51 protein-coding genes (1 of these 51 only partly in view) are annotated in these 56,268 nt (G+C 71.9%); 32 read left to right on the top strand and 19 right to left on the bottom strand.

The features are described 5' to 3' along the window. The 5 genes from dnaK to IFT36_RS03475 form a co-directional block, all read left to right on the top strand. Positions 1 to 746, top strand: the end of a protein-coding gene (gene dnaK, locus IFT36_RS03495; RefSeq protein WP_056049689.1) for a molecular chaperone DnaK. 1,135 nt of this gene lie to the left of the window's left edge; the window shows 746 of its 1,881 coding nt (coding positions 1,136–1,881); its start codon lies off the left edge, out of view; its stop codon occupies positions 744 to 746. Positions 747 to 757: 11 nt separating this feature from the next. Continuing rightward, on the top strand, positions 758 to 1,417 hold the full coding sequence (locus IFT36_RS03490) for a nucleotide exchange factor GrpE (RefSeq protein WP_233568413.1): 660 nt from the start codon (positions 758 to 760) through the stop codon (positions 1,415 to 1,417). A gap of 158 nt (positions 1,418 to 1,575) precedes the next feature. Then, complete coding sequence (locus IFT36_RS03485; protein WP_056049686.1) at positions 1,576 to 2,574, top strand: DnaJ C-terminal domain-containing protein; 999 nt, start codon at positions 1,576 to 1,578, stop codon at positions 2,572 to 2,574. A gap of 92 nt (positions 2,575 to 2,666) precedes the next feature. Beyond that, complete coding sequence (locus IFT36_RS03480; RefSeq protein WP_056049862.1) at positions 2,667 to 3,074, top strand: heat shock protein transcriptional repressor HspR; 408 nt, start codon at positions 2,667 to 2,669, stop codon at positions 3,072 to 3,074. 91 nt (positions 3,075 to 3,165) lie between these two features. Then, positions 3,166 to 4,278, top strand: coding sequence for a class I SAM-dependent methyltransferase (locus IFT36_RS03475; protein WP_159825569.1), 1,113 nt, complete (start codon positions 3,166 to 3,168; stop codon positions 4,276 to 4,278). Between the two features lie 28 nt (positions 4,279 to 4,306). Here IFT36_RS03475 and IFT36_RS17070 read toward each other — a convergent pair whose 3' ends face one another. The 5 genes from IFT36_RS17070 to IFT36_RS03450 form a co-directional block, all read right to left on the bottom strand. Then, positions 4,307 to 4,855 (bottom strand): pilus assembly protein CpaE, encoded by a 549-nt coding sequence (locus tag IFT36_RS17070; protein ID WP_200412423.1) that lies wholly within the window; start codon positions 4,853 to 4,855, stop codon positions 4,307 to 4,309. Between the two features lie 168 nt (positions 4,856 to 5,023). Then, positions 5,024 to 5,500, bottom strand: coding sequence for a DUF3060 domain-containing protein (locus tag IFT36_RS03465; protein ID WP_192124888.1), 477 nt, complete (start codon positions 5,498 to 5,500; stop codon positions 5,024 to 5,026). 97 nt (positions 5,501 to 5,597) lie between these two features. Next, positions 5,598 to 6,059 carry a DUF3060 domain-containing protein gene (locus IFT36_RS03460; protein ID WP_192124886.1) on the bottom strand — a complete coding sequence of 154 codons (462 nt, stop codon included), beginning with the start codon at positions 6,057 to 6,059 and terminating at the stop codon, positions 5,598 to 5,600. Continuing rightward, a complete protein-coding gene (locus IFT36_RS03455; protein ID WP_192124884.1) occupies positions 6,059 to 6,484 on the bottom strand; it encodes a hypothetical protein in 426 nt (141 codons plus the stop codon). The genes IFT36_RS03460 and IFT36_RS03455 overlap by 1 nt, the downstream gene beginning before the upstream one ends. Positions 6,485 to 6,636: 152 nt before the next feature. Beyond that, a complete protein-coding gene (locus IFT36_RS03450; RefSeq protein WP_192124882.1) occupies positions 6,637 to 9,336 on the bottom strand; it encodes an Ig-like domain-containing protein in 2,700 nt (899 codons plus the stop codon). Positions 9,337 to 9,512: 176 nt separating this feature from the next. On the opposite strand from IFT36_RS03450, the gene IFT36_RS03445 reads away from it, so the two are divergent. Then, the gene (locus tag IFT36_RS03445) at positions 9,513 to 11,705 is read left to right on the top strand and encodes an ATP-dependent Clp protease ATP-binding subunit (protein ID WP_200412422.1); all 2,193 of its coding nucleotides are present in this window, start codon (positions 9,513 to 9,515) and stop codon (positions 11,703 to 11,705) included. Positions 11,706 to 11,723: 18 nt separating this feature from the next. Then, complete coding sequence (locus IFT36_RS03440; RefSeq protein ID WP_056049650.1) at positions 11,724 to 12,347, top strand: phosphoribosylanthranilate isomerase; 624 nt, start codon at positions 11,724 to 11,726, stop codon at positions 12,345 to 12,347. Positions 12,348 to 12,419: 72 nt separating this feature from the next. Here the strand turns inward: IFT36_RS03440 and IFT36_RS03435 are convergent, their stop codons facing one another. Continuing rightward, positions 12,420 to 13,466 (bottom strand): threonine aldolase family protein, encoded by a 1,047-nt coding sequence (locus IFT36_RS03435; protein ID WP_307785014.1) that lies wholly within the window; start codon positions 13,464 to 13,466, stop codon positions 12,420 to 12,422. Positions 13,467 to 13,672: 206 nt separating this feature from the next. Here IFT36_RS03435 and IFT36_RS03430 point away from each other — a divergent pair, with 206 nt between their 5' ends. Together IFT36_RS03430 and IFT36_RS03425 are read left to right on the top strand one after the other, a co-directional pair. Then, positions 13,673 to 14,137, top strand: coding sequence for a hypothetical protein (locus IFT36_RS03430; protein WP_055978226.1), 465 nt, complete (start codon positions 13,673 to 13,675; stop codon positions 14,135 to 14,137). Positions 14,138 to 14,182: 45 nt separating this feature from the next. Next, on the top strand, positions 14,183 to 15,103 hold the full coding sequence (locus IFT36_RS03425) for an AEC family transporter (RefSeq protein WP_200412421.1): 921 nt from the start codon (positions 14,183 to 14,185) through the stop codon (positions 15,101 to 15,103). Between the two features lie 45 nt (positions 15,104 to 15,148). Here the strand turns inward: IFT36_RS03425 and IFT36_RS03420 are convergent, their stop codons facing one another. Next, positions 15,149 to 15,985, bottom strand: coding sequence for an exodeoxyribonuclease III (locus IFT36_RS03420; RefSeq protein ID WP_055978282.1), 837 nt, complete (start codon positions 15,983 to 15,985; stop codon positions 15,149 to 15,151). A 122-nt stretch (positions 15,986 to 16,107) separates the two neighbouring features. On the opposite strand from IFT36_RS03420, the gene pyrE reads away from it, so the two are divergent. Together pyrE and IFT36_RS16860 are read left to right on the top strand one after the other, a co-directional pair. Next, positions 16,108 to 16,659, top strand: coding sequence for an orotate phosphoribosyltransferase (pyrE, locus tag IFT36_RS03415; protein WP_200412420.1), 552 nt, complete (start codon positions 16,108 to 16,110; stop codon positions 16,657 to 16,659). After that, a complete protein-coding gene (locus IFT36_RS16860) occupies positions 16,656 to 18,995 on the top strand; it encodes a septum formation family protein (protein WP_200412419.1) in 2,340 nt (779 codons plus the stop codon). Before pyrE ends, IFT36_RS16860 begins: the two co-directional genes overlap by 4 nt. 46 nt (positions 18,996 to 19,041) lie before the next feature. On the opposite strand, the gene IFT36_RS03405 is transcribed toward IFT36_RS16860, so the two are convergent. Beyond that, positions 19,042 to 19,854, bottom strand: a complete 813-nt coding sequence (locus tag IFT36_RS03405) for an HAD-IIA family hydrolase (RefSeq protein WP_055978234.1) — start codon at positions 19,852 to 19,854, stop codon at positions 19,042 to 19,044. Between the two features lie 74 nt (positions 19,855 to 19,928). Between IFT36_RS03405 and IFT36_RS03400 the strand changes: the two genes are divergently transcribed. The 5 genes from IFT36_RS03400 to IFT36_RS03380 all read left to right on the top strand — a co-directional run bounded on the left by IFT36_RS03400 (position 19,929) and on the right by IFT36_RS03380 (position 25,619). Further along, positions 19,929 to 20,573 (top strand): TrmH family RNA methyltransferase, encoded by a 645-nt coding sequence (locus IFT36_RS03400; protein WP_200412418.1) that lies wholly within the window; start codon positions 19,929 to 19,931, stop codon positions 20,571 to 20,573. Positions 20,574 to 20,684: 111 nt separating this feature from the next. Next, complete coding sequence (locus IFT36_RS03395; protein WP_200412417.1) at positions 20,685 to 21,797, top strand: glycosyltransferase family 4 protein; 1,113 nt, start codon at positions 20,685 to 20,687, stop codon at positions 21,795 to 21,797. 71 nt (positions 21,798 to 21,868) lie between these two features. Further along, a complete protein-coding gene (locus IFT36_RS03390; protein WP_200412416.1) occupies positions 21,869 to 22,924 on the top strand; it encodes a glycosyltransferase in 1,056 nt (351 codons plus the stop codon). Beyond that, positions 22,921 to 24,204 (top strand): hypothetical protein, encoded by a 1,284-nt coding sequence (locus IFT36_RS03385; protein ID WP_200412415.1) that lies wholly within the window; start codon positions 22,921 to 22,923, stop codon positions 24,202 to 24,204. The genes IFT36_RS03390 and IFT36_RS03385 overlap by 4 nt, the downstream gene beginning before the upstream one ends. After that, the gene (locus IFT36_RS03380; RefSeq protein WP_200412414.1) at positions 24,201 to 25,619 is read left to right on the top strand and encodes a hypothetical protein; all 1,419 of its coding nucleotides are present in this window, start codon (positions 24,201 to 24,203) and stop codon (positions 25,617 to 25,619) included. The genes IFT36_RS03385 and IFT36_RS03380 overlap by 4 nt, the downstream gene beginning before the upstream one ends. 117 nt (positions 25,620 to 25,736) lie before the next feature. Here the strand turns inward: IFT36_RS03380 and IFT36_RS03375 are convergent, their stop codons facing one another. From IFT36_RS03375 to IFT36_RS03365, 3 genes are read right to left on the bottom strand one after another with little or no spacing between them, the layout of a single operon-like run. Further along, the gene (locus IFT36_RS03375) at positions 25,737 to 26,315 is read right to left on the bottom strand and encodes an arsenate reductase/protein-tyrosine-phosphatase family protein (protein WP_200412413.1); all 579 of its coding nucleotides are present in this window, start codon (positions 26,313 to 26,315) and stop codon (positions 25,737 to 25,739) included. Next, positions 26,312 to 27,721, bottom strand: a complete 1,410-nt coding sequence (locus tag IFT36_RS03370; protein WP_200412412.1) for a tyrosine-protein kinase domain-containing protein — start codon at positions 27,719 to 27,721, stop codon at positions 26,312 to 26,314. Before IFT36_RS03370 ends, IFT36_RS03375 begins: the two co-directional genes overlap by 4 nt. Positions 27,722 to 27,772: 51 nt before the next feature. Beyond that, positions 27,773 to 28,933: a glycosyltransferase gene (locus IFT36_RS03365; RefSeq protein WP_148053653.1), complete on the bottom strand. Its 1,161-nt coding sequence runs from the start codon at positions 28,931 to 28,933 to the stop codon at positions 27,773 to 27,775. Positions 28,934 to 29,076: 143 nt separating this feature from the next. Between IFT36_RS03365 and IFT36_RS03360 the strand changes: the two genes are divergently transcribed. Next, positions 29,077 to 29,493 carry a DUF3151 domain-containing protein gene (locus IFT36_RS03360; RefSeq protein WP_056049619.1) on the top strand — a complete coding sequence of 139 codons (417 nt, stop codon included), beginning with the start codon at positions 29,077 to 29,079 and terminating at the stop codon, positions 29,491 to 29,493. Positions 29,494 to 29,571: 78 nt separating this feature from the next. Here IFT36_RS03360 and IFT36_RS03355 read toward each other — a convergent pair whose 3' ends face one another. The 5 genes from IFT36_RS03355 to xylA form a co-directional block, all read right to left on the bottom strand. Then, a complete protein-coding gene (locus IFT36_RS03355; RefSeq protein WP_200412411.1) occupies positions 29,572 to 31,575 on the bottom strand; it encodes a YhgE/Pip family protein in 2,004 nt (667 codons plus the stop codon). Beyond that, positions 31,572 to 32,291: a hypothetical protein gene (locus IFT36_RS03350; protein ID WP_200412410.1), complete on the bottom strand. Its 720-nt coding sequence runs from the start codon at positions 32,289 to 32,291 to the stop codon at positions 31,572 to 31,574. Before IFT36_RS03350 ends, IFT36_RS03355 begins: the two co-directional genes overlap by 4 nt. Beyond that, a complete protein-coding gene (locus tag IFT36_RS03345) occupies positions 32,288 to 32,980 on the bottom strand; it encodes a TetR/AcrR family transcriptional regulator (RefSeq protein WP_056049609.1) in 693 nt (230 codons plus the stop codon). The genes IFT36_RS03350 and IFT36_RS03345 overlap by 4 nt, the downstream gene beginning before the upstream one ends. A 59-nt stretch (positions 32,981 to 33,039) precedes the next feature. After that, a complete protein-coding gene (locus IFT36_RS03340) occupies positions 33,040 to 34,185 on the bottom strand; it encodes a glycosyltransferase (protein ID WP_123570878.1) in 1,146 nt (381 codons plus the stop codon). Between the two features lie 141 nt (positions 34,186 to 34,326). Beyond that, positions 34,327 to 35,520 carry a xylose isomerase gene (xylA, locus tag IFT36_RS03335; protein WP_200412409.1) on the bottom strand — a complete coding sequence of 398 codons (1,194 nt, stop codon included), beginning with the start codon at positions 35,518 to 35,520 and terminating at the stop codon, positions 34,327 to 34,329. Positions 35,521 to 35,749: 229 nt separating this feature from the next. On the opposite strand from xylA, the gene IFT36_RS03330 reads away from it, so the two are divergent. The 6 genes from IFT36_RS03330 to IFT36_RS03305 all read left to right on the top strand — a co-directional run bounded on the left by IFT36_RS03330 (position 35,750) and on the right by IFT36_RS03305 (position 43,737). Beyond that, complete coding sequence (locus tag IFT36_RS03330) at positions 35,750 to 36,766, top strand: LacI family DNA-binding transcriptional regulator (protein ID WP_200412408.1); 1,017 nt, start codon at positions 35,750 to 35,752, stop codon at positions 36,764 to 36,766. Between the two features lie 125 nt (positions 36,767 to 36,891). After that, entirely contained in the window at positions 36,892 to 38,187 is a 1,296-nt protein-coding gene (locus tag IFT36_RS03325) for an ABC transporter substrate-binding protein (protein WP_055978261.1), read from the top strand. A 2-nt stretch (positions 38,188 to 38,189) separates the two neighbouring features. Then, a complete protein-coding gene (locus tag IFT36_RS03320; RefSeq protein ID WP_082454854.1) occupies positions 38,190 to 39,188 on the top strand; it encodes a carbohydrate ABC transporter permease in 999 nt (332 codons plus the stop codon). Continuing rightward, complete coding sequence (locus tag IFT36_RS03315) at positions 39,188 to 40,102, top strand: carbohydrate ABC transporter permease (protein WP_173154677.1); 915 nt, start codon at positions 39,188 to 39,190, stop codon at positions 40,100 to 40,102. The genes IFT36_RS03320 and IFT36_RS03315 overlap by 1 nt, the downstream gene beginning before the upstream one ends. Before the next feature lie 25 nt (positions 40,103 to 40,127). Further along, positions 40,128 to 42,410 (top strand): alpha-xylosidase, encoded by a 2,283-nt coding sequence (gene yicI / locus IFT36_RS03310; RefSeq protein ID WP_200412407.1) that lies wholly within the window; start codon positions 40,128 to 40,130, stop codon positions 42,408 to 42,410. Between the two features lie 106 nt (positions 42,411 to 42,516). Then, positions 42,517 to 43,737, top strand: a complete 1,221-nt coding sequence (locus IFT36_RS03305) for an ROK family transcriptional regulator (RefSeq protein ID WP_200412406.1) — start codon at positions 42,517 to 42,519, stop codon at positions 43,735 to 43,737. Between the two features lie 155 nt (positions 43,738 to 43,892). Here the strand turns inward: IFT36_RS03305 and IFT36_RS03300 are convergent, their stop codons facing one another. Together IFT36_RS03300 and IFT36_RS03295 are read right to left on the bottom strand one after the other, a co-directional pair. Then, positions 43,893 to 44,615: a metal-dependent transcriptional regulator gene (locus IFT36_RS03300; protein ID WP_055978265.1), complete on the bottom strand. Its 723-nt coding sequence runs from the start codon at positions 44,613 to 44,615 to the stop codon at positions 43,893 to 43,895. 61 nt (positions 44,616 to 44,676) lie between these two features. Next, positions 44,677 to 46,155, bottom strand: coding sequence for a xylulokinase (locus IFT36_RS03295; protein WP_200412405.1), 1,479 nt, complete (start codon positions 46,153 to 46,155; stop codon positions 44,677 to 44,679). Positions 46,156 to 46,322: 167 nt separating this feature from the next. Here IFT36_RS03295 and IFT36_RS03290 point away from each other — a divergent pair, with 167 nt between their 5' ends. The 4 genes from IFT36_RS03290 to IFT36_RS03275 all read left to right on the top strand — a co-directional run bounded on the left by IFT36_RS03290 (position 46,323) and on the right by IFT36_RS03275 (position 49,646). Beyond that, positions 46,323 to 47,609, top strand: a complete 1,287-nt coding sequence (locus IFT36_RS03290; protein WP_055978268.1) for an adenylosuccinate synthase — start codon at positions 46,323 to 46,325, stop codon at positions 47,607 to 47,609. A 64-nt stretch (positions 47,610 to 47,673) separates the two neighbouring features. Beyond that, positions 47,674 to 48,099, top strand: a complete 426-nt coding sequence (locus IFT36_RS03285) for an organic hydroperoxide resistance protein (protein WP_055978271.1) — start codon at positions 47,674 to 47,676, stop codon at positions 48,097 to 48,099. Between the two features lie 129 nt (positions 48,100 to 48,228). Further along, entirely contained in the window at positions 48,229 to 48,588 is a 360-nt protein-coding gene (locus IFT36_RS03280; RefSeq protein ID WP_123570871.1) for a chorismate mutase, read from the top strand. Beyond that, a complete protein-coding gene (locus tag IFT36_RS03275; RefSeq protein WP_200412404.1) occupies positions 48,585 to 49,646 on the top strand; it encodes a lactonase family protein in 1,062 nt (353 codons plus the stop codon). Before IFT36_RS03280 ends, IFT36_RS03275 begins: the two co-directional genes overlap by 4 nt. 21 nt (positions 49,647 to 49,667) lie before the next feature. Here IFT36_RS03275 and IFT36_RS03270 read toward each other — a convergent pair whose 3' ends face one another. Beyond that, positions 49,668 to 50,234: a TetR/AcrR family transcriptional regulator gene (locus IFT36_RS03270; RefSeq protein ID WP_043593162.1), complete on the bottom strand. Its 567-nt coding sequence runs from the start codon at positions 50,232 to 50,234 to the stop codon at positions 49,668 to 49,670. A gap of 140 nt (positions 50,235 to 50,374) precedes the next feature. Between IFT36_RS03270 and IFT36_RS03265 the strand changes: the two genes are divergently transcribed. From IFT36_RS03265 to IFT36_RS03245, 5 genes are all read left to right on the top strand, one after another. After that, a complete protein-coding gene (locus tag IFT36_RS03265) occupies positions 50,375 to 51,919 on the top strand; it encodes an MFS transporter (protein WP_200412403.1) in 1,545 nt (514 codons plus the stop codon). 116 nt (positions 51,920 to 52,035) lie between these two features. Beyond that, positions 52,036 to 53,121, top strand: coding sequence for a 3-isopropylmalate dehydrogenase (locus tag IFT36_RS03260; RefSeq protein ID WP_200412402.1), 1,086 nt, complete (start codon positions 52,036 to 52,038; stop codon positions 53,119 to 53,121). A gap of 8 nt (positions 53,122 to 53,129) precedes the next feature. Then, on the top strand, positions 53,130 to 54,263 hold the full coding sequence (locus IFT36_RS03255; RefSeq protein ID WP_055978278.1) for a branched-chain amino acid aminotransferase: 1,134 nt from the start codon (positions 53,130 to 53,132) through the stop codon (positions 54,261 to 54,263). After that, entirely contained in the window at positions 54,260 to 55,030 is a 771-nt protein-coding gene (locus IFT36_RS03250; protein WP_055978279.1) for a fumarylacetoacetate hydrolase family protein, read from the top strand. The genes IFT36_RS03255 and IFT36_RS03250 overlap by 4 nt, the downstream gene beginning before the upstream one ends. Positions 55,031 to 55,039: 9 nt before the next feature. Further along, positions 55,040 to 56,056, top strand: a complete 1,017-nt coding sequence (locus tag IFT36_RS03245) for a YeiH family protein (RefSeq protein ID WP_200412401.1) — start codon at positions 55,040 to 55,042, stop codon at positions 56,054 to 56,056. Positions 56,057 to 56,268 lie beyond the last annotated feature (212 nt).

Raw genomic sequence — 56,268 nt, 5'->3', positions numbered from 1 at the left:
AGACCAAGGGTGGCGCGATGACCAAGCTCATCGAGCGCAACACGGCCATCCCGACCAAGCGCAGCGAGACCTTCACCACGGCCGACGACAACCAGCCGTCCGTCGCGATCCAGGTCTTCCAGGGCGAGCGCGAGTTCACCCGCGACAACAAGAACCTCGGCACCTTCGAGCTGACCGGCATCGCCCCGGCCCCCCGCGGCGTCCCGCAGATCGAGGTCACCTTCGACATCGACGCCAACGGCATCGTGCACGTGTCCGCGAAGGACAAGGGCACCGGCAAGGAGCAGTCGATGGTCATCTCGGGCGGCTCGTCGCTGTCGAAGGACGACATCGAGCGCATGGTGCGCGAGGCCGAGGAGAACGCCGCCGAAGACAAGGCGCGTCGCGAGGCCAACGAGACCCGCAACTCGGCCGAGCAGCTCGTCTACTCGATCGAGAAGCTGATCAAGGAGAACGACGAGAAGCTGCCCGCGGACGTCAAGTCCGAGGTCCAGGCCGACGTCGACTCGCTCAAGTCCGCCCTCGCCGGCGACGACGAGTCCGCGATCAAGCCCGCCTTCGACAAGCTCAACGAGAGCCAGCAGAAGCTCGGCCAGGCGATCTACTCGCAGAGCCAGGCCGACCAGGCCGGCGCTGCCGGTGCGGCCGGTGCCGAGGGTGCTCCCGCCGACGGCCAGGCCCAGGGCGACGACGAGGACATCGTCGACGCCGAGGTCGTGGACGACGACGACAACGACAAGAAGTAGAGGCGGTCGGCATGACTGACGACAACAAGACGCCCGACGACGAGCCGCGTCCCGCGACCCCGTCCGAAGACGGCGGCACGGCCGACGTGGTCGAGCCCGACGAGCTCGTCGACGCCGAGGCTCCCGACGTCGAGACCCCGGCCGACGCCGAGGCCCCGGCCGGGGCCAAGGCCGCCGCCGAGTCGATGGCCGAGGCACCCGAGGGCACCGAGACGCTGAGCGCCGACGACGAGGCGATCCTCGACGCGGCCAGTGCCGACCTGGTGGCCGACATGCGACAGGACATGCTGCGGGCCCAGGCCGAGCTGGTGAACTTCCGGAGGCGCGTCGAGCGTGACCGCGAGGCCAACCGCGAGGCCGTGGTGGCCGAGGTCGTCCGTTCGCTGCTGCCGGCGCTCGACGACCTGGCCCGTGCCGAACAGCACGGCGACCTGGCCGAGGGCCCGATGACCGTCATCGCGCAGAAGATCCGCGGGGGGCTCGACAAGTTCGGCCTGGCGCAGATCGGCGCGAAGGGTGACGTCTTCGATCCCAGCAAGCACGACGCCCTCGTCCAGCTGCCGAGTGCCGACGTCACGGTCAACACCGTGGCCGACGTGATCGAGCCGGGCTACACGATCGGCGACCGGGTCATCCGGGCCGCCAAGGTCGCGGTGCACACCCCCCAGTAGCACCCCGGTGACGGGCGGCCCCCGGGCTGCCCGTCACCACCCCCCTGCGACGCGAGTCGCGATCGGCGGTGGGCTCCTCGACGAGGTGCCCACCGCCTCCCCCGTTCTCTTCCGGTCGCTGCCAGGCAGCGACCTCCAGTCAAGGAAGGAGGTGCCGCATGGCGAGTCAGGACTGGTTCGACAAGGACTTCTACGCCGTCCTCGGTGTCTCCAAAGACGTCACGCCCGCCGAGCTCAAGAAGGTCTACCGCAAGCTCGCGCGCAAGTACCACCCCGACTCCAACCCCGGCGACGCGGCCAGCGAGGCGAAGTTCAAAGAGATCAGTGAGGCCCACTCGGTGCTCTCCGATCCCGAGCAGCGTCGCGAGTACGACCAGGTGCGCGCCATGGGCGGCGGTGCCCGCTTCGCGGCCGGCAGCGGCGGCCCCGGAGGCGCGGGCGGCGGCTTCGAGGACGTCTTCGGCGGCATGTTCAACCAGGGCGGACAGCGCACGCAGTTCCGCCAGGGCGGCGGTGGCGGCGGCTTCGACGACATCTTCGGCGGCATGTTCGGCGGTGGTGGCTTCGGCCAGACCAGCGGCGGCTACCGCGGCTTCGGCGGCCCGCAGAAGGGCCGCGACATGACGGCCACGACGACCCTCGACTTCCAGACCGCCATCGTCGGCGAGACCATCACGCTGCAGGCCTCGAACGGCAAGCCGATGAAGGTCCGCATCCCGGCCGGCGTGCACGACGGCCAGAAGATCAAGCTGCGCGGTCGCGGCGAGCAGAGCCCCGACGGCGGCGAGGCCGGCGACATGGTGCTGACCGTCGCCGTTCGCAAGCACCCCGTCTTCGAGCTCGACGGCAAGAACCTGCGTCTCGACGTACCGGTCACCTTCGCCGAGGCGACGCTCGGTGCGACCATCGAGGTGCCCACCCTGGGCGGCGACCCCGTGCGTCTGCGCGTCGCACCGGGCACGCCCTCGGGTCGCGTCCTGCGCGTCAAGGGGCGCGGCGTGCACGCCAAGGACGGCGTCGGCGACCTGCTCGCCACCGTCCAGGTCGCGGTGCCCGCGCACCTCAACGACAAGGCGCGCGAGGCCGTCGAGGCCCTGGCCGCCGCGCTGCCGGCCGAGAACCCGCGCGACGACCTGATCGCCCGCGCCCGGGCCTGACGAGACCGACCCGACCCGCGCCTCCTCGGCGGCAGGCCACGAGCGACGAGACAGGAGACGAGATGGACCGACCGGACCCCACCCAGTGGCCGATGGACGAGCACTCGCCCCTCTTCGCGATCGCGACCGCCGCCGAGCTCTCGGGCCTGCACGCGCAGACCCTGCGGCAGTACGACCGGCTCGGCCTGGTCGTCCCGCAGCGCACCGCGGGCAAGTCGAGGCGCTACTCGATGCGGGACGTCGTCCAGTTGCGAGAGATCGCCCGACTCGGCGGCGAGGGCATCTCGCTCGAGGGCATCAAGCGCATCCTCGAACTCGAGAACCAGGTCACCTCGTTGCAGTCCCGGGTGCGCGAGCTCGAACGGGCCCTGGCCGACGAGATGGTCAACCGGCCCGGCGCCCGGGTCTTCGCCGCGGGCGAGAGCGGCGTCGTGCCGCTGCGACACGGCACCCGCCCGTCACGGCAGACCTCGGTCGTCGTCTGGCGGCCGCTGCGCTGACGCGCGGCCCCGAGAGGTCGCGACCCGCAGCGCGCACCGGGAGGTGGGCGGCAGGTCGTGACAGGTCGGCCGCGCGGACTAGCGTTGGCGGGTGATCGACTTCGAGCAGCTGCGCCGGTGGCCCGACATCGAGGCCCCCGAACTCGTCGCGCACGACGCCAGCGACCGGCTGCTGCTCGACACCGCCGACGAGGCGCTCGCCGACCACCCCGAGGCCGTGACCGTCATCGGCGACCGCTACGGCGCGCTGAGCCTCGGGGTCGCGGCCCTGTCGCCCGGCACCCCCGTCCGCGTGCACCAGGACGCCCTCTCGGGCGAACGCGCGCTCGACGCCAACGCCGGCCGCCTCGGTCTCGCCACGACGTGGTCGCACCACGGTCTCGACGAGGCCCTCCTCGAGGGCGCGCGGACGGTGCTGCTGCAGCTGCCCCGAGGGCTCGACGCGCTCGACGAGATCGCGGGGTCGATCGCCCGGTACGCCCACCCCGACGTCCGCGTCCTCGCCGGGGGACGCGTCAAGCACATGACCCTCGCGATGAACGACGTCCTGGCGCGCCACTTCGGCGAGGTGACCGCCGGGCTGTCCCGCCAGAAGTCCCGGGTGCTGACCGCGACGACCCCGACCCCAGGAGGCGCGCTCGGCTGGCCGCGCACCTCGCGTCACGGCGACGTGGTCGTCGTCGCCCACGGTGCGGCGTTCGCGGGCACCTCGATCGACGTCGGCACCCGAGCGCTGCTCGCCGTCCTCGACCGCGCGGCTCCCGAGGCCCGGGACGTCGTCGACCTGGGGTGCGGCACCGGAGTGCTCGCCGCCTCCTTCGCCCTCGCCCGACCGGACGCCCGGGTGGTCGCCACCGACCAGTCGTGGGCGGCGGTCGAGTCGGCGCGGGCCACCATGACGGCGACCGGCGTGGCCGATCGGGTCGTCGTGTCGCGCGACGACGCCGGGTCGTCGTTGCCCGAGGCCTCCGCCGACGTCGTGCTGCTGAACCCGCCGTTCCACGTCGGGGCGACGGTGCACACGGCCATCGCCCACAAGCTGTTCGAGGCGGCCGCCCGTCTGCTGCGCCCGGGCGGCGAGCTCTGGTGCGTGTGGAACTCGCCCCTCGGCCACCGGCCGGTCCTCGAGCGCGTCGTGGGACCGACCACCCAGGTGGCCCGTGACCGGCGGTTCACGGTGACGCGGTCGGTCCGTCGGGGCTGACCCGGGGCGGGGCCCGGGTCGGGTCCTGTCAGCGGGCCTCGGCCTCGGTCTCCACCTCGACCTCGTCGAGGCGCAGCGACGCGTCGATGTAGGCGAGCAGGGCGTGCGCGTAGGCGTCCTCGGCGACGGAGGCGCGGTGCCGGAGGTCCGTGTCGCCTCCCGTCGGGCGGGTGGTCACCTCGTAGACGGTCCCGCCACCGTCTCGGTCACCGCTGATGTCGGGGTCGCCGCCTGGGTTCGTGGTGATGTCGCTGTCGCTGTCGCTGCCGGGGCGGGAGCCGGTGTCGACGTGTCGCGCCAGCCCGCGGAACACGGGGCCGAGGAGCTCGCGCAGCTGGTCCTCGCGGGGCAGCCACAGGCTGTCGTCCGCGGCCACCGAGTCCAGGGCCCACTCGGTGGTGCCGTTGAAGCCGAGTTCCGTGCCCGTGGGGTACTCGTGGACCTCGATGGTCATGTCGCTGAGCGTGAAGACGTCGCCGTCGAATCCCGGGGTCTCGATGACGAAGCGGTCTCCGGCGCGGGGCCGCCAGCGGAGTCCGGCATCGCGCAGGCGGCGGGCGAGGGCGTGGTCGAGCATCGGCCCATGATGCACCGTCGAAGTGGGAGGGAGCGTCGGGGTGCCGACCCGCACGGGTCCGCGCCCGTTTGCTCGGGCTCGGGCTCGGGCTCGGGCTCGGGCTCGACTCGGACTCGGGCTTGGGCTCGGATGCGCGCGTGCGGCGGAGGGCCTGTCCGGTCCGCCGCGTCAGCGAGTGGTGACGACGTTGCCCGTGCCGTCGGTGTTGAGCAGGGGTTGCAGGTCGTCGTCGAGCCGGATGGTGTTGTCGTCACCCATCGCGTCGACCTGGTCGACGCGGGGCACGTCGACGGTGTTGCGGTCGCCCATGACGACCACGACCCGGGTCGGACCGAGGGTCAGCTCGGCGTCGCTGCCGTTGACGATGACGGTGTCGCAGCCGTCGGGCAGGGTCTTCGTGCGGGGTTCGCCGTCGCCGAACTGCATCCAGGCGAAGCCGTCGACGCACGTGTCGTCGGCGGGATCGGTCGCCGTCGAGTCGCTGCCCGCGATGGAGGGGCCGCCCGCTGGCGGTGCGGTGGCGGTCGACGTGGTGGTCGCGGAGGGGCCCGGGTCGATCGTCGAGGAGGCGCTCGTGCAGCCGGCGAGGGCCGCGCCGAGGGCGATGGCCGTCGCGAGGCTGACCAGGGTCGCGGTCGTCGTCATGGGGTGCTCCGGGGTGGGGATGGAGGGTGGGCGGTGCGGTTCGGGGCGTCAGCGCATGAAAGGGCAGGTCCAGCCAGAGGCTGGACCTGCCTCCCGGTCACTCCGCGGCGGGTTCGGCCGCGGCGGTGACGGTGTTGTCGTGGCCCAGGTCGTCGACGGCCGGGGCCTCGCCGGCGTGGTGGACCGTGTTGCGGTCCCCGGCGAGCTGCACGGTGCCGACGTCCTGCACCGAGACGGTCACGTCGGAGCCTTCGACGACGAGCGTGCCGACCTCGTCGAGCACGACGGTGCCGGTCGAGCCGACGATCGAGACCAGGTCGCAGCTGCTCGTGTCGAGCGAGGGCGCGTCGTCGTCGATGGCGCCGAGGTCGACCAGCATGAAGCCGTCGTCACAGCTGCCGACGGGGGCGGCCTCCAAGCTTGCGGTGCTGGTCGTGGTCGTGGTCGGGCTCGGTGTCGCGTCGTTCTCGGCGGACGAGCACGCCGAGAACGAGAGGATCATCGTGGCCGCGACCAGGGCGGCGGCGGTCGGTCCGCGTCGGGGGAGGAGGGCGACCATCAGCGGGCGGTGACGGTGTTGTCGAAGGTGCCGTTCTCATTGACGGTCGGGGCGGCCCCGGTGTGGCTGACGGCGTTGCCGTCGCCGGCGAAGTCGACCGTGCCCACGGCACCGGCCGTGACGGTGACGCCCTGGCCCTCGACCACGAGGTGACTCACGTCGGCGAGGGTGACGGTGCCGTCGCTGCCCACCACGTTGACGCTGTCGCAGGGCTCGGTGAAGGTGACCTCGGGGGTGTCCTCGTCGAGGACGACGACGGCGTTGCCGTCGATGCAGGTCTCGGTGACGGCGGGTTCGGGGGTGACCTCGGCGAGGGGCGTCGTCTCGGCCTCCGCCTCGGTGCTGGTGGCGTTCGAGGTGCAGCCGGCGAGGGCGGCGACGAGCACGACGCCGAGGGCGGCTGTCCGCAGGGTGGAGGTGCGCATGGTGGTTCCCTTCGGGAGGTGGGGGGACGGTGCGGGGCGTCGGCTCGGGATGCGGCCGGCGGATGGTTTGGGGGGGCCGGGGAGACACCGTGTCGGTGCCTCCCCGGCGGGGTGGTGCGGTGTCGCTGTGGTGCGGGTGTCGCGGTGTGGTGCTAGTTGCCGCTGGGGTGCCAGGCGAAGCCGCTGATCGGGTCACCCGTCTGGCCGTCGAGGGCCTTCTGGGTGATGTTCAGCGTGTAGTTGTGGCTGGGGCCCCAGGCACGGCTGAAGGACCAGTTGCCCTGGGCGTCGGCCTGGACCTCGCGGTAGACCGTGGAGCTCGTGGCGGAGCTGACGGTGACGGTGGCGAACGGCGTGGCGGTACCGGTGAAGGTGGCGGCCACCCCGTTCTCGTAGGTGTCGCCGACCGCGGGGCTGGTCAGGACGAGGGGGGCGAACCGGGGCGCCTTGACGTTGACCGTGGTCTCGGTGGTCGACTTGTCGGGGTTCGTCTGGGTGACCTTGATGGCGTAGTCGTTCGCCGGGCCCCAGTTGCGCTCGGGCAGGGCCCAGTTGCCTTCGGAGTCGACCTCGGCCTGGCCCATGGGCACGTTCCAGTTGTTCGTGGCGTTGACGGCCCGGACGGTGGCGCCGGGGGTGCCGGTGCCCTCGAGGACGTTCATGCCGGGACGGTAGGTGTCACCGTCGGCGATGCTCGTGACGGCCACGGGGACGTTCGTCGCGCGGTAGTCGAGGTGGATCAGCTGACGCTGGACGTCGCCGCCCTTGGTGGCGACGAAGGTGATGTCGTAGCCGGCCGAGGTGGGCCCGAGGTAGCGGTTGAAGCTCCAGGCGCCCTCGAGGTTCGCGCTCGTGCTGCCCATGGCGGTGCCCCACTGGTTCGTGGCGGTGATGGCGGCCTGGGGGGCTGCGGTGCCGCGGAACGTGGTGGTGCCCTCGGTGTAGGTGCTGTTGTTCGTCGGGCTGGTGACCTGGAACGCGACGACGTTCTCGTAGTTCAGCTTCAGCGTCACGACCTGGGGGGTGCCCACCTGGGGCGTGGCGGTGAAGGTGATGAGGTAGCCGGCGGTGGTGGGGCCGAGGTTGCGGTTGAAGGCCCAGGTACCGTCGGCGGCGTTGGCGGCGCCCATCGGGGTGCCCCACTGGTTCTTCGCGGTCACGGTCGAGCCGATCGGTGCGGTACCGCGGAAGGTGGTCACGCCTGCTTCGTAGAACTGGTCGTTCACGTGGCTCGTGACGCTCAGGGGCAGTTCTGCGGCCACGCGGTTGATGGTGTGGGTGACGCGCTGCACGTCGTCGCCTGCCGTCTGGGTGACGACGAGGTTGCTCGTGCCGAGGCTGAGCCCGCGGTTCGGGGTGATGGTCCACTCGCCGTCGACGACGGTGCCGGTCCCGATGATGCTGTTGGGCCCGTAGCCGATGGTGACGGTGGCGCCGTCCTGTCCGTGACCGGAGAAGACCGGGCGGCTGGTCGTGACCGTGGAGCCTGCTTCAGGGGTCTCGACAGTCGGGGCGACGATTACGGGGGGCTGTTCGCCGTTCTCGGGGTTGAGGGTCACCGTCGAGAGGGTGGTGTTGTTGCCCTTGCCGGACTGGGTGGCCTCGAGGACGTGCTTGCGGTCGTCGACGTTGGTGGTGCGGATGGTGAACTGGCCGTTGGCGAGCACCTGGGCGGTGCCGAGGACGGTACTGCGGCCCTCTTCGCGGACGACGACCTGGGCGCCGACCTCGCCGGTGCCGCGGATGGTGACGGGGCCGCCGTCGTGGGCCATGCCCTCGACGGGAGCGGTGATCTGGACCGCGGCGCCGTAGGCGACGGAGACGATGATCTCGCCCGTGGCCTCGTCGTCGATCTCTTGGTGGACGCGCACGTCGTAGTCGCCGCCGGCGTTCGGGGCGCTGATCGGGGTCGACCACGTGCCCGAGCCCAGGCGGGCCTCGGTGCGGGTGATCTCGTCGCCGTTCACGTCACGGATCACGATCGTCGCGCCGGGCTGCGCAGTGCCGGAGAGCACGGCGTTCTGGCCGAGGTCGGCCGGGAACGACCCCACACCGGTCACGGGGGCGACCTTCAGCTCGGCGTCGAGGGTGGTCTCGCCGGTCTTGACGGTGTCCTCGTACTGCTCGAGGGTCACCGGGTTCGACCCGAGCTTGAGGTCGATGAGTTCGTAGGACCACGTGCCGTCGGTACCGGCCTGGACCTGGTCCTCACCGTTGATCACGACGTACGCGGCGGGCACGGCCCAGCCCGAGATGCGGGCGGTGCGGTTCGGGATGTCGACCGAGTCGACCTTCGCGGACAGACCAGCTTCGACGCCTTCGAACTCCGCAGCGGGGCCACTGCCACCCATGGCGAAGTAGGAACGCTTGTACGCGTCGACGTAGCGGACGGTGTTCGTGACGTACTGGCCACTCTGGCGGTTCACCATCCGGCCCTGCGCGTCCAGACTCCATTCCGTGTTCGTGCCGCTGCAGGATTTGGTGTGCAGCGTGTCGCCCCCGGTCATGGGGAAGATGCTGAGGCACTCGCCCGTGGCTGATCCGTCCCTGACGACCGCGCGGAACCAACCCTCGCCCGTGGAGTCGATGCGGAGCCCGGCCGAGGCCGCGTCAGCGGCGGCTTTCGTGTCGTACTGCTGGATGTGTGTCGGCGACGAGGGCAGGCCGCCGTAGTACTTGCCGTTGCCGACTGGCGAGACGACCTTGGCGGAGGACCCTGGCACGGGCAGAGCCGTGGTGGAAGCATCCGCCGGGCTCGTCGCCGTTGCCGCCGCAGGTCCGAAGCTGAGACCGGTGACGATCGTGGCTGCGGCGAGCCCGATCGCGCCGGTGCGCTTGAGAGTTTTCTTCATGTGTGAGAGGTGTTCTTTCATGTCTGGGCAGCGCGATGCGCCGCCAGGCGAACAGATAGTGAAATGTTAGACACAAAACAAGGCATGCACAACATGACAAGTGCGAGGGCTTGCGATCCGGGCGTGTCGGCGTAAACTTGAGCCAGCTCCACTCAAGTTTCGAGAAAGGCACATCCATGGCGAACATGCAGGGCGCTCCGGCTTCCGACGAGAAGCAGAAGTCGGCGCTCGAGAAGTACGGCGTCGACCTCACCGCCATCGCCCGCAGCGGCAAGCTCGACCCCGTCATCGGCCGCGACGCCGAGATCCGTCGCATCAGCCAGGTGCTCACCCGCCGCACCAAGAGCAACCCCGTCCTGATCGGCGAGCCCGGCGTCGGCAAGACCGCCGTCGTCGAGGGCCTCGCCCAGCGCATCGTCGAGGGGGACGTCGCCGACAGCCTGAAAGACAAACGCCTGATCAGTCTCGACCTCGCCGCCCTCGTCGCCGGGGCCAAGTACCGCGGCGAGTTCGAAGAGCGCCTGAAGGACGTGCTCAAAGAGATCACGAAGAGCGACGGCCAGGTCATCACCTTCATCGACGAGTTGCACACCCTGATGGGTGCCGGCGGGGGCGAGGGCTCGGTCGCCGCCTCGAACATGCTCAAGCCGATGCTCGCCCGCGGCGAGCTGCGCCTCATCGGCGCCACCACCCTCGACGAGTACCGCCAGTACATCGAGAAGGACGCCGCCCTCGAGCGCCGCTTCCAGCAGGTCTACGTCGGCGAGCCCAGCGTCGAGGACACCGTCGCGATCCTCCGCGGGCTCAAGGAGCGGTACGAGGCGCACCACGGGGTCACGATCACCGACGGCGCCCTGGTGGCCGCCGCCTCCTTGTCCAACCGCTACATCCCCAGCCGTCAGCTACCCGACAAGGCGATCGACCTCGTCGACGAGGCGGGCTCACGCCTCAAGATGGAGATCGACTCGTCGCCCGTCGAGCTGGACCAGCTCTACCGGGGCCTGGTGCGCCTCCAGATCGAAGAGCTGGCCCTCAAGAAGGAGACGGACGACGCCTCGCAGGCGCGTCTCGCCACCCTGCGCGAGACCATCGCCCAGCAGCAGGCCGCCTACGACGACCTCGACGCCCGGTGGCAGGCCGAGAAGGCCGCGCTGCAGGGCGTCGGCACGCTGCGCAGCGACCTCAACGACGCCCGCATCGACGCTGACCGTGCCCTGCGCGAAGGGCGCTACGAAGATGCGGCGCGCATCAGTTACGAGCGCATCCCCGACATCGAGAAGCGCCTCGCCGATGCCGAGTCGTTCGAGAAGTCCGGCGACCGGCTGGTCAGCGACTCGGTCACCGATGCCGACATCGCCGAGGTCGTCGCGGCCTGGACCGGCATCCCGGTCGGTCGTCTGCTCAGCGGCGAGACCGAGAAGCTGCTGCACCTCGAGAGCGAACTCGGGAGGCGCCTCATCGGTCAGAAGGCCGCCGTCCAGGCCGTCAGCGAGGCGGTGCGTCGCACCCGCGCGGGCATCAGCGACCCCGACCGCCCGACCGGTTCGTTCCTCTTCCTCGGCCCCACCGGGGTGGGCAAGACCGAGCTCGCCAAGGCCCTCGCCGACTTCCTCTTCGACGACGAGAAGGCGCTCGTCCGCATCGACATGAGCGAGTACGGCGAGAAGCACAGCGTGTCCCGCCTCGTGGGCGCGCCTCCCGGGTACGTGGGCTACGAAGCCGGTGGTCAGCTGACCGAGGCCGTGCGTCGTCGCCCGTACAGCGTCGTGCTGATGGACGAGGTCGAGAAGGCCCACCCCGAGGTCTTCGACGTCCTGCTGCAGGTGCTCGACGACGGCCGGCTGACCGACGGGCAGGGCCGAACCGTGGACTTCCGCAACACGATCCTGGTGCTGACGTCGAACCTCGGCTCGCAGGTCATCACCGATCCCGGCCTCAGCGACCCCGAGAAAGAAGAGCTGGTGCAGGGCCTGGTGCGCCAGGCGTTCAAGCCCGAGTTCGTCAACCGGCTCGACGACATCGTCGTGTTCTCGACCCTCAGCACCGACGACCTCGGCCAGATCGTGTCGCTCTACGTCGACCGCCTCGGACGACGGCTCACCGATCGCCGCCTCGCGCTCGCCGTCACCCCCGACGCGCGGGCCTGGCTCGCCGACCGCGGCTACGACCCGATCTACGGCGCCCGGCCGTTGCGCCGCCTCATGCAGCGTCAGATCGACGACAAGCTCGCGATGGCGCTGCTCGGGGGCGAGATCGCCGACGGCGACACCGTGCGGGTCGACGTGGCCGACGGGGGCGAGGGGCTGACGGTCGTGCGGCACGACGTCGGCGAGCCCACGCCCGGCGACCTGGACGACCTGCCCGCCTGAGCCCGGCAGACTGGAACCATGCGCACCTGGGTGAAGATCTGCGGCCTGTCCACGCCCGAGACGGTCGACGCCGCCGTCGAGGCCGGGGCCGACGCCGTGGGGTTCGTCTTCGCGGCCGGCAGTCCGCGCACGATCGATCCCGAGGGTGCACGCGCGTTGGCGGCGCGCGTGCCGGCGGGCGTCGAGACCGTCGGCGTGTTCCGCGGGCAGGGCATCGAGACGGTGCTCGAGTCGGCCCGCGCCTCCTCGGTGTCGACCGTCCAGCTGCACGGCGACGAGACCCCGGCGGACGTTGCCGCCGCCCATGCGGCGGGCTTCCGGGTGATCCGTGCCGTCAGCGCCGCCGTCTACGCGGCCGAACCCGAGGAGGCGCGGGTCGCCTTCCGAGAGGACGCCCTGCTCCTCGACGCGATCGACCCCGGTGCCGGCGCCACCTTCGACGTCGGGCCGCTGCTGTCGGCGCCGCCTGCCCGGGAGTGGCTGCTGGCCGGCGGGCTCACCTCGGACAACGTCGCCGGGCTGCTGGCCGGACTCCGACCCCATGGTGCCGTCGGGGTCGACGTCAGCTCGGGCGTCGAGTCGTCGCGCGGCGTGAAGAGCGTCGACCTGATCCGTGCGTTCGTCGAGGCCGCCCGAGCCTGAGCGAACCCGGCCGGAGCGGACCTGGCCTGACCCGACCTGGCCTGACCCGACCTGGCCTGAGCGGACCCGGCCTCAGCCGACGAGCGTGCGGGCGTCCTCGACGAACCGGTCGACGTGCGCCTCGGTGGTGTCGAAGGAGCACATGAGTCGCACCTCGCCCGTGGCGCGGTTCCAGTCGTAGAAGTGGTGCGCGGCGCGAAGGGGTTCCACGGCCTCGGGCGGCAGGACGACGAAGACGGCGTTGGCGTCGACCGCCTGGGTGACCGTGACGCCCGGCAGGGTGGCCAAGCCGGCGGCGAGACGCGCGGCCATCGCGTTGGCCCTCGTCGCTGACCGCAGCCAGAGGTCGCCGTCGAGCATCGCCAGGAACTGTGCCGAGACGAAGCGCATCTTCGAGGCCAACTGTGCGTCCATCTTGCGCAGGTAGACCAGGCCGGCCCGCGCCTCCTCGGAGAAGGTCACGACCGACTCGCCCAGCACCAGGCCGTTCTTCGTGCCGCCGAACGAGACCGAATCGACGCCCGCGTCGCGCGTGATCGCGCGGAGCGGGACGCCGAGGGAGGCGGCGGCGTTCGCCAGGCGTGCGCCGTCGAGGTGCACCCGCATGCCGAGCGTGTGCGCGTGGTCGGTCACGGCCCGGATCTCGTCGGGCGTGTAGACCGTGCCGAGCTCGGTGCTCTGCGTGATCGTGACCGCCAGGGGCTGCGGGCGCTGCTGGTCGCCCCAGCCGTAGGCCTGCCGGTCGATCAGCTCGGGCGTGAGCTTGCCGTCGGGGGTCGGCACGGTCAACAGCTTGATGCCGCCCAGGCGTTCGGGAGCGCCGCCCTCGTCGGTGTAGACGTGCGCGGTCGTCGCGCAGATCACGGCCGCCCAGCGCGGGGTGAGGGCCTGGAGGGCCGCGACGTTCGCACCGGTGCCGGTCAGCACGGGGTCGATGGTCGCCCCCTCGCCGAACGTCTCGACGACGACCTCGGCCAGCCGCTGCGTGTACGGGTCGGCGCCGTACGAGCCGACGTGGCCGCCGGCGGCGTCGACGATCGCCTGCAGCACCTCGGGGTGGGCTCCGGCGTAGTTGTCGCTGGCGAACGTGTGGACCGAGGGATCGTGGAGGCGCGTCACCCGTCGATTCTGCCCGACGGCCGGGTCCCGGGGTGTCAGGAGGCGCGGGGGCGCAGGGGAGTGCAGGGCCTGTTCCGAACGGTGACGGCCGCAACGTCTTGTGCAATGTAAATGTCACACGTAGAGTAGTACGTGACGCATCGTCGACTCGATGTCCCGCCCGGTCGGACCCGCCGGGCGCTCCTTCCACCCCGAGAGGCCCCGTCATGCTGTTCGCCCACGCCCCGAAGCTCGTCCTCGCCGGTCCGTACCCGGTGATCCGTCCCGTCGCCGATCGGGCGGCGGCACTCGACGCCGAGGTCGTCGTGCTCTCGTGCGAGATGGCGACCCCGATCGACGACGTCGTCGGCTTCGACTGGGCCGTGGTGGCCGTCGACGCCGCCACCCCGACGGCGGTACAGCTCGACCGTGCGGTCGACAGCCTCGCGGACGGCCTGCGTCGCGGTGCCCTCGTCGTCGTCGCGTCGGATCGCCCGGTCGCCCAGGCGGCGAGGCGTTTCGCCGACGACCTCGCCCGCGCCAGCGGGCTCCCGACCGGCGAGGCGTTCGCCGTCGCCGCGTGCGAGGCGGGTGTCGTCACCTGGGCCGTCGACGCCCAGGCCGAGGACGAGGCGGCGCATCTGCTCGAACGCATCGGCGCCCCGGTGGGGGACGGCGTGCCCGTGGCCTGACCCGGTCGTCCCGCCGGCCCCCGGGGCGTGCGACAGGATGGACCCATGGGTGGAGTGCTGATCGGGTTCGCGATCATCGGCGTGATCATCGTGACCGGCTACGTCGTCGGTCGCATCGACCTGCTCGGAGAATCCGGCCACCGGGTGCTCTCGCGCCTCGTCTTCTTCGTCCTCACGCCCTGCCTGCTGTTCTCCACCATCTCGCAGGCCGACGTCCACGTGCTGTTCTCGCGGTTGTTGGTGGTCTCGGCGCTCGCCTCGCTCCTGGCCGCCGTCCTCTCGGTCGTCGTCCTGACGTTCGTCCTCCGACGCAGTGCGGCGCAGACGGCCATCGGGACGATGGGTGGCGCCTACGTCAACGCGAACAACATCGGCCTGCCCGTGGCGACCTACGTGCTGGGCAGTGCCACCTTCGTCGCCCCCGTCCTGCTCTACCAGCTGCTCGTGCTCACGCCGATCGTGCTCGCCGTCATGGACACCGTGACGAACCGCGGCAGCAGCCTCGGGCGCACCATCGCCCGACCGTTCACGAACCCCCTGCTGATCGGGTCCGCCCTCGGTGTGCTCGTGGCGGTCACCGGCCTCGAGATCCCCCAGGCCGTCCGCGAGCCGTTCGAGTTGGTGGGCGGTGCCGCGGTGCCGGTCGTCCTGCTGTCGTTCGGCATGTCGTTGTACGGCTCGAAGCCGTTCCAGGCAGGGCAAGGGCGCGCCGACATCGTCGTCGCCGTCGTCCTCAAGCTCGTCGTCATGCCGGTCGCGGCCTGGCTGCTCGGGGCGTTCGTCTTCGACTTCGACCGCGACGAGCTCTTCGTGGCGGTCGTGCTGGCCGGTCTGCCGTCGGCCCAGAACGTCTTCAACTACGCCCAGCGCTACCAGACCGGGGTCGTCGTCGCCCGAGACACGGTCTTGGCGACGACCATCCTCTCGGTTCCCGTGCTGGTGCTGGTGGCGGCGTTGCTCGCCTGACCCGCGCCTCCTGGCGTCGAGAGGCCGGGTGAGGCTGCGCAGGCGTCAGAAGATCATCGGGCGGTCGTCGTCGAGCTCGGTCTCGAGGTCGAGGTCGACGACCACGGGGACGTGGTCGCTCGGGGCGTCGCCCTTGCGCTCGTCGCGGTGGATGGCCGCGGACGTCACGAGGCCGTCGAAGGCCTTCGAGCCCAGGATGAAGTCGATGCGCATGCCCTCGTTCTTGGGGAAGCGCAGCTGCTTGTAGTCCCAGTAGGTGTAGCCCTCGGGCAGGCGCGAGCGGACGACGTCGGTCAGGCCGACCTCCTCGAAACGGAAGAAGGCGTCGCGCTCGGGCTGGCTGACGTGGGTGTGGCCCTCGAAGACCGACATGTCCCACACGTCGGTGTCGAGCGGTGCGACGTTCCAGTCGCCCATCAGGGCCAACGGCTGGTCGGGGCGCGCGGCGAGCCAGGCCTCGGTCTCGGCGGCGAGCTTCGAGAGCCAGTCGAGCTTGTAGTCGTAGTGCGGGTCGCCCAGTTCGCGGCCGTTGGGCACGTAGAGGCTCCACAGGCGGACGCCCTCGACCGTGACGCCGATCGCCCGCGCCTCCTTGGGCTGGTCGGGGCCTTCCTGGCCCTTGGCGAAGCCCGGCTGCGACGGGAAGGTGATCTCGACGTCCTCCATCGGCAGGCGGCTGACGAACGCGACGCCGTTCCACTGGCTGAGCCCGTGCAGTTCGACCTCGTAGCCGGCCTCGCGGAAGGCGTCGTAGGGGAACTGCTCGGGCTTGCACTTGATCTCTTGCAGTCCCGCGACGTCGACGTCCTCACGGACGAGCCAGTCGACGACCCTGCCCACTCGAGCCCGGACGGAGTTGACGTTGTAGGTCGCGACGCGCATGCCGACCACGGTACCGGGCCGGCACCGGCGGGGTCCGAGGCCGCCGCCGTCCACCGATGGGGCGTCGAGCCGTGTCCGCCCGCCCCGACGTTCGGAGCCCGCCTGCTCTACCATGGGTCACCGTGACCGACGCACGCACGCAGCTCATCGACTACATCGGCTCCGAGGCCGTCTTCCACGGCGACTTCACGCTGACCAGCGGCAAGAAGGCGACGTACTACATCGACCTCCGCAAGGTCAGCCTCGACCACCGCGTCGCGCCCTTGATCGGCCGGGTCATGGTCGACCTGATCGACGAGGTGCCCGACGTGTTCGCGGTCGGTGGCCTGACGATGGGCGCCGACCCGATCGCCGCCGCCGTGCTGCACCAGGGCGTGGCGCTCGGCAAGGACTACGACGCCTTCGTCGTCCGCAAGGAGCCCAAGGACCACGGCCGTGGCAAGCAGGTCGAGGGCCCGGACCTCGAGGGCAAGCGGGTCGTCGTGCTCGAGGACACCTCGACGACCGGTGGTTCACCCCTCGCCGCCGCCAAGGCCCTCGAGGCCGTCGGGGCCGAGATCGCCGCCGTCGCCGTCGTCGTCGACCGCAGCACCGGAGCCCGCGAGGTGATCGAGGCAGCCGGCTACCCCTACTTCGCCGCGATCGGGCTGGAAGACCTCGGGTTGACACCGTGACCGACGACCGGCCCAGGGGCGACGACGGCGACGACGCCGGGCGCGACGACGCCAGCGACTGGCTCGCCGCCCAGTTCGACGGTGCCGACGACGACGACGACACGACCGACACCCCGTCAGGAGGCGCGGGTCGTCTTCCCGACACCGCCCCCGAGGACGTCCCCACCCAGGGGCTCGACCTGCCGCCGGCCACCCGAGCGGTCGACGTCCCCCACGATGACGACGACCCCGAGCGACCGGCTGACCCGGGTGCCGAGCCGCCGTCCGAGGACTCGTCCGTGGTGCCGCCGACGCCGACCCCCTTGCCGTTCGTCGTGCCCGAGTCCCCGGCCGGGACGCCTCCGCCGAAGACGTCAGGCCACCCCCAGGCGCTCGACCTCGGAGCGCTGACGGGGTCCGTGCCTCCGCCGCCCCCGTCGTCCGTGCCCGTTCCCGACGTTCCCGCGCAGCCCGAGTCGCGGCGACCCGAGTCGCCGCGGTCCGACCCCGAGCCCGCTGCGGACGCCGATCACGTCGATCAGGCGTCGGGTCCCGCCGACGTCGAGGAGCGCACCGGCGTGAGCGACGAGCCAGGGCCCTTCACCGCCCTCATCTCGGCACCCCGGGCCGAATCCGCCGAACCCGCGACCTTCGACTGGGATGCTCTGCCCGAGCCCGAGCCCGAGCCCGAGCCCGAGCCCGAGCCCGAGCCCGAGCCCGATCCCGTGCCCGTGCCCGTGCCCGAGCCCGAGCCCGAGCCCGAGCCCGAGCGCCGAGTGGAGCCGGAGTTCCGAGCAGAGCACGAGCCGACGCCCGAGCCGGAGTTCCAGGCAGAGCCCGAGCCAGAGCCGATGCCCGAGCCCGAGCCCGAGGCGGCTTTCCGAGCAGAGCACGAGCCGGCGTCCGAGCCGGAGTTCCGAGCAGAGCCCGGGCCCCAGCCCGGGCCGGCGTCCGATGTCGAGCCCGAGCCCGAGCCGGCCGCCGATTCCCGCGAAGGCGGTGTCGAGGCGCCGTGGTGGGTCGAAGAGCACCACGAGATGACGCGGCGCGAGCGTCGCCTGGCCGAGGCGGCCGCGGCTGCTGCGGCCGCTGCCGCCGCGGTGGCCTCCCGTGGCGGGGTCGAGCCCGGTGTCCCCGGCGTCGCAGCGGTGCCCTCCTCGCCGAAACCGACGCCGACACCGTCTCCCACGACCGAGGCGTCGTCCGTCCCGGAGCCCACGGCCGACTCCGGCTCGAGGGGGGACCGCGAGCCCACCTTCACCGAGATCCTCGGTGTCGTCCCGTCGGGTGCCGGCACCGCGGCCGTCGAGCCGCGGGGCGCACGTCCCGAGAGCGAGCACGAGCCCGAGCACGCGGCGAACGCGGACGATGCCCCCGGCGCCTGGTCGCTGTCCGGCTCGGGCGACGTGCCGCCGTCCGAGGTCGGGCCCGTGCCCGACGTCGAGCGGTCGTCCCGCACCGACCCGGAACCAGACGCCGACGCCGACGCCGACGACGAGGGCCTGGACGACGGGGCCGAGGTGACGACCGCGACCGCGCTGTTCGCGCCTCCTCGTTCCGCCCTCGACGAGCGCGCCGACGTCGACGACCCCGGGGTCGATGCCACGCAGGTGCTGCCCGGCGTCTCGATGAGCGCCACCTCGGCCCTGACGGGTGAGCGGCCCCGCCGTGAGGTCGGCGGAGCCGGCGTGTTCGTGCCGCAGACCCGTCCGGTGGACGAGAGGCCCGCCACCACACCGCGCACGGCAGGCCTGGCCGAGTGGGTCCGGTCGCACAAGGGCTTGGCCGCCGTGGGTGCCGGGCTCGTGATCCTGCTGCTGCTGGTCGCGCTCTTCTTCCTCTCGCGATCGCTCTTCGCCTCCACCGACGACCTGACGAGCGACGCGTCGGCCGCCGCCGCGGCACCGACCGCGGCCCGGACCGTGACGGCTGCGCCGGTCGAGCCCGCCGCCGAGGTCGCCCCGGCCGGGCCGCTCGCGGCAGGCACGCACTCGTACGCCGACCTGCAGGGCGGCGAATGCTTCTCGGCGTTCGAATCGGCCTGGCAGCAGGACTACGAGGTCGCCGACTGTGCGCAGCCGCACGTCGCCCAGCTCACCCGACTGGGCACCCTCGACGGTGACGCGGCCGCGGCCTACCCGGGTGCCGACGTGCTGCAGAGCCAGATGAACCTGCTCTGCACGGGCGCGGACGCGCTCGACCGGCAGGCCGCCGCGGCCTACCCCGACGTGCAGTTGCTCGCGAGCTTCCCGGCCGACGCCGACGCGTGGGCCGCCGGCGACCGCACGTACTCGTGCTTCGTCAACCGCAGCGGCGGCGAACCCCTGACGACCAGCCTCGTCGCCGTCGCGGGCTGACGCGTCGAGGCGGCCCGCGCCTCCGGGGGCCTCAGGTCCGGAGGCCTCAGGCCTCGGACGGCACCACGTCGGACTCGATCGGCTCGCTGCGCACCAGTTCGTGCACCCCGGCCAGGATCTCGTTCGGCCGGAACGGGTAGCGATCGATCTCGGCCTGGTCGCTGATGCCGGTCATCACGAGGATGGTGTGCAGCCCGGCCTCGATGCCGGCCATGATGTCGGTGTCCATCCGGTCGCCGATCATCGCCGTGTTCTCGCTGTGCGCGCCGATGCGGTTCATCGCCGAACGGAACATCATCGGGTTGGGCTTGCCGACGACGTAGGGCTCCTTGTTGGTGGCCTTCGAGATCATCGCGGCGATCGCGCCCGTCGCGGGCAGCACGCCGTCGGCGCTCGGGCCCGTGGCGTCGGGGTTCGTGACGATGAAGCGTGCACCGCCCAGGATGAGCCGCACGGCCTTGGTGATCGAGTCGAACGAGTAGTTGCGCGTCTCGCCCACGACGACGTAGTCGGGGTTCGTCTCGGTCATGATGAACCCCGCCTCGTGCAGGGCGGTGGTCATGCCGGCCTCGCCGATGACGAAGGCCGAGCCGCCGGGCATCTGCGACCGGCAGAAGTCGGCGGTGGCGAGCGCGCTCGTCCAGATGCGCTCCTCGGGCACGTGCAGCCCCGAGGCGCGCAGACGGGCCGCCAGGTCGCGCGGGGTGAAGATCGAGTTGTTCGTCAGCACCAGGTAGGGCGTGCCCTCGTCCTGCCACTGCTGGATCAGTTCGGCCGCGCCGGGCAGGGCGTGGTTCTCGTGGACGAGCACGCCGTCCATGTCGGTCAGCCAGCATTCGACGTCTTCGCGTGCACCCATGGCGCTCACCTTAGCGAGGTGCCCTGACGACGAGGAGGCGCGGGTCGCCTCCGCCCACCGCCTACCCTGGTCGGATGCCCCAGGACGAGTCCCCGACCCCGCCGAGCGACGAACTCACGCACGGGGTGGGCCCCTGGCCCGGCGGCGAGGAGGCCTGGCCCCAGGGGGACCACTTCGACCCGGACTTGCTGCGCGAGGGTGACCGACGCAACGTGGTCGACCGCTACCGGTACTGGACGATGGAGGCCGTGGTGGCCGACATCGACGCGCACCGGCACGGCTTCCACGTCGCCGTCGAGAACTGGCAGCACGACATGAACATCGGGTCGATCGTGCGAAGCGCCAACGCCTTCGCCGCGGACACCGTGCACATCATCGGTCGCCGCCGGTGGAACAAGCGGGGGGCGATGGTCACCGACCGGTACCAGCACGTGCTGCACCACCCGGACGTCGAGACGTTCCTGGCGTGGGCCCGTGAGCAGCGCCTCCCCGTCCTCGCCGTCGACAACGTCGAGGGGTCCGTGCCGATCGAGACGTTCGACCTGCCCGAGCGCTGCGTCCTCGTCTTCGGGCAGGAGGGGCCGGGCCTGTCGCCCGAGGCGCTCGCGGCGGCCGAGGCCGTGCTCGAGATCTCGCAGTTCGGCTCGACTCGCAGCATCAACGCGGCGGCGGCCGCTGCTGTGGTGATGCACTCGTGGGTCGTGCGTCACCGCTTCTGACCCCTCGAGTCGGGTGATCGTTGACCTGACTCATATTTCACACCTATACTCTTGATGATCGGCCTGAGGGTCGATCACCTCCTGTCTCCCGAACAGAAGCGAGAGTGCTCCGTGCCGTCGTCCGCCCCGTCCCCCGCCGCTGGCGGCTCCCGCTCGGCGCCCCGGGTCCTGCTCGTCGCGGCGCCGTTGATGGCCCGCAGCGGGGTCTACCGCTCGACCCACGACCTGGTCGCCGAAGCGAGGGGCCGGGGGCTCGACTGGCGAGCCGTCGTAGGGCTGCGCCCGACGGCTCGCGGCACGGTCGCGACCACCCCCGGCGTCCGCGAGGTGACGGTCCACGCGCACGGTCGCGCGGTCGTCAACGAGGTCGCCGGTCTCGTGACGAGCGCCCCCGAGGCCGATGCCGCCGACGTGGTCGTCACGCTCGTCACGCAGAGCGACGTCGCCCTCGCCCGGCTGCGCCGTCACGGGTCCACGCCCTGGGTGGCGTGGGTCCGCGGACTGCCGTGGCCCGCTCCCGGTGAGCAGGCGCGCCTCCGTCGGATCGCCCTCCGCCTCGTCGAGGGTCGCGCCCTGCGCGGGGCCGACGACGTCTGGGCGACGACGCCGGTCCTCGCCGACGAGGTGGCGCGGGCGCGCCGTCCCCACCTCGTCCCGGCCGGCATCCGTCTCTCGGCCCGCAGCTCGTGGGGCGAGCCCGCCACACCTCTCGTCTGGGCGGCCCGGTTCGACGTCGACAAGCGGCCTGCGGCGTTCGTCGAGCTCGCGGCACGGGCGGGCGTCCCCGGCCGCCTGCACGGGCAGGGTCCGCTCGAGGACCGGCTCCGCGCCTCCTTGCCCGACGGCGTGACCATGCCCGGGTGGGTCGACCCGGCGAGGCTGTGGGACGACGCCGGGCTCTTCGTCGGGACGGCCTCACGAGAGGCCTTCGGCCGCAGCGCCGTCGAGGCCGCCGCCGCGGGCGTGCCCGTCCTGTTGGGCGACAGCTACGGTGCCGCGCCCCTCCTCGTGACCGACCCCGACCTGCGGCGACGACTCGTCCTGCCCGTGGGCGAACCCGACCTGTGGCTGTCCGCCGTCCGCGACCTGACCGCCGACCGCGCGCTGCGCCGGACGGTCTCGGACCACGTCGCCGCCAACGCCTCGCTCTTGTCCGTCGGCGCGTCGGTCGACGCCGTGGTCGACCGTCTGTCCCGGCTCGGCATCACGGCGGCCGCCCGATGAGCGGCCCGTCCGGTCGTCCGACCCGAGCGCCTCGCCTCGGGGCGGGTCCCCTCCGGGTCCTCCAGTACGGGGTGCACGACACGGGCTACCCCCGCAACGTCCGCGTCCGGGCCCATCTCGAACGACAGCTCGGCGCGTCGGTCGTGGTCGCGCCGCGGTCGCATGCCGCGGGTCGGCTGCGTCGTGCGATCGACGACGTCCGCTCGCTCGTCCGGGGCGCCCGGCAGGCCGACGTCGTCCTGCTCTCCGAGTTCCGGCTCAGCCACGCGCCGCTCGCGTGGCTCGTCGCCCGTCTGCAGGGTGCCGCTCTCGTCGTCGACGGGTTCGTCGGTCAATACGAGACGGCGGTCGACGACTGGCGGCGGGTCTCCCCGGCATCGCCCGCGGCCCTCCGGTTCCGTGTGCTCGACGCCGCGGCCGTCAGGTGCGCGGATCTCTACCTGATCGACACCGAGCCACGGGCCGCCGAGATCGTCCGGCGCCACGGCCCCTCGGCGGCGGTCGTCCCCCTCGCGGTCGGTGCCCCGGCCTGGGCCACCCGGCAGCCGCCCGCTCCGCCTCACGACGCGCTCCGGGTGTTGTACTACGGGGGGTACATCCCCCTCCACGGCGTCGATCTCGTCGTCGACGCCCTCACGCTGATCGGGGCCCGTCGCCGGGTCGAGGTCGTCCTCGTCGGCGACGGTCCCGCCCGCCGAGCCGTCGAGACCCGGGTCCGTCGAGCGGGCCTCGGCGACCGGTGCACCTTCGTCGACGCGGTGCCCGAGGGCGAACTCCTCGCCCACATCGCCCGGGCCGACGTCGTCCTGGGGGTCTTCGGCTCCTCGGCCAAGGCCCGCGGCGTCGTGGCGAACAAGGTCTGGCAGGGGCTGGCGTGCGGTCGGACCGTCGTCACCCAGCGATCCAGCGCCCTCGACGACGTCCGGTACGCGGCAGGGGGCCTGCTCGTCCAGACCGAGCCGACCAGCGCCTCCTCGATCGCCGACGCGTTGGTGGGGGCCCCGCTCGCCCACCAGGCGGAGTCGCCCCGCGACGTCGCCGAGCGCCTCGAGTCGGTGGTGCAGAGATCGTACGACCGGTTCACGGACCACCTGTCGGCCCTCGGCCCTCGGCGGGAACACCCGTGAGGGGATTCGGGCGGCAGGTCGGCCGTCTCGCCCTCCACCTGCTCGTGCCGGCCCTCGGTGCGGCCGCCCCGCTGGCCGTGATCCCCGCGATCACCTCGACCCACGGGGCATCGGGCTGGGCGGCGGTGGCCGTCGGCCTGGCCGTCGGCATCGCCACGGCGGTCGTCGCCGAACTCGGCTGGAGCATCGTGGGCCCGCAACGCGTCGCCCGGGCGACGCGGCCACCCGGTGACCTCTTCGCCACCGCATCGGCCAGCAAGCTCGTCGCCACCGCCGTCCTGCTGCCGGTCGCGGCGGCCGTGACGCTCGCCGTCGTGGACGAACACCGCCCGGCGGCCGCGCTCGTCTCCGTAGGGGTCGCGCTCGGCGCACTCAGCCCGACCTGGTACTTCATCGGCCTCGGGCGCCCGCTGTTGGTCCTCGTCGCCGAGACGTCGCCGCGCGTGCTGGCCTCGCTGGTCTCGGCCGTCGCGATCGCCGCCGGTGCGCCCCTCGAGGTCTACGGCGCGGGCATGGTCCTCGCGGCCGCCGTCACCTTCGGCGTGGCGCCTCGTCTCGGCGGTGCCCGTCTGCCCGGGGCGGGCGACTTCCGCGCCGTCCCGGCCGTCGTGCGCTCCCAACTCGTCCTCGTGCTCGGGAGGGGCGTGGCGACGACCTACAAATCCCTGCCCGTGGCCCTGCTGGGCGCCGTCTCGCCCGGTTCCGTCGCCGGATTCGCCGCGGTGGACCGACCCTTGCGCATGGGGCTGCAGGTCGTGTCCGCGATTCCCGACCGCCTGCAGACCTGGGTGGGCGTGCCCTCCGCCGAACTCGCGCACCGTCGCAGCCTGGTCTCCCTCGGTCTCAACGCCGGGCTCGGCCTCGTGGTCGGCGTCGGTTTCGCGCTGTCCATGCCGGCCGTCGCCGTCGTCCTCTTCACGGGCGCCGTCCCGGTGTCGACCGACCTCGCCCTGGCGGGCGGCGTGCTCATCGCCGTCATCTGCACGTCTCGTGGCGCCGGCCTCGCCCTGGTCAGTGCAGGGCGCCACGCCCAGACGACGACGGCGTCGATCGCGTCGGCGGTCGTCGGCGTTCCGGGAGTCCTCGTGCTCGGGGCCCACCACGGCGCGCTGGGTGCCGTGTCGGCACTCGTGTCGGCCGAGGCCGTGGGGCTCGTCGTCCAGCTCGTCGTCCTCGCGCGGTCGCGCCGCGCCTCGTCCGTGCCGGCCGTCGAGCCCCCCGCCGAGCCCGCCCCGGTCGGTCCGTCGGATCCGCACGCTCGAGGGGAGGCCGCCCGATGATCGTCGTCCTCTCCGGTGCCGTCGCGGCGGCCCTGGTCGCATTCGTCGGCGGGCTCCTCCTGCCGGCCGACCGGCGACGAGGCGCGGCGCTCGTCATCGCCTTCGCCGTCCTGATCTCGACGACGTCGGGTTCCGCGCCCGACATCGTCCGCCACGCCGCCGTGGCCGCCGTGGCCGGCGTCTCGGTGGCGGCACTCGTCTCGCCCCGGTCGTGGTCGATCGGCCGCCCTCGGGCCACACTGGCGACGACCGCGTTCTTCGCCTTCTCGATCGTCTGCGTGCTGGCGCTCGCCCCGGCGACGATCGTCCTCATGGCCGAGCTCGCGGCGATCGGGGTCGTGATCTCGTGGCTCGTGTCGACGTCGTCGTCCCGCGACCTCCGCGTGTTCGTCCGCGGTCTCGTCGTCCTCGGCCTCGCGCAGGTCGTGGTCGGAGTCGTCGAGCTCACGATCACCCACCGTCCGATCCCCTTCGGGTACAAGGTCCTCGCGACGGGCCGCTCGTTCGTCAGCGACAACAAGATCCTGCCCGGTGGTCTCGTCCGGGTCGAGGGCACCCTCGGCCACCCCATCCCGTACGCCGTGTTCCTCGCGGTCTGCCTGGTCCTCGTCCTCGTCGCGCGGCGGGCCTTCCCCGTCTGGTTCCCGCCGTTCGCCGTCCTCGTGCTGTCGGCGGGCATCCTGCTGTCGGGAAGCCGAAGCGTCGTCGCCGCCGTCCTCCTCGCCGTGACCTACGTCCTGATGACCTCCGAGGCGCGGTCCCGGGCCGCGAAGATCGTCCTGACCGTGCTCGCAGCCCTCGCAGGTGCCGCCGCCCTGGCGTCCGAGATCGTCGAGGCGGTCGGGACGCTCGTGGCCTCCGGCTCCTACGAGAACCGGATGGGGGCGGTCCGATCGGTCCCCGGACTCCTCGCGCGGCCCGCGCTCGAGGCACTGGCCGGCAGCGGCTTCGGAAGCGAGGCCGAGTTGTACGCCCGGGGCCTCCTGCCCCAAGAGGGGTTCACGGTCGTGGACAACCAGCTCGTGACCACCCTCGCCACGTTCGGGATCGCCGGGATCGTCTCACTGGTCGCGGCGCTCGTCGTCGGGTTCGTCCACGCCTCCCGGGCCGGGCGGGCAGTCCTCGTCGTCATGATCGTCACGCTCTTCTCGTTCGACTACTTCGTCTGGTTCTCGACGTCCGCGGTCTTGTGGGCCTTCTGCGCCTTGCAGGACCGTCCGGGCGACGACCGAGCCGCGCTGGACCCGGCCGGAGCGGACCCGTCCGGGTCGCACCGGGCTCGCGACGACCGGGCTCGCGACGACCGGGCTCGCGACGACCGGGCTCGCGATGGCCGGGCTCGCGACGACCGCGTCCTCGGCGACTCGTCGGACCGGCCCGGCCTCGTCGTCGGCACCCTCACGGCAGCCCGCTGAGCCAACGGGACCGTCCCCGTCGCGGGACCGTCCCGCCGCGCGGTCGTCCCCGCCCACGACGAAGCGCCCCGACGACCTTGTCGTCGGGGCGCGTGGTCGGAGGCGGGCGGGGCGGGGTCAGGCTCTCAGGGCTTGCCCGAGGTAGGCGAGGACGTCGTTCGTCGCGTCGACGATCTGGGCGGTCGACTTCGCGTACACGTCGGCTCCGAGCCCGAAAGGGTCGACGACGTCGTCCTCGTCGGGCGTGACGAGGGCGCCGGAGCCGCGGTGCGCCGCGGCGAGGGCGACGACCCGGTCCAGACGCTCGGCGGGGTCCGGGGTCGATGCGATCGCGCGTGCCGTCTCGTGGGGATCGATGAGACGGCTCAGGCGTGCGAACTCCCGCAGGGTGAAGGTCGTGCGGTTCGCCCTCGGCACCAGCGAGACGACGGCCCGGCGGTGTTCCCGGGCGAGCGCCAGGACGAGGGGAGCGCGACCCACGACGTCGGCCGTCAGCTGACGGGCACGATGGGTCGACAGGTCGAGCCCGAGGGACTCGGCGGCCTGCAGGGTGGGGCGGGGCGGCGGTTCGCCCACCACGGCCGACGTCCCGAAGCTCTGGACGGCCGCCGACGTGGCACTGCGCACGAGTTCGGCGGCCAGCGGCGAGCGGCAGATGTTCCCGGTGCACACCATCGCGAGGGGCGGGATGGTCATCGGGCCGCCGCCCTCGAGGCGGGGACCGAGTTCTCGGTCACCGAACCGTAGTAGCCCCCGTAGGCGCCGTACCCGTAGGCACCCAGGCCCTTCGTCGGGGCCATCGTGAGGACGACCCCCAGGGTGCGGCTGCCGATCTCGGAGACGGCGGCGAGGGCCTGCTTCAGCTGGTGGCGCGACGATCGCTGGGCGGCGGTCGCGACGATCACGCCGCTCACGCAGCGGCTGAGGACGGCGGCGTCGGTCACCGGCAGCAGGGGTGGGGTGTCGATGATGACGAAGTCGTAGTCGACCTCGACCGTCGAGACGAGGCTCGCCATGGCGAGCGAGCCGAGCAGTTCGCTCGGGTTCGGGGGAACGGTGCCCGAGGGCAGCACGTGGAGGCCCAGGCGTCCCCACGGCTGCACGACGTCGACGAGTTCTGCCCGCCCGACGAGCAGGTCGGTCAGTCCGACGGCGCCCTCGAGGCCCATGACCTCGGCGACGCGGGGCCGGCGCAGGTCGGCGTCGACGAGCAGCACCGAGGCACCGGTCTCGGCCAGGCAGACGGCCAGGTTCGCCGCCGTCGTCGACTTGCCCTCGCCGGGCATGGCCGAGGTGACGATGAAGGTCCGGCTGCGTCCCTCGAACGAGACGAACTGGAGATTGGTGCGGAGGGCGCGGTAGGACTCGGCGAGTGGGCTGCGCGGATCGTTGTTGACGACCAGCGGGGCCGAGGAGGCTTCTGTGTGGAAGCCGATGCCACCGAGCAGCGGCGCGTTCGTCACCCCCTCGACGTCGGCCTTGCTGCGGATGCGCGTGTCGAGGGTGTTGCGGAGGAGGGCCAGGGCCGTGCCCGACAGGATGCCCAGGCCGAGGGCCAGGCTGATCCAGAGGACGGGCTTGGGGTTGGCCGGGCTCGTCGGCACGACGGGAGCGTCGATGGACTCGACGGTGACCAGCCCGCTGCCGCCGCCCACGGGTTGTTCGAGTTGCTCTTCGACCACCTTCTCGAAGCTCGTGGCCACGGCGTCGGCGAGTCGTGCCGCCTGCGCGGGGTCGCCGTCGGTGACCGAGATGTCGATCAACGACGTGTTCACCGGGCTGGAGGCCGAGATCTTCGAGGCGAGCCCCGCGGGGGTGGTGTCGAGCCCGAGATCGGCGATGACGGGTTCGAGCACCCGACCCGACGTGACGACGGAGACGTACGAGCGCACCTTGGCCTGCGCGGCGCTGCTGCCCTGGACGAGGTCGCCGGCGTCCGACGAGCCGATCGACGAGACCGAGACGAAGAGCTGCGTCGACGACGCGTACGACTTCGCCGTCGCGAGCGACGCGGTCGCCCCGAGCAGCACGGCGCTCAGGGTCACGACGACGATGAGGACCCACCGCGTCCGGACGACGGTGATGAAGGTCTTGAGTTCCATGGAGTTCTTCCCTGCTGAACGGCGTGGTGTCGGATCGGGGGCTGATCGGGTCTAGGACGGTCGGCGGGCCGGCAGGCGGAGCGCGTCGCGGACGACGTCGGCCTTCTGCCGCCACGTGGCGTCGGGAGGGATGGCACCCGGGAGCCGGGGCACCCGCCCGTCGGAGCCTGCGGCGAGTGCGGCGAGCACCGAGGCGTGCTCGGCGGTGTCGGCGACCGTCACGCCGTCCAGACCGCGCGCCTCGATGCCGCAGACGGCCGTGCTGAGGACGGGGAGACCCGCCGCGCGGTACTCGTAGGTCTTGATGACGTCCCCGCCGACCTCGCGCTCGCCGACGTGGTGGGGCACCCAGCCGACGTCGAAGGTCTGCAGCAGGGCCGGCACGCGGTCGTAGTGCACGTCGCCCAGCAGGGTGACGTTGGGCGAGTCGGCCAGCACCCCGTACTCGGCGTCCAGCACCGGGCCGGCGAACACGAACGACACGTGGGGCAGGGCGGCGACGGTCGCCAGGATGCCGGCGAGGTCGAGCCTCCGCCCGATCTTGCCCACGTACCCGACGGTGGTCGGGCCGGTCGCCCGGCTCGTGCCGTCGAAGCGGTGGGGGTCGCAGCCGTTGGGCAGCAGGACGACGTCGGTGCGTCCGTGTCGGCGGGCGAGGTCGGCGGTGCCCGCGCCGTTGGCCGTCACGACGTCAGCGAGGGCGAAGGCGGCCGCGTAGGCCTCGTCGACCTCGGCGCGGATGCTCTCGAAGGCGTAGTGCCGGCTCCAGTCGTCCAGCAGGTCGAGGACGACCCGCCGGGGACCGGCGAAGGGATTGGCCGCGACCGGGGCGACGGCGGCGAAGGGATTCCAGACGAGGGCCGGCACGGATGCCGCCGACGGGGGCAACGAGGGGTAGGCGCGGGCGGACGCGACCCACCAGCGTCGTCGGTCGCGCGGGTCGGGAGCCCGGAGCGTGATCGGGTCGACCGACCGGGTGCCGACGGCCGGTGCCCCGATCGGGCGGCGGCGGGCGATCGAGGTCACGAGGGGCTCCGGCCTCGAGACGACGGTGACCCCGCCACGGCCCGCGAGGTCGTGACCGAGCCATTCGATCAGGTGACCGTCCCGGGTGCGGTAGCCCTCGTCGAGCAGCTTGCGCTGGCCGTGCATCGGGTACGCCAGGAGGGCGGGGGAGTCGAGGGCGGCGCGGCGCGGTCGGGTCGTGGGCACGGTGGTCTTTCGTCGAGAGCTCGCGGGCACCGTGGCGCCCGACACGGCCGATGACCGTGTGTGATATCTCAGTATTGCACGACGAAACGAGTTATACCAGGGTCGCGACGGTCCCCGGGACGGACGTCGGGGATGATGGGGGGATGACCGCAACGAACCTGCTCGGCGTGCCCGAGACCCGCCTGCCCGCCGAACCCGACGTCGTCGCCGACCTCGAGACGCTGACGACGGCCGAGGTCGTCGTCGCCCACCCCACGTCGTCGCTCGCCTGGGCACTGCTCAGCGACGAGGCCGACGCCCGCGGCGCCGAGCTCGAGGCCTACGCCTATGCCCGCGTCGGCTACCACCGCGGTCTCGACGCGCTGCGCAAGGCGGGGTGGCGCGGACAGGGCCCCGTGCCGTGGTCGCACGAACCCAACCGGGGCGTGCTGCGGTCCCTCTTCGCCCTCCGGCGAGGTGCGGCCGCCATCGGCGAGGTCGACGAGGTCGAACGCCTCACGACGTTCCTGCACGACGCCGACCCCGCCGTGCTCCCCACCCTCGAGACCCGCACCGACTAGCGGCGCGACCGCGCGAGGACGCAGGAGGCGCGGGTCACGCGACCCGCGCCTCCTGCGTCCTCGGCGGAAGTGGCGGTCTCAGCCGATCAGCGAGGGCCGCAGGTCGCGCATCGTGCGCGCCCGCGTCATGCGGGAGGTCGCGACCCAGGTCAGCACGAGCGCGCCGAGCAGCCAGGCCGCCAGCACGCCGGCGTCGCCCCAGGCCGCGGCCGAGCTGCCGCCGTACATCACCTGGCGCAGGCCGTCGGTGGCGTAGCTCATCGGCAGCACGAAGTGGAGGGCTGCGAGCGGCGCGGGCAGGGTCTGCCACGGGAAGGTCCCGCCGGCCGTGACGAGCTGCACGACCATCAGCACCAGTCCGAGGAACTGCCCGACGCTGCCGAGCCAGACGTTGAGCGTCATGATGATCGCCGCGAACGCCGCCGAGGCGAGGGCCATCAGCCCGATCATGCCGAGCGGGTGGGCGACCTCGAAGCCGAGCGCCTGCGTGACGATGACATAGAGCGCGACCATCTGCACGACGCCGAGCACCACCGGGGCCAGCCAGCCGGCCAGCGAGATGCGCACGGGGGCCTTGACGGCGGTGATGGCCCGCTTCGAGATCGGCTTCACGATCAGGAACAGCGCGTACATGCCGATCCAGGCCGCGAGGCTGATGAAGAACGGTGCCAGTCCGGCGCCGTAGGTGCCGGCACTCGTGAGGGCGGCGTCCTTGACCGCGACCGGGTCGCTGATGGCGCTCGCCTGGTCGTCGCGCGTCCGGTCGGTGCTCGCGGGGATCTCGCCGAGGCCGCTCTGCAGTCCGTCGCGGAGCTGGGTGGTGCCCGTGTCGAGGCTGACGACGCCGTCGCGCAGCGAGGTGGACCCGCTGCTCAGGGTGTCGAGACCGGTCGCGAGGGTCGAGGCGCCCGTGGCGGCGCTCGCCGCGCCCGTGGCGAGTTGCGACGAGCCGGTCGCGGCCGACGAGATGCCCTGGGTCAGGGCCGGTGTGGCGGCGGCCAGGGTCGCGGCACCGGTCGAGACCTGGTCGGCCCCCGTGGCGAGCTGCCCCACCTGGGTGTTCAGCCCCTGGATCTGGGTGTTCGCGTCCTGGAGGGCGGTGGTCAGCGACTCGGTCGCGGGGGCGAAGGTCGCGGCGATCTGCTGGATCTGCTCGTCGGTGTAACCCTGCTGGCGCAGGGCTTCGGCGATCTGCTGCTGCGCCTGCTGCTGCGCGGCGGGCAGGCCGGCCGCGGCCGTCGCGCTCGTCGTGGCCGCGTCGGCCACGCCGGTGGCCAGGGCATCGTTGCCGGCCGCCACCTGGGCGGCACCGTCCGCCAGGGTCCGGGTCTGCGCGGGCAGGTCCGTCGTCTGGGTCTTCAGCGTCTGCAGTCCCGTGTCCAGCGCGGACGCCCCCGAGCTGAGCTGGCTCGTCCCGTCGGCGAGGGTGTGGGCCCCGGTCGCCGCGTCGGCCGCACCGTCGGCCAGCTGGTTCGCTCCGGCGACGGCCGAACCGGTGCCGGCGACGAGCTGGTTGGCCCCGTCGACCGCACTGCCCAGGTTCGTGCGCACGTCGGCCAGGCCGACCAGCAGTCGGCCCGCCGCCTCCTTGCCGACCTTCTCGGTGACCGAGGCCCGGATGGTCTTCGCCGCCTGCTCGGCGATCGTGGACGAGAGGTAGCTGTTGACGTCGCTCGTCGCGAGGGTGATCTGGGCCCGCTTCGGGTCGTCGCCGCTCGCCGAGGTGAGGTCGTCGCTGAAGCCCTTCGGGATCGTGAAGGTGAAGTCGTAGGTCTGGTCGCGCAGGCCCGCCGCGGCCTGGGCGGCCGAGACGACGTGCCAGTCGAAGTCGCCGCCGTCGGTGATCTGGTCGGTGACCTCGTCGCCGTAGTTCACCGTCTCGCCGTCGACCGTGGTGCCCGCGTCGGTGTTCACGAGGGCGGCCGGGATCTGGTCGAGCTTGGCGTAGGGGTCCTGGTTGGCCCAGAGGTAGAGGCCGCCGTAGAGCAGCGGCACGGTCATCAGCGCGACGAGTGCCAGGCGGGCGAGCGGGGTGGCGGTGAGGCGCTGCAGCTCGGAACGGACGAGGGCGTAGATCTTCACGGCTGGTCGCTTTCGACGGAGGTGTCGGGGGTGGTGGCGACCGCGGTGTCGTCGGGGGAGGAAGGAGGCGCGGTGTCGGTCTCGGGTACGGCGTCGGTCCCGGCCGGGGCGAACTCGGGCGTGGGCAGCGACTCGATCGTCGCGAGGGCCGCGAACCCGGTGATGGTCAACACGGTGTAGTCGCGGCCGACCATGTCGTGGACGACCGAGAGCCAGGCGGCGACGTCGCCTCCGTGCCGTTCGGGGGTGGTCACGACCAGCCCGCGCACCTCGGGGCGCAGCACCGCCAACTCGCAGAGCAGGCGGACGCGCAGCTCGGTGGGCAGGGCGCTCAGGCGGGTCCGCTCGTGCTCGTCCAGCCCGATCTCCTCGAGCAGCAGACGAGCCGAGTCCTTGTCGGCGCGGAGCCCGGCGAGGGCGAGCTCTTCGCGGGCGACCTGGACGACCGTGAGGGCCGCGAACGGTTCGGCGACGGTGGGGGTGTCGACGAGGGCGAAGGAGGCGCGGATCGCCGCGTCGTCCGCCCGACCGTCGATCGTCACCCGGCCGGTCTCGGGGCGCATGCGGCCCCCCGCGACGAGTGACGCCAGGGTGGGCGCGTTCTCGGTCTCGACCGCGACGAAGCCCGGGACCCAGCGGTCGGCGACCGCGCTCAGCCGGGGGAGTGCCGCGCCGGGACCGTCGCCGATCGCGACGTCGTGCAGTTCGAGTCTCATGCGGGTTCTCCGGTCGGGGGCATCGAGGAGGCGCCGGTCGCCGGTTCGGGAGGGAGCGCGAGTTCGGGGGCGGTCGCGACGAGGTCGCCGGCGGTGCGCCAGTCGAGGCCGACGACGCCGAGCACCGCCAGCATGACGAGCCGGTGGCCCTCGGAGCGGCTGAGCCGCTGCGTCGTGGCCTCGTCGAGCACGGACAGGGCGGCGCCCTCCACCAGGTGGGCGAGCGTGTGGGGAGCGATGTCGTCGCGCATGCGTCCGGATTCCACGCCACGACGGACGACGTCGCGGACGGTCTTCCGCAACGGGGCGAGCGCCTCGCCGACCTCGTGGGCCATCGGGCCGCGCACGGTCAGCTGCGCCATGACGCGCACGTGCTCGACCTCGGCCCAGAGTCGGGCGGCCAGGGAGGCGAGTTGCACGACCGGGTCCGCGATCGGTGCCGGTCTCGCGGCGACGCCGATGCGGGCGGCACCGCGCAGGCTGACCTCGCGCACGAGGTCGTCCCGCGTGGCGAAGTGGCCGTAGACCGAGCGTCGGGACAGGCCAGCCTCGGCCGCGATGGCCTCGAGCGACACGGACGGATCGCGGTTGAGCAGCAGTGCCGCGGCAGAGATCAGCGCGTCGCGGTTCGCGGTGGCGTCGCGGCGTGGCGCACGGGTGGCGCGGACGGGGTCATCGGCGGCAGGCATGACCCGATCGTACGATCTTGCACACCTTTGTGCAAGTTATTGTGCGGGGGGATCGTCGGTCAGCGCGAGCGGGGCAGGGTCGCTCGCAGCGCCTCCTCGTAGGCGTCGCAGACGGACTGCCAGGTGTAGGCGTCCGCGGCACGAGCGAGGGCCGCCGCGCTGAGGCGTTCCTGCTCGGCCGGATCGTCGAGCAGCGCGGTGACGGCGGCGGCGATGGCGGCGGGCTCGGGCGCCACCAGGGTGCCGGCTCCGTCGAGCACCTCGCGGTTGTAGACGGTGTCGCGCGCGACGACGGGCGCCCCCGCGAACATGGCCTGCACCAGCGCCGGGTTCGTGCCGCCGACGCTGTGGCCGTGGAAGTAGGCCCCGGCGTGCTGCCAGAGGGCGTGCAGACGATCGTCGTCGCTGACGTGGCCGAGCCAGGTCACGCGGTCGTTCGCCTCGGCCAGTCCGCGCACGAGCTCGTCGAGTTCGCCGCCGTAGCCGGTCGAGCCGACGATGACCACGTCGTGCCGCTCGGCGATCGAGCGGGCCGCCTCGACGAACTCGACGACGGTGTTCTCGGGGACGAAGCGCGCGACGACCAGGGCGTACCCGCGGTGTCGCTGGCCCGGCTCGACCGGCAGGTCGCGGACCGGGTCGCCGCCGTAGGGGATGAACAGGCCGTCCACGCCGAAGTCGGCCTGCCAGCGCCGGACGATCTCGCGGGCGTCGCAGATCAGCCCGTTCGCGAAGCGCGCGCTGGCCTTTGCTCCGAGACGGAACACCGTCTTCGCCGCGCGTCCCCACTTGGCACGCTCCCACTCGATGCCGTCGACGTTGACCAGCACGGGGATGCCGCGCAGCCTGAGCAAGGGCAGCCAGAAGCCGTTGGCCACGTTCATGACGAGGGCCGCGTCGGGCCGGCGCACGAGGGCGTCCAGCACGGCGGTGAGGCCGTAGCTCAGGGTGCTGAGCGATTTGCTCTCGACGCCCTTCGTCAGGCGGGAGGTGACCCGACGGTCGCGGGCGGGGTCGTCGTCGCGGGTCGACCCGTCGCGACCGTAGACCGTGACGTCCCAGCCGGCGTCGACCAGGGCGGGGGCGATCCGGCGCACCGCGGTCTCGAATCCGCCGTAGTAGCTGGGGTAGCCGCGGGTGCCGATGACGGCGACCGACGGTCGATCGGTCGCCGAGCGGCGGGGGCGCAAGGGGCGGGCAGTCATCGAGGTCGATCCGTTCGGCCGGTCTTCAGAGCAATGCTCGTAATATACCGGATTCCTGCCCCCTGCTGGTGCCGCCGGGTCGGCCGCCCGACGGGACGGGGCGCGTCGGCGCTCGCGATGCGAACGCCGACGCGCCGGGCTCTAGCCTCGAGCACCCATCAGGTGCTCGAGGGCGAGCTGCTGCAACCGCACGAAGCCGTACCCGTGTCCACCGAAGTGGGCGTCGGCGTCGAAGTCCTCGTAGGAGGCGCGGTCGGCGAGCAGCTGCTCGTAGCCTTCACCGTCGGCGAGGGTGTTCACCGAGAGCTCGGCGACCTGGCTGGCGGCCAGGGCCTCCTGCACCTCGGGGTCGGCGCGGAAGGCCTGCGCGCGCTCCCTGAGGAGCAGGTACATCCGCATGTTGGCGGCCGCGGACTCCCACACGCCGTCGATCGTCTCGGTGCGCGAGGGCTTGTAGTCGAAGTGACGCGGGCCGTCGTAGGTCGGTCCGCCCTGGGGCGAGCCGTGCTCGAGCAGGTCGACGAGCGAGAAGGCGTTCTGGAGGTCGCCGTGGCCGAACACGAGGTCCTGGTCGTACTTGATGCCGCGCTGGCCGTTGAGGTCGATGTGGAAGAGCTTGCCCTGGTAGAGCGCCTGGGCGATGCCGGCCGTGAAGTTCAGTCCGGCCATCTGCTCGTGACCGACCTCGGGGTTCACGCCGGCCATCTCGGGGTGCTCGAGCGTCTCGATGAACGCGATGGCGTGACCGAGGGTCGGCAGCAGGATGTCGCCGCGGGGCTCGTTGGGCTTGGGTTCGATCGCGAAGCGCAGGTCGTAGCCCTTGTCGAGCACGTACTGCGAGAGCATGTCGACGCCCTCCTTGTAGCGCGAGAGGGCGGCCTGCACGTCCTTCGCGCTGTCGTACTCGGCGCCCTCGCGGCCACCCCACATGACGAAGGTCTTCGCGCCGAGCTCGGCGGCGAGGTCGATGTTGCGGAGCACCTTGCGCAGGGCGAAGCGTCGCACGCCACGGTCGTTCGAGGTGAAGCCGCCGTCCTTGAAGACGGGTGCGCTGAAGAGGTTCGTGGTGACCATCGGCACGACGATCCCGGTCGCGTCGAGGGCGCCCTTCAGGCGGTCGATCTGCTTCTGGCGCTCGGCGTCGGTCGAGCCGAAGGCGAACAGGTCGTCGTCGTGGAAGGTCAGGCCGTACGCGCCGAGGCGGTCGAGGTTCTCGACGGCCTCGACGACGTCGAGCTGCGGGCGGGTCGGGCCGCCGAAGGGGTCCGAGCCGTTGTAGCCGATCGTCCAGAGGCCGAACGAGAACTTGTCTTCGCGGGTGGGGGTGGTGGACATCGGTGTCCCTTCCAGGGTCGAGCGGTCGGTCGCGTGGGGCGATCCCGCCCCGACGCGAATGTTGTGAGCCTCAACATATCCCGTCTTTCGTCGGCGCGGAAGAGGTCTGGGCCATTTGTCGCGGGCTCCCACAAAAGACTTGCGCGCCCCGTCGCAGCTGACGTAGTGTCTCGACCCGCGGCAGTCGAAGCGCTTCCGCACCTGTTCGGCAATCGACAGCGAGGTCATCATGACGACGATCCACGACGTGGCCCAAGCCGCCGGTGTGTCGATCTCGACGGTCTCGTACGCCCTGTCCGGCAAGCGGTCGATCGCGGCGTCGACCCGGCAGCGGGTCACCGACGCCGTCGAGCGGCTCGGCTACCGGCCGCATGCCGGAGCCCGCATGCTCGCCGGTGCCCGGACCAACATCCTGGCGCTCAGCGCGCCGATCCGGCCCGACAACCACCAGCCTACCCAGATGCGGTTCGTCACCGCCGTCGTCGAGGCGGCCCGTCGTCGCGACTACGACGTGTTGCTCCTAGCCACCGACGACGAGGTGTCCGGCATCCGGCGCGTGGCCTCGAGCTCGCTCGTCGACGGCGTCGTCGCGATCGGCGTCGCGACCGTCGACGAGCGCGTCGACCTCGTGCGCGAACTCGACCTGCCGGCCGGGTTCATCGGCATCCCGCAGGGCGTCGACGACCTCGCCTGCATCGACCTCGACTTCGCGGCCGCAGCCGCCGAGAGCGTCGACCGTCTGGCCGACGCCGGGCACCGGACGATCGGCGTCATCGGTCACCCGGCCTCCTACGGCGAGCGCGACACCGGCTTCATCCGCCGTTTCGACGAGGCCTTCGCGGGCCGGGCCGACAGCCGCGACGTCGAGACGCTGACCGTGGCGGCGGACCTCGGGCGGGCGTCGGCCGTCCGGGCGTTCGACGACCTCCGCGAGAGGCTGCCCGGCATGACCGCGCTCGTGCTGCACTGCAGCGAGCCCACCGCCGAGGCCGTCCTCCAGCGCGTCCGCCGCCTCGGACTCGAGATCCCCCGCGACCTCTCGGTGCTGGCGGCCTGTGCCAGCTACCCCGCCGACGAGTTCGAGCCGGCCCTCGACACCATCCCGCTGCCGATCGACGAGATGTGCTCGCGGGCGGTCGGGGCCGCCTTCGAGCGGATCGACGGTCATCTCGACACGGGCGTCGAGTTGATCGCGCCCACCTACCTGGCGAAGGGCTCGGTCTCCGGGCCGGCCCGCGCCTCCTGAACCCCTACCGACCGCACCACCGCACCATCGCACCACCGTCATCCGACGGCCAGATCACATCGCTCCACGCTGATCGTCGAAACGCTTCGATGATCGGCACGGGGCCTCTACGAGGAGGTAGACACATGAAGAAACGACGCATCGTCGCCGTCGGGACGGCCCTCGCGGCCACCGCGGCGCTGCTGACCGGATGCTCGGCAGGCAGCTCGGGGTCGTCCGACCCCGACGTGCTGAAGCTCTGGCACTTCGAGAGCGAGACCAGCGCCATGGGCATCGCCTGGGACCAGGCGATCGCCACCTTCGAGGAAGAGACCGGTGCGAAGGTCGAGTTCGAGGAGAAGAGCTTCGAGCAGATCCGCTCGACCGCGAGCCAGGTGCTCAACTCGAACGAGGCGCCCGACATCCTCGAGTACAACAAGGGCAACGCCACGGCGGGCCTGCTCGCGAGCCAGGGGCTGCTCGCGAACCTCGACGACGCCGTCGACGAGTACGGCTGGGACGACGACCTCGCCCCGTCGATCGCCACGACCTCGAAGTACGACGAGAAGGGCGTCATGGGCTCGGGCAGCTGGTACGGCATCCCGAACTACGGCGAGTACGTCGAGGTGTTCTACAACAAGGACGCCTTCGCCGAGCAGGGCATCGCGGTGCCCACGACGTACGACGAGTTCGAGACGGCCCTGCAGACCTTCGCCGACGCCGGCATCACGCCGCTCGCCGAGGCCGGTGGCGAGTACCCGCTCGGGCAGTTGTTCTACCAGCTGGCCCTCTCGAAGGCCGACCGTTCGTTCGTCGACGACTACCAGCTCTACGAGGGCGACGTCGACTGGCAGGGCCCCGAGCTGACCTACGCCGCCGACAAGCTGAAGGAGTACGTCGACAACGGCTGGATCTCGAAGGACGTCACCGGCATCAAGGCCGAGGACATGGGCACGACCTTCATGAGCGGCGGGGCGCCGATCATGGTCTCCGGCAGCTGGTGGGCCGGACGGGTCGCCGACGAGGCGACCTTCGACTGGGGCACGTTCCTGTTCCCCGGCAGCGACATGGCACCCGGGTCGGGCGGCAACCTCTGGGTCGTCCCCGAGAACGCGGCCAACAAGGACCTCGCGTACGAGTTCATCGACATCACGATGCGCCCCGAGATCCAGAACCTCATCGGCAACAACGGCGGCGTGCCGGTGAAGGCCGACCCGGCCGACATCACCGACCCGAAGAGCCAGGAGTTGATCGCGAACTTCAACACCTTGCTCGACCGCGACGGCCTGGCGTTCTACCCGGACTGGCCCACGCCGACCTTCTACGACCAGCTGGTCGCCGGCACCCAGGAGCTCGTCAACGGCACCGCCACGCCGGACGAGATGCTCACCACCCTGGGCGACCAGTACCAGAGCGGCGTCGACGACATCACCGGGAAGTAGCCGTGACCTCCCTCGACACCCGCCCCGGTGCCAGGGAGGCGCGCCCCCGTCGCGAGGGCCGACGCACGTCGTCGGCCCTCCCGCCGGAGGAGAGCCTCCTGCCCGGAGCCCGCCGCGCGGGCTTCTGGCTGTACCTGATCCCCGGCTTCGTCCTGTTCGCGGTCGTGATCCTGGTCCCGCTGATCTGGAACGTCTACCTCAGCTTCACCGACTACCGGGGCATCCGCCCGCCGACCTGGGCGGGGCTCGACAACTGGCGCGAGCTGATGAGCGACGACCGCTTCTGGACGTCCTTCCTCAACAGCGTCTTCCTCATCATCGCCATGGTGGTGGTCCCCACCGTGCTGGGCCTCCTGCTCGCCGCGATGCTGTTCGACCTGATCGGCCGGAAGTTCGGCGGCCGCCTGGCGTCGTTCCTGCGGGCGACCTACTACCTGCCGCAGATCCTGCCCGTGGCGATCGCCGCGATCGTCATCGGTTGGATACTCCGACCCGAGAACGGTGCGCTCAACACCGTCCTCGACGCCGTGGGGCTGGGCGCCCTGCAGCACAACTGGCTCGGCAGCCCCGACACCGCGCTGCTCAGCATCATGGTGGTGATGGTCTGGGTGCAGCTCGGCTATCCCGTCGTCATCTTCATGGCCGCACTGCAACGGGTCGACCCCGAGCTGTACGAGGCCGCCGAACTCGACGGCGCCGGCTGGTTCCAGCGGTTCCGGGCGATCACGGTGAGCATCATCCGCCCCGAGATCTTCGTCGTCGTGCTGACCTGCACGATCGCCGCGTTGAAGGTGTTCGGACCGATCTACGCCCTGACCCGCGGCGGCCCCGGCGACTCGACGATCGTGCCGAGCTACTACGCGTACAGCGAGTTCTTCCAGAGCCAGCAGGTCGGCTACGGCGCGACCATCGCGACGGCGCTGACGCTCGTCATCGTCGTCATCACCATCTTCTTCATCCGGGCACAGAACCGGGTCGAACGAGCAGAGAGGGAACGCTGATGGCCACGACCGTCGTGCCGCCGGTGAAAGACGACCGCATCCGTCCCGCGGTGCCCAGCCCGCGCCTCCCGAAGGCCAGGCAACGGGGGCGCAAGAAGACGGCCACCGACTGGCTGATCCTCGCCGCGGCGATCGCCTTCGGCGTGCTGATCGCCCTGCCGTTCCTGTTGATCTTGGTCAACTCGTTCAAGTCGCCCGCCGACTACACGACCGGAGGGCCGCTCAGCCTGCCGACGTCGCTGTACGTCGACGGTCTCGTCGACTTCTGGAACCGCGTCGAGTTCCCGGCCAAGCTCTGGAACAGCTTCGTGATCGCCGGGTTGGTGGCCCTGTTCGCCGTGGTCATCTCGGTGTTCAACGCCTACGCGCTCGGCATCGGCCGGGTGCGCGGTCGCACCTGGATCATCGTGCTGTTCCTGCTCGCGAACATGCTGCCCCAGGAGGCCCTGCTCTACCCGCTGTACTTCATGTTCAAGCAGGTGGGCCTCTACGACAACATCTGGGCGGTCATCATCATCTTCACGGTGATCCAGAGCGCCTTCGGCACCTACCTGCTCTCGAGCGTGTACGGCACGTTCCCGAAAGAGGTCCTCGAGGCGGCGTCGCTCGACGGGGCGAGTCGGTGGCAGATCCTCTGGCGGGTCATCGTGCCGATCAGTCGGCCGACCCTGTCGGTGCTCGCGATCTTCTTCTTCATCTGGACGTGGAACGAGTTCCTCATCCCGCTCACCTTCCTGGTGTCCAACGGCAACCAGACGGTCCCCGTCGCCATCACCGCCCTGCAGGGCGACCGGCTGATGGACGTCACCACGACGAGCGCGTCGGCCCTGCTCGGGTTGATCCCCACGCTCGTCTTCTTCCTGATCTTCCAGCGCACCCTGACCCGCGGCATCACGGCCGGCGCGGTCAAGTGACGCGTTCCACCCCGAAAGGCTCCACATGAAGTTCACCGACGGTTTCTGGCAGGTCCGCCCGGGGGTCGAGTCCCTCTTCGCCCAGGAGGCCCACGACGTCGAGCCCCGGGCGGACGGACGCTCGATCGAGGTCACCGCACCCACCAAGGTGATCGGCTCGCGGGGCGACACCCTCAACCGCCCGACGCTGACGATCGCGCTGAGTTCGCCGATGGAGGGCGTGATCGCCGTCGACGTCACGCACTTCGCCGGTGGTCGTGACGAGATCGGGTTCGACCTGGTGGGCTCCGAGGGCGGCCCCGCCGGAGTCGGGGTCGTCGAGACGAGCGAAGGAGGCGCGACCCTGACCTCGGGACGCCTCACGGCCACGGTCGGTCGCGGAGCGCCGTTCGAGCTGACGTTCCGCGACGGCGACACCGTGCTCACCCGGTCGGGCCACAAGTCGGTCGGCTACCACCGGGTAGCCGCGGACGCCCAGGTCGACGGGGCGATGCTCGGCAACGCCCGGGCCGGCACCGGACGCGTCCTCGCGCCGAGCTACGTCTCGCAGCAACTCTCGCTGGGCGTCGGCGAGCTCGTCTACGGCCTCGGCGAGCGGTTCGGTCCGCTGGTCAAGAACGGCCAGACGGTCGACGTGTGGAACGCCGACGGGGGCACGTCGAGCGAGCAGGCCTACAAGAACGTCCCGTTCTACGTCACGAACCGCGGGTACGGCGTCCTGGTCGACCACCCGGGTCACGTCTCGTACGAGATCGGCTCCGAGTCGGTCGAGCGGGTGCAGTTCTCGGTGGCGGGAGAGACCCTGCGCTACCTGGTGATCGCCGGCCCGACGCCCGCCGACGTGCTCGACCGGTACACGCGCCTGACCGGTCGGCCGGCCCACGTGCCGGCCTGGTCGTACGGCCTCTGGTTGTCGACGTCGTTCACGACCGACTACGACGAGGCGACGGTCACGGGCTTCGTCGACGAGATGGCCCGCCGCGACATGCCGATCAGCGTGTTCCACTTCGACTGCTTCTGGATGCGCGAGTTCCAGTGGTGCGACTTCGAGTGGGACCCCCGCGTGTTCCCCGACCCCGAGGGCATGCTCGCCCGGCTGCACGAGCGCGACCTGCGCGTCTGCGTCTGGATCAACCCGTACATCGGTCAGCGCTCGGCACTGTTCCGCGAGGCGGCCGAGGCCGGTTACCTCGTGCGGAACCCCGACGGCAGCGTCTGGCAGTGGGACCTCTGGCAGGCCGGCATGGGCCTGGTCGACTTCACGAACCCCGAGGCGACGGCCTGGTTCCAGGGGCACCTGCGTCGGCTGCAGGCCCAGGGGGTCGACGCGTTCAAGACCGACTTCGGCGAGCGCATCCCCACCGACGTCGTCTGGCACGACGGCTCCGACCCCGAGCGCATGCACAACTGGTACACGCAGCTCTACAACCAGGCGGTCTTCGAGGTGCTCGAGGAGGTGCGCGGCGAGGGCGACGCCGTCGTCTTCGCCCGCTCGGCGACGACGGGCGGTCAGGCGCTTCCCGTGCACTGGGGTGGCGACTCGACGTCCACCTTCGAGTCGATGGCCGAGACCCTCCGCGGCGGACTGTCCCTGGCCATGAGCGGCTTCTCGTTCTGGAGCCACGACATCGGCGGCTTCGAGGGGACTCCCGACGCCGAGGTCTACAAGCGGTGGACGGCCTTCGGCCTGCTGTCGAGCCACAGCCGGTTCCACGGCAGCTCGTCGTACCGGGTGCCGTGGGCCTTCGACGACGAGGCCGTCGAGGTCACCCGCCGCTTCACGAAGCTGAAGCTGTCCCTCATGCCCTACCTCTACGCCGCCGGGCTCGCGTCGTCGCGCTCGGGACTGCCGGTCATGCGTCCGATGGCCCTGGCCTTCCCCGGCGACCGCGGCGCCGCCCACGTCGACACCCAGTACCTGCTCGGAGACGACCTGCTGGTCGCACCGGTCTTCTCGGCCGACGGCACCGTCGAGGTCTACCTGCCGGCCGGGCGCTGGACGAACTGGTTCACCGGCGAGGTCGTCGACGCGGGGTCCGGGACGTGGCGCACCGAGCGACACGACGTCATGAGCCTGCCGCTCTACGTGCGCGAGGGGGCGGTGATCCCGGTCGGAGCGCGGGACGACCGGCCCGACCACGACTACCTCGACGGTCTCGTGTTGAGGGTGTTCCCCGGGGGTGACGGCACCCGCTCGATCACGGTGACCACGCCCACCGGCGAGTCCGCCGACTTCGTCGTCACGCGGTCAGGAGGCGCGGTGTCGGTCGACACCGCCGCCACCGGCTGGCGGGTCGACGAGGTCTGACGCCGGGGCCGGGGCCGACGGGCGACTCAGGCACCGGGCGGCGTGGCGTCCTCGACGCGCCGCCCGGTGAGGTCGAGGTAGCCTCGACCGACGAAGGGGCGCGGGCGTGACGACTCAGCAGGGCGACGGTGAGGGCGCAGCGGCTCCCGACCTCGGTGCGCGGTTCGACCGGGTCCGGCGGGACAACCTCGCGACGGTGCTCGGCATCGTCCACACCGACGGGGCCGCGTCGCGGTCGGCCCTCACTCAGGCGACCGGGCTCAACCGGTCGACGATCGCGGCGCTCGTGGGTGAACTCGTCGACCGGGGACTCGTCGTCGAGACCGACCCGGTCGGCACCAACCGGGTCGGGCGGCCCAGCCCGGTCGTGGCGCCGGACCCCCGTGTCGTCGCGATCGCGGTCAACCCCGAGATCGACGCCGTCACGGTCGGCGTGGTCGGGCTCGACGGCGTCGTGCAGCATCGAGTCCGTCGCGAGACCGACGGGGTGCCCAGCGCGCCCCGGGCCGCGGCGCTCGCCGCCGAGGTGATCGCCGGGCTGCGCTCCGGCGCGCTGTCTCCCGACGTGCGGCTGCTCGGGGTGGGTCTCGCGGTCCCCGGGCTGGTCGGGTCCGACGGGGGAGTCGTGCGGCTCGCCCCGCACCTCGGGTGGATCGACGAGCCGTTCGCGGCCGTCGTGGCGTCCGCGACCGGCCTGCCGACCCGCGCGGCCAACGACGCGTCGCTCGGTGCGATCGCCGAGGGCCGCTTCGGGGCCGGGCGGGGCGTCGACGACCTCGTGTTCCTGAACGGCGGTGCGAGTGGTGTCGGCGGGGGAGTCCTCATCGGTGGCGGTCCGGTGACCGGCGTGGGGGGTTTTGCCGGCGAGATCGGGCACACCCTCGTCAACTCCGTCGGCGAGCTCTGCCACTGCGGCGCCGTGGGGTGCCTCGAGACCGAGGTCGGTCAGGCCCGGTTGCTCACCGTCACCGGACTCGACCGTGGTCAGGCCGACCAGCTGGACGCGGCGCTCGCCGGCGCCGAGCCCGGGTCGCCCGTGGCCGTCGAGGTGCGGCGTCAGATCGACTTCCTGGCCGTGGCCCTGCGAGGCGTCGTGAACTCGTTCAACCCCGAGCTGATCGTGCTCGGCGGCTTCCTCGGATCGCTGCACGCGGCCGACCCCGGCCGCCTGGCCGAGCGGGTCCGCGGTCAGTCCCTGCCCGGCGCCCGCGACGACGTGCGGATCACCCGAGCCGCGCTCGGCGTGGACCGGCTGACGATCGGAGCGGCCGAACTGGCCTTCGCCGCCGTCTTGGCCGACCCTGCGTCCGTGACCCGCGCCTCCTGACGTCGTCCTCGTGGCGTTCGACCCGCCACGAAGTGAACAACCCGCCACGCAATCGGGTGGCGGGTTGCTTACCTCGTGGCGGGCAACCGGGCAAGCGGGCAGACGGGCAGGCGGGCAGACGGGCAGGCGGGCACGCAGGGCCGCCCGCCCCCGCGTCAGGCGTGCGTGTGCGGCTCGGAGTTCGCCCACACCGACGCCGCGGCGACGCCGGCCAGTTCGACGCTGCCGACCGCCCGGTCGTGCGCGTCGGTCAGCACGACCTGCAGCGAGCCGGCGTAGTCGCGACGCTCGCCGACGCGCACGTGGGCGCCGACCCGCAGGTCGAGCGAGCTGAGGTAGCGCAGCAGCTCGGGTTCGTCGTCCGAGACGCGCACGACGAAGCCGCACTCGCCCTCGACGAAGTCGCCCAGCGGATGGGCGGCAGGCCGCACGACCGTGCCGTCGGCCGCGGGGATCGGGTCGCCGTGCGGGTCGGCCGTCGGGTGTCCGAGCTCGACGTCGAACCGGTCGAGCAGCCGATCGCTGACGGCGTGCTCGAGCACCTCGGCCTCGTCGTGCACCTCGTCCCAGCCGTAACCCAGGCGTTCGACCAGGTACGTCTCGATCAGCCGGTGGCGCCGGACCATCGACACGGCGATCGCACGGCCCGCGTCGCTCAGGGCGATGCGCCGGTAGGGCTCGTAGTCGAGGTAGCCGTCGCGGTCGAGCTTGCGGAGGTTGCCCGAGACGGTCGACGCGCTCACGCCGAGCGTCGCGGCGATCTCGTTGGTCGAGATGCCGGCGCCGACTCCTGCCTCGGCCCACTCCTCGGCCTTCCAGATGACCTTGAGGTAGTCCTCGGCCATGGTGGTGCGCGTGCTGGCCGGGTCGCTGGGCATGGTCCGATCCTAGGCGGCGCCACCCGCGCCTCCTGCGGTCGCCGCGCCCGGCGCACCGGGGTCACGGGCGGGGCAACGACCCCAGCCCCTGCGCGGCCCGGTAGCGCTCGCCGACGGCGGGTCGCAGGTCGGCCTCGAAGGAGGCGCTGGTCGCCGGGGTCCAGGTCGGTCGCGTCCCCGAGAGGGCCCAGCCCGCCTGTCGTGCCGCGCCGTCGGCGACGTACTCGCCCGGCTCGGGCACGACGACGGGCAGGTCGAACACCTGGCGGGCGACGGCCTGGACGGCCGTATTCAGCGCGGCCCCGCCGATGAGGAGGACGCGGGTGGCCTGGACCCCCTGTCGGCGGACGGCGGCGGCACCGTCGGACAGTGCCGACAGCATGCCCTCGAAGGCGGCACGGGCCAGGTTCTCGCGGGTGGAGTTCGCCAGGGTCAGGCCCGAGAGCGTCGCCGTGGCGTCGGGCAGGTCGGGGGTGCGTTCGCCCTCGAAGTAGGGCACCAGCGTGACCCCGCCGGCGCCGGGCTCGGCCGCCAGGGCCAGACGGGCCAGTTCGTCGTGGTCGACGCCGAGCAGTCCGCCGACCGACGACAGCACCCGGGCCGCGTTCAGCGTGGCGACCAGGGGGAGGTAGCCACCCGCGGCGTCCGCGAAGCCGGCCACCGTGCCGCCGGGGTCGGTCACGGGCCGGTCGGTGACGGCGAAGGCCGTCCCGCTCGTGCCGATGCTGATGACGAGGTCGCCGACCGTGGCGTCGAGGCCGAGGGCCGCCCCGGCGTTGTCGCCCGCGCCGGCGCCGACCACGATGCCGGCCGGGATCGGGCCGTCCGCGACCGCCGTCCCGGCCGCCTGGTCGGCCTGCAGCACCCGCGGCAGCACGACGCGCCCGGCATCGCCCGCGGGGGAGCCGGTGGCCTCGCGTGCCCCGCGACCGAAGGCGTGCTCGAAGAGCTCGAGGTCGTACGCCTCTCCGGTGGGGCTCCAGTACGAGGTGCCGCTGGCGTCCGAGCGGTCGGTGACGAGGGCGTCGAGGTCGGGCCCGAGCGGGCTCTCGTCGGCGGGACCGAAACCGAGGAGGCGCCAGGTGAGCCAGTCGTGCGGCAGGGCCACCGCGGCGACCCGCGCGGCGTTCTCGGGCTCGGCGTCGCGCAGCCAGCGCAGCTTGGTCGCGGTGAACGACGCGACGGGAACGGAGCCCGTGCGTCGGGCCCACTGCTCGGCCCCGAGCTCGTCGATCAGGTCGCGGGCGGCCGGGGCGCTGCGGGTGTCGTTCCAGAGCAGGGCGTCGCGGACGACGCGTCCCTCGGAGTCGAGGGCGACGAGGCCGTGCTGCTGACCGGCGACCGAGAGCGCGGCGACGTCGTCGAGGCCGCCGGCGTCCGCGATCGCCGCGAGCAGCGCCTCCCACCAGGCCGCCGGGGGCACCTCGGTGCCCTGGGGATGCCCGGCCGACCCCTGCCGGACGAGTTCGCCCGTCGAGAGATCACGGACGACGACTTTGCAACTCTGGGTCGAGGAGTCGACCCCGGCGACGAGACTCATGGGCACAGTTTGTCGTACGTGACCACAAATGGCCACCGGCGGTGTCCCGCGGGTCGCGCGCCGCGCCTCCGCGACGGGACCCGGGCCGTCCGGGCGGCCCGGACGAGCCTGTCGGTAGACTCAAGTGCACCTCACCCGGTGCGTTCCCCCGACGTGAGGAGAAACCCATGCCAGCAGTGGTGATCATCGGAGCCCAGTGGGGCGACGAGGGCAAGGGCAAGGCCACCGACCTGTTGTCGAGCCGCATCGACTACGTCGTCAAGTTCAACGGCGGCAACAACGCCGGCCACACCGTGGTGATCGGCGACCAGAAGTACGCATTGCACCTGCTGCCCTCCGGCATCCTCTCGCCCGGCGTGACGCCCGTCATCGGCAACGGCGTCGTCGTCGACATCGAGGTGCTCTTCGACGAGCTCGACGCGCTGATCGCGCGTGGCATCGACGTCTCCCGGTTGCGGGTCAGCGCCAACGCGCACGTCATCACGCACTACCACCGCACCCTCGACAAGGTGACGGAGCGCTTCCTCGGCAAGCGCCAGATCGGCACCACCGGTCGAGGCATCGGCCCGACCTACGCCGACAAGATCAACCGCGTCGGCATCCGCGTGCAGGACATCTTCGACGAGGGCATCCTGCGGCAGAAGGTCGAGGCGGCCCTCGACCAGAAGAACCACCTGCTCGTCAAGATCTACAACCGTCGCGCGATCGAGGTCGACGAGGTCGTCGAGTCGCTGCTGTCGTACGCCGAGCGGCTCAAGCCGATGGTCGCCGACACGGCGCTCGAGATCCACCAGGCGCTCGAGGCCGACAAGACCGTCCTCTTCGAGGCGGGCCAGGCGACCATGCTCGACGTCGACCACGGCACCTACCCGTTCGTCACCTCGTCGTCCGCCACCGCAGGAGGCGCCTCGACCGGCTCGGGCATCGGGCCGGGCCGCATCGAGCGCGTCATCGGCATCGTCAAGGCGTACACGACCCGCGTCGGCGCCGGGCCGTTCCCGACCGAGCTCTTCGACGCCTCGGGCGAGTTCCTCCGGGCCAACGGCTTCGAGTTCGGCACGACCACCGGCCGTCCTCGCCGCTGCGGCTGGTACGACGCCCCGATCGCGCGCTACACGGCGCGGATCAACGGCGTGACCGACTTCGTGCTGACCAAGCTCGACGTGCTCACCGGCCTCGAGACGATCCCGGTCTGCGTGGCCTACGACGTCGACGGCGTCCGGCACGACGAGGTCCCCGTCTCGCAGAGCGACTTCCACCACGCGACGCCGATCTACGAAGAGTTCCCGGGGTGGAGCGAAGACATCACCGGGGCGCGCGACTTCGACGACCTCCCGAAGGCCGCGCAGGACTACGTGCTCGCCGTCGAGGCGATGAGCGGCGCCCGCATCTCGGCGATCGGCGTGGGCCCGGGCCGTGACGCCATCGTGCAGCGGCACGACCTGCTCGGCTGAGCCGCGCTACCACACTCACCCGCCACCGAGCCAACTCCCAGAATCTAGGTATGGTCTTCTCCTCATGACACTCGACATCGCCTACACCGCCATCGCCCACGCCACCGGTGGGGGTCGTGACGGCCACGTCCGCAGCGAAGACGACCGACTCGACTTCGACACGCGGCCCCCCAAAGAACTCGGTGGCTCCGGCGAGGGCACCAACCCCGAGCAGCTGTTCGCCGCGGGCTTCGCCGCCTGCTTCCTCAGCGCCATGCACGGCGCCGGCAAGAAGCTCGGCGTCGACACGAAGGACGCCGAGGTCTCGGCGAGCGTCGGCATCGGCGGAAACGGCGAGGGCGGATTCGGCCTCGCGGTCGAGCTCGACATCTACACGCCGAACGTCGAGCCCGAGCGTCGTCAAGAGCTGGCCGATGCGGCCCACCACGTGTGCCCGTACTCGAACGCCACGCGTGGCAACGTCGAGGTCACGCTGACGCTGGTCGACTGATCCCGGCCCGCCCCGCGCGGGGCGACCCGGCCGTGAAGGAGGCGCGTCCTGCGAGAGCGGGACGCGCCTCCTTCGTCCGTGGCGGTCCGTCGGCGGCCCCGTCGTCGGGCGCGCCGATAGGGTCGGTGCATGGCACTCGACAGTCCTCTCGGGGCGGACAGCCCCCTCAGCTCGGCCGACCAGGGCGCGATCGACGAACTCTCGGGCATCCGCCAGAGCATCGACAACATCGACGCCGCCCTCGTCCACATGCTCGCCGAACGGTTCAAGTACACGCAGTCCGTCGGCCTGCTCAAGGCGGCGGCGGGCATGCCGGCGAGCGATCCCGAACGTGAGCGCGTTCAGATCCAGCGCCTGCGTCGCCTGGCAGAAGAGGCCCGGCTCGACCCGGCCTTCGCCGAGTCCTTCCTGAACTTCATCGTCGCCGAGGTGATCCACCACCACGAGCGCATCGCCGCCGGCGACGACCCCACCGCCGGCCGCGCATGAGCGACCTCGGCCCGTCCGGCCCCCAGCGTCTCTACGTCGGTTCGTACACCGCGGTCAGCGGTGGCCACGGCCTCGGCATCACCGTCCTCGAGCGGTCGAGGGCCGACGGTCGCTGGCAGGCCGGGCAGGTCGTCGAGGCCGACGACCCGTCGTTCCTCGTCGTCACCGAAGGAGCCCTGCACGCGGTCGCCGAGACGAACGAGGGCCGCGTGCTGTCGTACACGATCGCCGCGGGCCGCCTGGTCGAGGCCGGCGTCGCGGCGTCCGGCGGTGCCTCGCCCTGCCACATCGCCCACGACCCGGCCTCGAACGCCCTGCTCGTCGCGAACTACGTCGGCGGCACCTTCGGCGTGCTCAGCTCCGAGGCCACCGACCCGGCACGCGTGACGGCGACCGTCGCCCTCCCGTCGGGTTCCGGCCCGGTCGCCGACCGCCAGGGCGGGCCGCACGCCCACCAGATCGTCGCGACCCCGTGGGGCACCCACCTAGTCAGCGACCTCGGCACCGACCGGCTGGTCGAGGTCGCCGTCGACGTCGTCACGCTCGAACCGTCGATCGTCGGCGTGCACCCGATGCCCGACGGCTCGGGCCCGCGGCACCTCGCCTTCCTCGGCGACGACCTGCTCGTCGTTGGCGAGCTCGACGCCCGTCTGTACGTCGTCCGGAGGCAGGGCGACGACCTCGTCATCCCGTACTCGGTGGCGGTCGTCGAGGGCGAGCCCAACGAGCGGGGAGACCTCCCGTCGCACCTGGCCGTCCACGGCTCGCGGGTCTACGTCGCCACGCGCGGCCGCGACACGATCAGCGTGCTCGAGACCTCGGTCGACGCCGAGGGCGGGTCCGACGGCGGCGAGCCCTCGCGGCTCCGCCTGGTCGGTCAGGTGCCGTGCGGCGGCGAGTGGCCGCGGCATTTCACCATCGCCGACGGCCTGCTCTACTGCGCCAACCAGGGTTCCGACACCGTCTCGGTGCTGCCCGTCGACGAGGCAACCGGTCTGCCCGGGGCCCCCGTCGACCTGTTCACCCTCGGCAGCCCCGCCTGCATCGTCGCCGTCTGACCGGACCGCAGGAGGCGCGGGTCAGCGTCGCGGCACGAGCCGCTGCAGCACGGCGATGACGTCGTCGATCGACGTGTCGTGGCGCGGGTCGCCGCCCGAGTCCACCGGTGAGAAGGGCCGCGGCGTGAAGTAGAGCCCGTCGGAGACGAGCGACACCACCCGGGCGACCGCGGGGTCGCCGACGGCGTCGAGGACGACCTGGTGCCAGCGGGACTGCATGGCGGTGAGGGCCTCGAGTGCCCGAGGGTGGCGTCCGCTCGACGCGAGGTTCGAGACGGCGGTGATGCAGCGGTCGAGCGGGTCGTCGGCCGGGATGGCCGCGGGTGACGAGGTGCGGACGAAGTAGTCCACGACGCCCTCCGGCGCGCTGGTCATCGCCGCGACGTCGTCGTCGAGCAGCGCGGTGAGGCGGTCGACGAGGGCGTCGACCAGCGCCTCGCGCGTGGGGAAGTGGTAGAGCAGGCCGCCTTTCGAGACCCCGGCCGCGGCGGCCACGGCATCGAAGGTCGCGGCGCGTTCGCCGTCGTCGACGACGAGCGTCTCGAACGTGTCGAGCATCGATTCCCGGGCTGACGGTCGAGGGCTCATTCTGTTACTGTACCGTCTGGACGGTGTAACTGTACCGTCCGGACGGTCGGCACCCGCGCCTCCTGCCCTCGTCGGGCCGCCGACGCCAGGCGGTGCGCGCACCGATCGACCCACCACTCCACCGACCGCGAGAGAACGCCATGACCCGCCCCGCCACCGTCACCGCCACGACCCCGACCGGCGTCCCGCCGCGTGCCGGTCGACGACAGTGGGCCGCGTTGGTCGTGCTCATGCTGCCGGTGCTGCTCGTCTCGGTCGACAACACGGTGCTGAGCTTCGCCCTGCCCGAGATCTCGACCGCCCTGCAGCCGAGCGCCGCGGGCCAACTCTGGATCGTCGACGTCTACTCGCTCGTCCTCGCCGGCCTGCTCGTGGCCATGGGGTCGATGGGCGACCGGTTCGGCCGCCGCAAGCTGCTGCTCACCGGTGCGAGCGGATTCGCCGTCGTCTCGGTGCTCGCCGCGTTCTCCACGAGCGCCGAGCAGCTCATCACGGCACGAGCCGTGCTGGGCTTCTTCGGCGCGATGATCATGCCGGCGACCCTCTCGCTGCTGCGCAGCACCTTCCTCGACCGTGAGCAGCGCCGGCTCGCGATCGCCGTCTGGGCCTCGGGCTTCGCCGCCGGATCGGCCCTGGGCCCGATCGTCGGCGGCGTGCTCCTCGAGCACTTCGCCTGGGGCTCGGTGTTCCTCGTCGCGGTGCCCGTGCTCGTCCCCCTGCTGATCGCCGGCCCGCTGCTGCTCACCGAGAGCCGCGATCCCGCGCCGGGGCCCGCCGACCCGTTCTCGGTGCTGCTGTCGCTCGCGGCCATGGCGCCGGTCGTCGCGGCGATCAAGCTGCTCGCGACCGACGGCTTCGTCTGGCCCGTCGCCGCCCTCGCGCTGGTCGGCGTCGGCTCGGGCTGGCTGTTCGTCCGGCGTCAGCTCGCCCGCCCGCGTCCGCTGCTCGACGTGCGGCTCTTCACGAACCCGGTGTTCGCCGGATCGGTCCTGGTCAACCTGCTCGCCGTCGTGGCGCTCGTGGCCTTCCTGTTCTTCACGACCCAGCACCTGCAACTCGTCGTGGGGCTGCGGCCGTTGCAGGCCGCGCTGACGCTGGTGCCCGGTCTCGCGGTGATGATCCTGGCGGGCCTCGGCGTCGTGCGGGTCGTCCGGTGGCTCCGCCCGCGCACCATCGTCGCGATCGGCCTCGCCTCGGCCGCGCTCGCCTACGCGGCGGTCTTCGCCACCGGCGCCGGGGCCCCCGTGGTCGTGTTCGTCGTGGCCTTCGCCTTCGTCGGCCTGGGCGTCGGCGCGGCCGAGACGATCTCGAACGACCTGATCATCGCGGCCGTGCCCGCGAACCGGGCCGGGGCCGCCTCGGCGGTGTCCGAGACCGCCTACGAGGTCGGTGCCGTCCTCGGAACCGCCGTGCTCGGCAGCATGTTGACCGCCATCTACCGGGGTGCCCTGGTCGTGCCCGCCGGCGTGCCCACCGAGGCGGGCGAGGCGGCCCGCGAGACCCTGGGAGGCGCCGTGGCGGTCTCCGACGGGCTGCCCGACTCGCTCGCGGGCCCCCTGCTGCACGCCGCCACCGACGCCTTCGACCACGGTCTCGTCGCCACGGCCGGGGTCGGGGCACTGGTGATGGTCGCCGCGGTGGTGGTCGCCCTCACGACCCTCCGCCGCGCCTCCTCGGCCGACTGAGGCCCCGGGTCGTCCGGGCCACCCCGGCCCGGGTCGCCCGAGCCGGCCGCAGCGCCCGCGCGGCCCACCTGCCCACGGGTAAAGTGTGGCGAGCCCCCCGAGACGCCAGGAGAACCATGCCCCGCACCGTCAGACTCGCCGCCATCCCCGGAGACGGCATCGGCCCCGAGGTGGTCGCGGAGGCCCTCAAGGTGCTCGAGGTCGCGGCCGGCGACGACGCGACGTTCGAGGTCACGACCTTCTCGCTGGGTGCGGCGCGCTACCTCGAGACGGGCGACATCCTGACGGACGACGACCTGACGGCCGTCTCGTCGCACGACGCGATCCTGCTCGGAGCGGTGGGCGGCGACCCCCGCGACCCGCGGCTGGCGGGCGGCATCATCGAGCGTGGCCTGTTGCTGAAGCTGCGCTTCGCCCTCGACCACTACGTCAACCTGCGGCCCACCAAGGTCCACCCCGGCGTCCCGTCGCCGCTCTCGGCGCCCGGCGAGGTCGACTTCGTCGTCGTCCGCGAGGGCACCGAGGGTCCCTACGTCGGCAACGGAGGCGCGCTGCGGCAGGGCACGCCGCACGAGATCGCGAACGAGGTCAGCGTCAACACGGCGCACGGCGTCGAGCGCGTCGTGCGTTTCGCCTTCGAGAAGGCCCGCGGTCGTCGTGGGCACCTGACCCTCGTGCACAAGACCAACGTGCTCGTGTTCTCGGGCAGCCTCTGGCAGCGCACCGTCGACGCCGTGGCCGCCGAGTACCCCGACGTCGCCGTCGACTACCAGCACGTCGACGCGGCCACCATCCACCTCGTGGTCGACCCCTCCCGGTTCGACGTCATCGTCACCGACAACCTCTTCGGCGACATCCTCACCGACCTCGCCGGCGCCATCAGCGGCGGCATCGGGCTCGCGGCATCGGGCAACCTCAACCCCGACGGCGCTTTCCCGAGCATGTTCGAGCCCGTGCACGGCTCGGCCCCCGACATCGCCGGTCAGCAGAAGGCCGACCCGACGGCGGCGATCCTCTCCGTCGCCCTCCTGCTCGACCACCTCGGCCTGCCCGACGCGGCCGCCCGCGTCACCCGGGCCGTCGACGCCGACATCGCCGACCGCGCCTCGCGTGACGCGTCCGTCCCCGCCCGCCGCACGGACGAGATCGGCACGGCGATCGCCGACCGCGTGCGCACCCTGTCCCCGTCTGCCTCCGCCTGAAGGGCATCATGACCACCACCGACAACGTCTCCGCCCCGACCGACGACTCGGCCGACTTCCCGCTGCAGTTCGAGCTGACGCCGTCCGAGACGGCACGCGACGACGCCGAACGCGAGACGATCCTCAGCGACCCCGGCTTCGGGAAGCACTTCACCGACCACATGGTGACCATCGAGTGGACCCTCGCCGACGGGTGGCACGCGGCGTCCGTCCACCCGTACGGCCCGCTGCAGCTCGACCCCTCGGCGTCGGTGCTGCACTACGCGCAAGAGATCTTCGAGGGCATGAAGGCCTACCGGCACGCCGACGGTTCGGTCTGGTCGTTCCGGCCGGACGCCAACGGTCGCCGCCTGCAGCGCTCGGCCCGCCGACTCGCGCTGCCCGAGCTCAGCACCGACGACTTCGTCGAGTCGGTCCGCCAACTCGTGCGGGCCGATCTCGACTGGGTGCCGTCGGCCCCCGAGACGAGCCTGTACCTCCGGCCGTTCATGATCGCCACCGAGGCGTTCCTGGGGGTCCGGGCCGCCCACGAGGTGTCGTACCACGTGATCGCGAGTCCGGCCGGGGCCTACTTCAGCGGCGGCGTCTCCCCGGTCTCGATCTGGCTGACCACGAACTACGCCCGAGCAGGCAAGGGTGGCACGGGTGCGGCCAAGACCGGCGGCAACTACGCGTCGTCCCTGCTGCCGCAGCAGGAGGCCTACGAGAACGGCTGCCAGCAGGTGCTGTTCCTCGACTCGTCCGAGAGCAACTACATCGAAGAGCTCGGCGGGATGAACGTGGTGCTCGTCAAGAAGGACGGCACCCTCGTCACTCCCGACAGCGACTCGATCCTCGAGGGCATCACCCGTGACTCGATCCTCGAGTTGGCCGAGGCCCGGGGCCACCGCGTCGAGCGTCGTCGCGTGACGATCGACGAGTGGCGTGACGGCGTCGAGTCCGGCGACATCGTCGAGGTCTTCGCGTGCGGCACGGCCGCCGTCGTCGTCCCGATCGCCGAACTCAAGGGCGAGGGCATCCACATCGGGTCGCCCGCCGCGACCGGTGGAGAACTGACCATGTCCCTGCGTGAAGAGCTGACCGACATCCAGTACGGCCGCCGTCCCGATGTCCACGGCTGGATGACTAGGCTCGACGCGTGAAGATCGCCCGTTTCGCCACGCCCGGAGAAGACCCCCGCTACGGCATCGTCGACGAGCGCGAGCTCATCGTCCTCGCCGGTGATCCCATGTACAGCGGGTACGAGACGACGGGCGAGCGGGTGTCCCTGCGTCAGGCCAAACTGCTCGCGCCGGTGATCCCGCGGTCCAAGGTCGTGGGAGTCGGCCTGAACTACCAGGACCACGCCGACGAGCTCGGCCAGTCCGCGCCCGAGGCGCCCATCCTGTTCCTCAAGCCCAACACGACGGTCATCGGTTTCGGCGACTCGATCCAGCTCCCGCCCGACGTCGGCCGGGTCGACTTCGAAGGCGAACTCGCCATCGTCATCGGGTCGATCGCCAAGCGCGTGAAGGCCGAGGACTACCAGGACGTGGTGTTCGGCTACACCGTCGCCAACGACGTCACGGCCCGCGACGTGCAGAACGCCGACGGCCAATGGACCCGCGCGAAGGGCTACGACACCTTCCTGCCCCTCGGCCCCTACATCGAGAACGAATTCGACTGGGCGGACGCCACCATCGAGACCCGGGTGGACGGCGAGGTCATGCAGCGCGAGTCGACGATGCAGATGATCCACAAGATCCCCGAGCTGATCGAGTACGTCACGGACGTCTTCACCCTGCTGCCGGGTGACGTCATCCTGACCGGCACGCCCGCCGGCATCGGTCCGTTCACGGCGGGCCAGACCGTCGAGGTCGCGATCTCGGGCCTCGGCTCGTTGATCAACCCCGCCAAGAACCGGGTCTAGGCCCGCCCGGTGAGCCCCGCCGCCGTCGACGCGCCCCCGCGCACGAATCCGGTGCCGGGGCTCCTGCTGGCCGGGGTCGCCTACGGGGTGGCGTGGGGCCTGCACCTCGTGTTGCCGGCGGTCCCCGTCCTGACCTGGTGCGTCCTGCTGGGCATCGCGGCCGCCCAGGTCCGGCCCCTCCGCCCGGTGATCGACGGCAGCGGCAAGCCCGGACTGACCTTCGCCTCGAAGCGACTGTTGCGCATCGGCGTCGTGTTGCTCGGGCTCCAGCTCAGCCTCGTCGACGTCGCCGGACTCGGGTGGGCGACGGTCGTCGTCGTGATCGCGATCCTCGGGCTCACCTTCGCGGTCACCTACCTGCTCGGCCGATGGGCCCGGCTCCCCGGTGACCAACCCCTCCTGCTCGCGGCCGGCTTCTCGATCTGCGGGGCGTCGGCGATCGGCGCGATGAGTGCCGTGACCCGCGATCGCGGCAAGGACGCCGCGACTCCCGTCGCTCTGGTCACGTTGTTCGGCACGCTCGCGATCGCCGTCCTGCCCCTGATCGGAGGGTGGGTCGGTCTGACCGACCTCGAGTTCGGTGCCTGGGTGGGGGCGAGCGTGCACGACGTCGGTCAGGTGGTCGCCACGGCGCAGACCGCCGGAGCGGCCGCACTCGCGATCGCGGTCATCGTCAAGCTCACGCGGGTCCTGATGCTCGCCCCGATCGTGGCGATCACGTCGACCGTGGTCCGCCGACGGGGTGCCGACGCCGGCGCCCGGCCGCCGATCGTGCCGTTGTTCGTCGTCGGCTTCGCCGTCGCGGTCGTCGTCCGGACGGTGATCCCGGTTCCGGAGGCGCTGCTCGCGATCGCGGGGACGGTCCAGTCGGTCCTGCTCGGGCTCGCACTCGTCGGCCTCGGGTCGGGCATCCGCCTCGAGCGCCTCGTCCGCACCGGGGGCCGCGCCTTCCTCGTCGGCCTGGCCTCGTGGATCGTCATCGCCTCGGTGTCCCTGGGCGCCGTGCTCGTGCTGCCCCTCGGGTAGCGGCGGCGTCCCCTCGGGACGTGGCGGGCGACACGCCCGGGATGCACGCAGTTTGGCCATACCCGTCGCGGGCTGCGTAAAGTAATCACTTGTCACCCCAAAGGTGCGGGCGGAGCGAAGCTTCCCCGGCCCTCAAGCGGGACCAACTTCCAAGTCCTCGAGTTGCTTTACAGCCTCGGACCAAGTGAGTTGCGAACACTGATCAAGATGAT

The sequence above is a fragment of the Frigoribacterium sp. CFBP 13605 genome, assembly GCF_014839405.1.
Classification (GTDB): domain Bacteria; phylum Actinomycetota; class Actinomycetes; order Actinomycetales; family Microbacteriaceae; genus Frigoribacterium.
Note: the sequence above shows the minus strand (reverse complement) of the source record. Positions and strands in the feature narration are given on the sequence as shown.

Excerpts from the sequence above, each read along its gene's own strand:
- IFT36_RS03490 (WP_233568413.1), top strand. The coding sequence starts at position 758 with ATGACTGACGACAACAAGACGCCCGACGACGAGCCGCGTCCCGCGACC.
- IFT36_RS03485 (WP_056049686.1), top strand. The coding sequence starts at position 1,576 with ATGGCGAGTCAGGACTGGTTCGACAAGGACTTCTACGCCGTCCTCGGT.
- IFT36_RS03480 (WP_056049862.1), top strand. The coding sequence starts at position 2,667 with ATGGACGAGCACTCGCCCCTCTTCGCGATCGCGACCGCCGCCGAGCTC.
- IFT36_RS17070 (WP_200412423.1), bottom strand. The coding sequence starts at position 4,855 with ATGCTCGACCACGCCCTCGCCCGCCGCCTGCGCGATGCCGGACTCCGC.
- IFT36_RS03465 (WP_192124888.1), bottom strand. The coding sequence starts at position 5,500 with ATGACGACGACCGCGACCCTGGTCAGCCTCGCGACGGCCATCGCCCTC.
- IFT36_RS03460 (WP_192124886.1), bottom strand. The coding sequence starts at position 6,059 with ATGGTCGCCCTCCTCCCCCGACGCGGACCGACCGCCGCCGCCCTGGTC.
- IFT36_RS03455 (WP_192124884.1), bottom strand. The coding sequence starts at position 6,484 with ATGCGCACCTCCACCCTGCGGACAGCCGCCCTCGGCGTCGTGCTCGTC.
- IFT36_RS03450 (WP_192124882.1), bottom strand. The coding sequence starts at position 9,336 with ATGAAGAAAACTCTCAAGCGCACCGGCGCGATCGGGCTCGCCGCAGCC.
- IFT36_RS03445 (WP_200412422.1), top strand. The coding sequence starts at position 9,513 with ATGGCGAACATGCAGGGCGCTCCGGCTTCCGACGAGAAGCAGAAGTCG.
- IFT36_RS03440 (WP_056049650.1), top strand. The coding sequence starts at position 11,724 with ATGCGCACCTGGGTGAAGATCTGCGGCCTGTCCACGCCCGAGACGGTC.
- IFT36_RS03430 (WP_055978226.1), top strand. The coding sequence starts at position 13,673 with ATGCTGTTCGCCCACGCCCCGAAGCTCGTCCTCGCCGGTCCGTACCCG.
- IFT36_RS03425 (WP_200412421.1), top strand. The coding sequence starts at position 14,183 with ATGGGTGGAGTGCTGATCGGGTTCGCGATCATCGGCGTGATCATCGTG.
- IFT36_RS03420 (WP_055978282.1), bottom strand. The coding sequence starts at position 15,985 with ATGCGCGTCGCGACCTACAACGTCAACTCCGTCCGGGCTCGAGTGGGC.
- IFT36_RS03405 (WP_055978234.1), bottom strand. The coding sequence starts at position 19,854 with ATGGGTGCACGCGAAGACGTCGAATGCTGGCTGACCGACATGGACGGC.
- IFT36_RS03400 (WP_200412418.1), top strand. The coding sequence starts at position 19,929 with ATGCCCCAGGACGAGTCCCCGACCCCGCCGAGCGACGAACTCACGCAC.
- IFT36_RS03380 (WP_200412414.1), top strand. The coding sequence starts at position 24,201 with ATGATCGTCGTCCTCTCCGGTGCCGTCGCGGCGGCCCTGGTCGCATTC.
- IFT36_RS03375 (WP_200412413.1), bottom strand. The coding sequence starts at position 26,315 with ATGACCATCCCGCCCCTCGCGATGGTGTGCACCGGGAACATCTGCCGC.
- IFT36_RS03370 (WP_200412412.1), bottom strand. The coding sequence starts at position 27,721 with ATGGAACTCAAGACCTTCATCACCGTCGTCCGGACGCGGTGGGTCCTC.
- IFT36_RS03360 (WP_056049619.1), top strand. The coding sequence starts at position 29,077 with ATGACCGCAACGAACCTGCTCGGCGTGCCCGAGACCCGCCTGCCCGCC.
- IFT36_RS03350 (WP_200412410.1), bottom strand. The coding sequence starts at position 32,291 with ATGAGACTCGAACTGCACGACGTCGCGATCGGCGACGGTCCCGGCGCG.
- IFT36_RS03345 (WP_056049609.1), bottom strand. The coding sequence starts at position 32,980 with ATGCCTGCCGCCGATGACCCCGTCCGCGCCACCCGTGCGCCACGCCGC.
- IFT36_RS03340 (WP_123570878.1), bottom strand. The coding sequence starts at position 34,185 with ATGACTGCCCGCCCCTTGCGCCCCCGCCGCTCGGCGACCGATCGACCG.
- xylA (WP_200412409.1), bottom strand. The coding sequence starts at position 35,520 with ATGTCCACCACCCCCACCCGCGAAGACAAGTTCTCGTTCGGCCTCTGG.
- IFT36_RS03330 (WP_200412408.1), top strand. The coding sequence starts at position 35,750 with ATGACGACGATCCACGACGTGGCCCAAGCCGCCGGTGTGTCGATCTCG.
- IFT36_RS03325 (WP_055978261.1), top strand. The coding sequence starts at position 36,892 with ATGAAGAAACGACGCATCGTCGCCGTCGGGACGGCCCTCGCGGCCACC.
- IFT36_RS03315 (WP_173154677.1), top strand. The coding sequence starts at position 39,188 with ATGGCCACGACCGTCGTGCCGCCGGTGAAAGACGACCGCATCCGTCCC.
- yicI (WP_200412407.1), top strand. The coding sequence starts at position 40,128 with ATGAAGTTCACCGACGGTTTCTGGCAGGTCCGCCCGGGGGTCGAGTCC.
- IFT36_RS03300 (WP_055978265.1), bottom strand. The coding sequence starts at position 44,615 with ATGCCCAGCGACCCGGCCAGCACGCGCACCACCATGGCCGAGGACTAC.
- IFT36_RS03295 (WP_200412405.1), bottom strand. The coding sequence starts at position 46,155 with ATGAGTCTCGTCGCCGGGGTCGACTCCTCGACCCAGAGTTGCAAAGTC.
- IFT36_RS03290 (WP_055978268.1), top strand. The coding sequence starts at position 46,323 with ATGCCAGCAGTGGTGATCATCGGAGCCCAGTGGGGCGACGAGGGCAAG.
- IFT36_RS03285 (WP_055978271.1), top strand. The coding sequence starts at position 47,674 with ATGACACTCGACATCGCCTACACCGCCATCGCCCACGCCACCGGTGGG.
- IFT36_RS03280 (WP_123570871.1), top strand. The coding sequence starts at position 48,229 with ATGGCACTCGACAGTCCTCTCGGGGCGGACAGCCCCCTCAGCTCGGCC.
- IFT36_RS03275 (WP_200412404.1), top strand. The coding sequence starts at position 48,585 with ATGAGCGACCTCGGCCCGTCCGGCCCCCAGCGTCTCTACGTCGGTTCG.
- IFT36_RS03270 (WP_043593162.1), bottom strand. The coding sequence starts at position 50,234 with ATGAGCCCTCGACCGTCAGCCCGGGAATCGATGCTCGACACGTTCGAG.
- IFT36_RS03265 (WP_200412403.1), top strand. The coding sequence starts at position 50,375 with ATGACCCGCCCCGCCACCGTCACCGCCACGACCCCGACCGGCGTCCCG.
- IFT36_RS03260 (WP_200412402.1), top strand. The coding sequence starts at position 52,036 with ATGCCCCGCACCGTCAGACTCGCCGCCATCCCCGGAGACGGCATCGGC.
- IFT36_RS03255 (WP_055978278.1), top strand. The coding sequence starts at position 53,130 with ATGACCACCACCGACAACGTCTCCGCCCCGACCGACGACTCGGCCGAC.